Origin of the sequence: Blautia sp. JLR.GB0024 (assembly GCF_037000545.1) — a bacterium.
GTDB lineage: Bacteria > Bacillota > Clostridia > Lachnospirales > Lachnospiraceae > Blautia > Blautia celeris.
Genome location: NZ_JBANBF010000003.1, coordinates 473700 through 531370, shown reverse-complemented (window position 1 = coordinate 531370; position 57671 = coordinate 473700). Strand labels below are relative to the sequence as shown.

The following is a 57671-nucleotide window of genomic DNA, read 5'->3' as shown; positions in this document are numbered from 1 at the left end:
TATGATCTCCGCGGGGCTGTTTAACGCGGCATCGAATAATTTACTGCAGAACGGTGTGATCTGTTCTATGAATTCGTTCATTTCATCCGGATTATCATACTGCTCATAATAATAAGTATCAAATGCCATCAGTTCTTTGATCAGATAATGCCCCGGAGATGCCCACATGGCGGCCAGTGCCACGGCAACACCGCGGTCCTGGATGAACTCCTGCTGGAAGCGTGTATAATTTTCATAATCAGGGATGACTTCCATGTTGTCAAAGATATATTTCATTGCAGGGTAATCATCCATGGATTTAATGGCATGTTCCTTTATAACATACAGGGTAATACCATTTTTTTTCATATCCTGGCTGTGCACTACCGTGGTGGTGATATCCCCTTTGGGAGTCTCATATTTTACTTTGAGAATACCGTCGCCGCTGCGTTCATATGTGCGTTTTACATTGTGGAGCTTGATCCGGTAAGGGTGGTTTTTCAGATGATAGATGCCGAGTCCCACATCCAGGTCCCCTTCTTCTGGGTCTGTGAAATCTTTAAAATCAGGGATAATGGCGTGATAGCCAAGTCCAAGATCATCCACCATTTCCCGCAGGGTTGCATGCTGATACGGTGCAGGAAGTGTACCGTTTCTGGAATTTGCGTTATACCAGATATCCAGGCGTGGAATGAAAGGCAGAGTGTCTGTTGGCTGTCCTTTCAGGGCAGCCAGTATTCGTTCTTTCGGTGTCATAAAGTCCTCCTTTACTCTTATCCACTGCGGGGTAGATGGATATTTGTACTTGATTTTTGTTGAGTATAGCATAAATGAATCAGGTTTCCCATGGGACAGGAAAACAAAAAAAGTGCAGGAAATTGTGTCGTGAAAACACAAAAGCATGTTAAAATATTCCAGCACACTTTTAACTCTGGACAAGATATTTTCGGAATGTTATCATAAAATACAAATGAATTCTGTTAAATTTCGGGGCGTTTCCCCGGACCTTTTTGGCGGGGCGGGTATCGCTCTTTTTAAAATGGATGGAAACAGAGAGAATGGAGGAATCAGTTTGCTGGATAATTTTTTGGCGGAAAAATTTATTAAAAAAGCGGGGGAGTCCACAGAATACAATATTAATATTATGGACGAAAAAGGGGTGATTATAGCCAGCAAGGACGCAGAGCGGATCGGCAATTTTCATGAGGTGGCGTACTGGATCATTCATGGGGATGAAGAGATCATTGATGTCCCTGACGGAGGAAAATATCTGGGCGTAAAGCCGGGAGTCATGCTTCCCATTGTGCACAGGGGAAAGAGGACAGGAGCTATAGGAGTCACCGGCGAGCCGGATGAGGTGCGTGACATCGCCAAGGTCATGAAATTCGCAATTGAGACCATGTATGAATTTGAGTCGCAGCATGAGCTGAGCGCAAGGCGCAGGAGCATGAAGGAAAGATTTATATATGGCATTTTGTCAAATGAGGTTGCGGATATTGAGAAATTAAAGGAGGATGCAGAGACACTGGGGTGGGACGAATCCTGTGTACGGCTGCCGGTCCTTCTTTTTTTGGATGAGATGGCAGATATGCCCACTGTTTTGAGAAAATTAAAAGAAAGCGCACTGTACAGCCGCCAGGATATCATATCGGTGGTACAGGACAAAAATGTGATCATATTCAAAAGCTTTAAGCCGGATACGTCCAGTCTCTGCCGGTATAAGGAGATCATTGCAGAATCCATTGCCTCCTGTAAAAATTATCTGGATATGGCCGGTGCGGACTACCAGTTTCTTGTAGGGACTTTTCAGAACCGTTTTGAAAAATACAGGATCGGATATCAGCACTGTATCTGGATGAGAGACCGTGTGAAAGAACAGATCAGCTATTTCTACGAACATGTAAATGAGTATATGAAATCCCTGATCGCCATGGTGGAATACCGGGATATCTACGGGGTGTACGAACAGCTTTTAGATGAAAAGGGCAGGGAAAATATACTGGAGGTCGTGGAATCCCTGCAGAAGAATAATTATAATTTCAATGCCAGCAGCAAGGAGCTTTATATACATAAAAATACACTGGTATTCCGCTTTAATAAGATAAGGGAGCTGCTGGGTGTGAATCCCATGCAGCAGGTAGCTGACCGGGAGTTCCTGGAATATCTGCATTATTTTGTCAAGAACAACAGGACATAACGGTAATTATGCTGATAACACAAAAATCAAATATATTTTTATGTTGAGGTGTCATGGTAAAGGAATTAGCAATCATGTACAATGATTTTAAGCTAATTACCTGTAAACTGAGTGAATTCGGAAAAGGTTTCTGCTTTATGCGGGGTGTGGAAACAGATAATCAGACAAGGGTAAAGCCGTAAACCAAATACATGAGAAATTTCAAAATGGAGGGAAGCAAATGAAAAGAAAATTGGTTTGTATATGTCTGAGTATGGCTGTATTTGGCACATTGCTGTCAGGCTGCGGGGAAGGGAAAAGTGAGAAAGAGTCAGGAGGCAGCGGGCAGGCGGATGTGGATGTGGAATCCTATGATTTCAGCCAGGATAAATCCTTCGATATTACAGCCGGAGGAATCCAGGCAGCGGAGGATACAGTTACGCTGGCCATGCAGAAAATGGCAGATGAAGTGAAGGAAAAATCCGGTGGAACCATTACCATCACTGTATCTCCGGCGGCGCAGCTTGGAGATGCGACGAGTCAGATGGAGGCAGTATCCCTGGGAACCCAGGAGATGTTCGTGGATGCCGGTTCCTGGCTTTCCACATTTGTGGATGATGCCCAGGTGACCTCCATGTTTTTCCTTTTTAAGGACGAAGATCACTACAGAAAATTCCTGAAAAGTGATATCAATGCAGACATGGAGCAGCAGCTCATTGACCAGCAGGGAATCAGGGTAGTTGCCAACAACTGGCTCAGATCCCCAAGATCTATCTCCTGTGCAAAAGAGATCACATCGCTGGGAGATTTAAAGGGCCTTAAGATGCGGGTGCCGGATATCAAATCCTATATGGAATCCGCAACTGCGCTGGGCCTGGGAACTGCCCAGGTAGCGTGGGGCGAGACATATCTCGCACTTCAGCAGGGCGTTGTGGATGCGTGTGAGTCCCCATTGGATTCTATCTATACCATGAAGTTTTATGAGCCCACGAAACAGGTTACTCTGACAGAACATATCCGCGATAATGCGGCGGTTTATATGAATGATGATCTGTATGGAGAGCTCAGTGACGCCCAGAAAAAAGTGCTGACAGAGGCAGCCCAGAATGCAGGTGACTGGTACACAGATGAAGTGAAAAAAGTATCTGAGGAATATAAAGAGACTATGGAATCTGAGGGAACCAATTTCTCCACACCGTCAGACGAAGCAATTCAGGAAATGTCAGATGTGATCGCGGGTAAAGCCGCTGAACTGGAGGAGAGCGGTGCCTGGAAAAAGGGGCTTTTTGAGGATATCAAAGCGCTTGCGAAATAATAAAAGATGTATGCGTATTTTACTGCCGCGGCCTGCCTTGCTGCGGCAGTATATCAATTGGGAGGTGGGAAGCTTTGAAGTTTGTGAAAAAATTTATAAAGATTGCCGGTACAGTTCAGTGGTATATGGGTGTTGTCTGTATGCTGACGATCATGATTTCCGTGACAGCGGGAGTGATCTGCAGAAAATTCTTCAACAGTCCCCTTAACTGGGTGGAGGAATTATGTACCTTTCTCTTTATTTACCTGGCTTTTTGCGGGGCCAGTGTGGCGGCTATGAACAAGAAGCATGTGAGTGCGGATTTTCTGACGACCAAACTGTCTTCAAAGGCTAACAAGATTCTGTTGATAAGCCAGAGGGTATTGATGATCCTGCTTTTGGCGGTTATGTTCTTTGGAGCCATTATCTTGCAGCCGAAAATGATGGGGCACTCCAGTACCAACCTGGATCTGCCGAAAAATCTTTACTATATTCCCATACTGTTCAGCTCTTTCTATATGGTCTGCGTTTACATTGTGGAGCTGATCGAGATGGTAAAAGGCACTTACACAACTGAACCGGGTTGAGAAAGGAGAAGAAAAAATGGGATTTAACATAACTATACTGCTGCTCACATTTTTGATCTTACTGTTTATCGGAATGCCCATAGCCTTCGCTTTGGGGCTGCCCGGTCTGGTATATCTTCTGATGCAGGGAGGTTCCGTTTCCATTGTCAACCTGCCCCATTCGATGACAACGCCTCTGTTTTCCTATGTGCTGATCGCGCTTCCGGCATTTTTGCTGTCCGGCCGTATGATGAACTCTGCGGGAGTGACTACCAGGCTGTTTGACGCAGCTCTGGCAATCGTGGGACGGTTCAAAGGCGGGCTTGCCTATGCAAATGTGGTGGCAAGCATGATGTTTGCCTCTATGTCGGGAACAGCGGTGGGGGATACCGGAGGACTGGGTGCGATCGAGATGGAAATGATGGATAAAGCCGGCTATAAGAAATCTTTTTCAGCAGGTATTACCGCTTCCTCCAGTGTGATCGGGCCGCTGATCCCTCCATCGGTTGCCATGGTTGTTCTTGGCGCTTCGGCGGGAATTTCAACGGGAAAATTATTTTTAGGCGGCCTGATACCCGGGATTATTATGGGACTGGCTCTGATGGTGTCTATCTTTGTCCAGTCCAGGACAACAAAGGAAGGAAAAAACTGGCCGGTTACCAAGATCCCGGCAAAAGAAATCCCCGTCAAATTGCTGAAAGCAGTTCCGGCGCTTATGTCACCGGTTATTATTATCGGCGGTATTACCACAGGTGTTTTTACGCCTACAGAAGCCGCGATTGTGGCTATTGATTACTCGATCATTCTGGGTATTGTATATAAGGAACTTACATTCAGGAGCTTTATGCAGGCGCTGAAGGACGCGGTGGAGACGTCAGGGACCTTTATGCTGATCATTGCCATCGCAGGATTTTTTACCTGGATCATTACGAAGGAAGGGCTGGCTACCGTACTGCAGAATATGCTGTCCCCTCTGTATTCGGCAGGCCCGGTATTTGTGCTGCTTGTGCTGGCCGTCATATTGGTCATTGTGGGATGTTTTATGGATACCACGGCTGCTATTTTGCTGATAACACCCATCTTTATGCCAATCATCAATAATCTGGGACTGGACCAGGTACATTTTGGTGTGATGATGACGGTTGCCCTGATTTCAGGAATTGTTACACCGCCGTTTGGCATATGCCTGTTTGTCATGTCTGATGTGTCGGGACTTCCGGTGTCCACCGTGACAAAAGAGTGTGCCAAGTATCTTCCTGCAATGTTCCTTGTACTGCTGCTGATCATTTTCTGTCCGGCGCTGTCCACTTGGCTGCCGAATCTGTTTTATTCCTGATCGTTACACGATACGTGATATATATGCTGTCTGATATTTTACACAATATCAGACAGCATTTTTTCATGCTCTTGTCATTTTTACTGCAGAAATGATATACTCAAGACAGTATACGGAATGCAATCGAATGAATGCGGCAATAAATATCAGTATTGGAGGACAAAAACAATGATATTATCAGGAAAAGAAATCAAAAAGCACATGGGCCGGGAGATCATTATCGAGCCGTTTGACGAAAAGCGGATCAACCCAAACAGCTACAACCTCTCTCTTGCAAATGAGCTTTTAGTCTACAACACACCGGTTCTGGATATGAAGAAACCAAACCCGGTCAAAGAGCTCATCATCCCGGAGGAGGGGCTTATTTTGGAGCCAAACAAGCTGTACCTTGGCAGAACGAAAGAATATACCAGAACGGACTATTATGTGCCCATGCTGGAAGGACGTTCCTCCACGGGCAGGCTGGGCCTGTTTATCCATGTGAGTGCGGGATTTGGGGATATTGGCTTTGCCGGCCACTGGACGCTGGAGATATTCTGCATCCATCCGGTGAAGATATATCCCAATGTGGAGGTGTGTCAGATTTATTACCACGATATTGACGGGGAATATGACCTTTACAAGAGCGGTAAATATCAGAATAACACAGGGGTAGAGGCAAGTAAAATGTACCAGGATTTTGAAAAATAAAGAGATTTCGGCAGCAGTCCAGCTATAGGATTGTCATGGGCCGGCGGGCGGATCGTTTCATTTTCCGTGCGTCGGCCTGCATGGGGAAAAGGAGAAGGCTATGACACAGGAAGCGATTCGGAATCAGGCAGGGAAATATTTTGATAAGGTAAAGGCACTGGCGGATTATCTGACAGAACACCCGGAGATCAGTGGGGAGGAAAAGGAATCCTGCGCGTACATAACGAAGTTTCTCAAAGAAGTGGGGTATGAGATAACAACGCCGTATGCAGGGATGCCTCATTCGTTCCTGGCTGTGGACAAAGAGAAGAAGGAGTTTCAGGGGCCAAAGGCGGCATTTCTGTGCGAATATGATGCCCTGCCTGAGGTGGGGCACGCCTGCGGACACTCCTATAGCTGTGCCGTCAGTATACTGGGAGCGCTTGCCCTGCGGGAGGCATATCCTGACCTGCCGGTGAGGATTGATCTGATCGGCACGCCCGGTGAGGAATTTGTAGGCGGAAAATGTTATATGACAGAGAACGGGGGCTTTGACGGCTATCAGTATGCGGCCATGGTGCATCTCAACAATGAGAATGTCACCTATTTTCAGGTACTGGCCTCCAATGACAGATACTTTACCTTCCGCGGAAAAGCAGCCCATGCCTCCGCGTGTCCGGAGGAGGGGCTGAATGCCCTGAACGCGGCCCGTCTTTTTATGGAGGCCATGGATATGTGGCGGCAGCATATCACAAAGGACTGCCAGTTCCACGGCATTGTGGCAAAAGGAGGGGCAGCTCCTAATATTGTCCCGGATGAGGTGTGTCTGGATTATTATTACAGGGCAGCCACTATTGAAAATCTGTGGAAGCTCAACAGAATCTCAGAGACCTGCGCAAAAGGCGCAGCCATGGCTGCAGGAACGACTGTGGAGTGGAGCCAGCGGTATCCGGACTACGGGGAAATCTACTGGAATGATTATATGGACGAAATCATGCAGAAACTGTTTTCGGATACCAAAAGAGTGACCGTGAGATCAAAAGGTCCCGGAGGTTCCACGGATCTGGAAAATGTAAATCTTAAGATTCCCGTGTTCCATCCCATGATCGACATTACCGGCAGCCGGAAGGACATCGTGATCCACGACAGGGAATTTGAGAGACTTCTCCACACAGAAGCAGCCGCAGAAGTCCTGAGAGACGGCGCGTATATCATAGCCGGACTGGGATATAAGCTGGCATCGGAGCCGGAAGTGATGGAGAGGATAAAAGAGGACCACAGAAAATACAGAAATCTGTAAAAGGCTACCTATTAATTGCCAGAAACCTTCAGAAAATAAGAGAAACACTTACAACATGTAATGATTTCATAGAGGCCGGAATAAATAAATTATGTAAGCTTTATATTTATTCCGGCCCTAAAATCAAGGCTGTCTTGTGTTCGTTTTTAGTGCAAGGCGGAATGATAAGGATTTTTGTAAAATTTTGAAAAAAGGTATTGACAATTGACACAATTTAAGGTTATAATAGCAAAGCAGTCAAGCGATGGCAAACACTGCTAAATAAATGGGATCTTAGCTCAGCTGGGAGAGCATCTGCCTTACAAGCAGAGGGTCATAGGTTCGAGCCCTATAGGTCCCATTCTTTTGCCAAAAGCAGAAGGATAACAGATGGCGAGATAGCTCAGCTGGCTAGAGCATACGGTTCATACCCGTAGTGTCGAGGGTTCAAGTCCCCCTCTCGCTACTTGCTGTACAAGCAGCATACAATCAAATAAAAGTCTTGGGATCTTAGCTCAGCTGGGAGAGCATCTGCCTTACAAGCAGAGGGTCATAGGTTCGAGCCCTATAGGTCCCATTCTTTTGCCAAAAAGCAGAAGGATAACAGATGGCGAGATAGCTCAGCTGGCTAGAGCATACGGTTCATACCCGTAGTGTCGAGGGTTCAAGTCCCCCTCTCGCTACTATAAGAAAGCCCTTGCGGAAGAAATTCCGCAAGGGCTTTTCGTGTTTTTATGCCGGAGGTTCCTTTTTATCCTGATACATATGGGGTGTAAACATAAGTTTTATTGCACTTATCATGACAAACAGCAGGAAAACTGCTGCGGGAAGCCCCCCGATATTGGATATCATTTTCAGTCCGTCGACACCGCTGCCCACATTCATCATAATAAGTGTAATCAGTGCGATTTCCCCCGCCCAGAGTATTTTGATCCAGCTGGGAGATTCAGCACCTTCATGATCCAGGCCATGGGTGGACAGGTCGGAAATCGCAATGACAGTGGAGTCGGCTGCAGTTACAAAGGAAAGAAATACAGCGATGAGGAAAATAAAAACCAGCAGGCCGGTAAAGGGCATGTTTTCAAAAAGCTGATAGATCGTGTTTTCAATTCCGGATTCAAACGCTTCAACCATTCCGCCATTTGACCGGTTCAGGGTAAAATGGATGGTGGAACCGGACATAATGGAAAACCACAGGATACTGAATACAGACGTGGAGAACAGATTCATGGCTACTAAATCCTTAATCCTCCGCCCATATGCGATTTTACCAAGAAAGACTGCCGTGATAGGTGCCCAGGACATCCAGCTTGCAAAGTAGAAGATAGGCCACTGGGCTGTCCAGGAATCAGTCGCAAAGGTGCCCGTATAAAGGGATTTGGAAAAAAAGTTATTTAGGTAATCCCCCAGGCATTCCACACCAAAATTACAGATAAACTGTGTTCCGCCAAATATCAGTACAAAGCCAATAATAAAGAAGTAAATGTAGACATTGATATTTGACAGCCGTCGTACACCGCGCATGATACCGGAGAGCGCAGAGACCAGAAAGGTGATAATGACTACAAGCATGATTGCGGACCACAAAAATGGAGTGGATTCCATGCCAAAGAGTTTATGGAGACCTCCGCTGAGGTTGAGAACTCCTACCCCCAGAGAGCCTGTAAGTCCGGCGACCAGCGTGAACAGGCAGATACTGTCAATCACTGCATTCAGATACTTATGTTCCCGTCCGCCAAGCAGAACCGTGACCATGGCGGCCAGCGAAAAGGATTTCTTTTTATTATAATACCCAAAGGCGAACATCACTGCAGGAAGTGTATAGATTGCATAGGGAAGTACAGTCCAGTGAGTATAAATTGCCGACATGGCAAATTTGGCGGCATCCGGTGACATGGCCTCTATATGGAGACTGTCTGGAGGATGCAGCAGGTGCTTTACCGGCTCTGCAGCGGACCAGAATATAATACCGCAGGCAATGGTGGTACAGATATTGATGCTGAACCATGAAAGGAGACTCATTTTTGGCTGTGCATCAGGTCCTCCGATCCTTACTTTGCCGAATCCGGAAAAATAGATGGCAATACATACAAAAAATATGAGGACCGGAAGTAAGATGAGCAGCCAGCCGAATTCATGGACAACGAAGCCATTTACTGTGTTGACGATTTCAGTGAACAGATCACTGTCTGCAATATTTATGATAATACACACAAAAAACAGAAAAAACGGCGGTAAAAATACTTCTGGTTTTATTTTTTTCATGCCATACCCCTCCATTTCACACAGGCCCTGTCACTTTCCCTGCCCGGTTTCGGGATTGGCTTTTATATAGCGTTTATTTATGATGACAGCTATGATTATGGCAGCCAAACCACATGCAGCCATAAAGGCAAAGAGTTTGTTAAAACCTCCGGTGATATCCTTATCCAGCCAGACCCCCACCATGGATGTGATAAAAGCATCCGGTATATACGCGATAAACGCAATGATACCGCTGGCGGCACCTGTCAGTTCCCTGGGAATGACCGCCTCGTCCATGATAGAATAGTAGATGGACTTGATCATATAGTTGATTCCGGAAATGAGGACCGATACAACAATGGCTATCCATAAAAAATTACCCAGGAAAGGCATGAACGCACTGGCTGCTGTGGCTGCGGCAAGCACACAGATCAGGAAACGGGAACGATATTTAAACCTGTCGGCTATAATACCGCCGATCACCCCAAGCCCGATCGCCAGTATATACGTCCTCAGAATCTGCAGCCCGCTGGATACCGCTGTACTTGTGTGAAGAACCTGTGTGGTATAGGTGCCAAAATAATAGGCTCCGCCGCAGTTAAGCGCGTAACAGAAGAAAATGAACAGACCTACCAGCCAGACGCCGGGAAGCTTTAAGGCTGCCAGTATACTGCCCTTTTTTGCCGTTTCTTTCTTTTCCGTCTGGACAGAAGAGGGAAATACGATCAGTGCAAGGACAGCAAAAACGAAGTAAATGACAGCGGCTATGATCAATATCATCCGGTAACCGCCCATCTCATCAGAGAACAGACTGAAGATCCAGATAAACAGAAAGCCGACAGCCGCGGAGACAAGGCTTCTCAGGGATTCACTGATTCCGAACAGTCTGCCCTGTTCTGCATCAGAACCAAAACTCCTCATAAGAGTAATATAAGGAGACCAGAGTGTAGCCGTAGTGAATACGGCATAAAGTGCAAATATGATGATAAGACTGGTATAAGACGGAAAAGTTGCCTGCCACAGCGTTGTGGCGCCGGTACCGGCAAGAGATATTCCGATCAAGATTCTGGGACTGAATTTCTGCGCCAGAATACCGCCCACAGCATAACAGAAGATTGCCAGAGTTCCGTAAATGGACCCCAAAAATCCAAGCTGCGTATTCGTAAGGTTGAGTGCGGCAATGGTCTGATCATAAAATGAGATACGGATAAACGGAATGAAATAAATCATTCCAACCATAAAGCTTAAAAGAGTCACTAAAAGGTTACGTTTTGATTTCGTCAGATTCATCCTAATTCCCTCCCTGTTTTGTATATACTTACGAGTCGACTGCCATATCAATATAGGCTTCGTCAATGCCTTCTTTTAGAAGCAATGCCTTTAAATCTCTGCATATTTCTGTGGATATATCCGGTTTTTGGTACACTTTCAGAAGCTGTTCCATGCGTTTTTCGATGTTTTTTCCAAATTGTCCCACAGGGTCTGCAATGGCACCCCTCACACTTACATGAGGCGCCAGCAATTCACTGCGGCAGTAATCCAGGGTGTGCTCTTCTATAAGGTATTGTCCGGCGTGCCCTACTTCATGGATAAGGTCAAGGGGAACCGTGTCAGCATTTATATCAATATCTTTCAGATACCGCTCGGTAAAATCCAGAATTTCAAAATCGGTTATCAGTTTTTCATAAGATACAGCCAGATAGCTGTCTATGATCCCGGCACTTTGAGTCATGATGTTGATTCCGCTCTCCTTACAGGCCATGCAGGTCATCATGGATTCATATCCGGCCTGTACATTAAATGATTTTGCATCGCTTAGCGAGCCTCCTGCCCGGCTTGGGATACCATAAAATTTTGCCATTTCCGCGCAATATTTATAACTGAGGGCCCCTTCCGGTGAGCCGATGGCGATGGCTCCGGTTGCCATGTCGGCATTCGTGGACTGGGAGCCGTAGATGACAGGGGCACCGGGTTCACACATCTGTGCCAGCGCAATGGTTGCAAGTACCTCTGCGTTGACAACCGCGATCATGCCCGCCAGTGTGACAGGGGCGGTGGTACCGGCCATAGCGGCAGATGCGATGATCACAGGCTGGCGGTATTTTGCCATAGTAAGGACGGTTTCCGTCATGATTTTGTCGAGATACAGAGGAGTATTTGTATTGGCGATGGTACACAGGCGGGGTTTTTCCTTCAGCTCCTCAACCGTGACGCCAAAGCGGATACAGGCCATTTGGATCAGTGTTTCCATGGATTCGTAATCCCCTGCAGCAGCAAAGATACATTTTTGTGTGTGCAGCATACTGGCCAGGGCCAAGAGCGTTATGTAGGATTCCGTGGGGATGTCATTGGGCTGGCAGGCAAGTCCCCCGTTCAGGCAGTAGGAGGGATTTCCCTCAAACAGCTTGATCAATTTGATGAAATCCGAAAACAGGGCAGGCCTGGTCTGTCCATCCTTGTCCATAATAAAAGTGGCGCCGCCGCACGGTCCGTTATAGCGCCTGTTTCCGCCGATCTGCATATCAAATCTGGAATCAGAAGCGTAAAGGGGGGCAGTGGAAGGTGCTTTTCTGACCCACTCCATAATTTGATCCTCTGTGAAATACGCCACATTTCCATCTACCTTTATGCCGTGGTTTTTCAGTATCTCCAGGGCGTCCGGATGGTAGAATTTCATTCCTGTTTTATTCAGGATCTGCATGCTGGCTTCGTGAATCTTTTTTACATTGTCATTCATTTGGAAAATAACCTCCTTTTTTGTGGTGAACATGTTAACCAGTAGGGTAAAAAAAATATTTATGGAACAGGACAAGAATTTTCTTATCCTGTTCGGGGCGGATAGATATAGATGAAATCCGCCTTATGTCCTGTCAGGTACAGACACAGACCATTCAGATGAGATACATGCGGATGTTTTTTTCAATCAGAGCATCACAATGGGCAACTGCCTTCTGATAGGCATCAGGGTCTTTTGGACTGTTGATATACTCACTTAAGAGTCCCCTGGCAATCAGGCAGTTGATCTGACTTACATATTCCGCATCATCATAGCTGAGCCGTCCTTCTGCAGCAGCACGGCGAAACCAGATGTAATCTCTATCCTCAATACATCCGCTGAAAATGGAGCAGTAAAACATGGCAGTGTTTGAACCCTCCACAAAAACAGGATACATTTTAAGGTATTCCTGCAGTATGGATTCCAGATCATTGCGTATGTTGCCCCAGAACAAATTCAAAAATATATAGGGATGCATAAACGCATACTTGTCAAAAAGTCTCCAGGCGTTTATCTGTGCTTCGATAATATCATCCTCGTTTTTCAGATTTTCCTCTAATTCCTCTATGTAAGGCTTCAGAAACCTTACAGATGCCAGGGCCAGTAAATAGTCCAGGCTTTCAAAGTGCTTGTACAAGGCGGCTGCCGAACATCCGACTCTTTTTGCCAGATCACGTACGCGGATATTTTCAGCGCCTTTTTCCAGAATCATATTATAAGCTGCTTCAATCAGCATTTGTTTGGTATTATTTTCCGAGTTCATTTTTTTACCTGCTGTAATCTATATTTGTAAATGGCAGAATGGTCAAACCGATTATGCGGTGAACATGTTTACCATATAGCTGAATCATAATCTATATTTGTAATTTTGTCAACAGGTATTTTATTGTAACAGTGCCGTCAGGTCTGCGCATTTACTGCGCCGACCGTGCATAAGATTAGTGGCACCTTTATCGTGTAAAAATATCTCTTTTCGGGGGAGTTGGAGATACATAGCTGTCCAAAGTCAAATACTGTCTGGCATATTGTTTTGGTGACATGCCGACGGTTTTTGTGAAAGTATGTATAAAATGATTGTTGCTGTTAAAACCGGCACGCTCACCGGCCAGCATAACAGAGAGACCCTGCCTGAGATATGATTTCGCCAGGGTGAGACGTCTCCTGATGATATAATCCGTAATGGTCATCCCTGTCAGATCCTTAAAGCGGTGGCTCAGATAATATTTACTCACATAGAAATTCTGCGCAAGCAGATCCAGGCTTATTTTTTCGGTTATATGTTCATTTATATAGTCAATCACAGGATAATAAGCAGAGATCTGTTCTTCACTTGGAACCTGTGTAAGCAGCGGAGTATCGTAGAGAAAGTTAATATAGACCAGCACTTCTGCCAGCAGTGTCCTGGCAAAGATGTCTTTGCCGAAGGCAGAGCAGTCTGATGCAAGATAGTATTCAATCTTGTTGATCAGCTTCAGAAGATGGTCTATCTGGTCAATATTCAGCTTGTTCATATGGTTGAACTGGTTATGGTTCCTGAAACATTTCAGCAGCTCAAAATCTTCTGTGGAGATTCCTTCCACCTCTTCCTGATAAAAACGAATAGAATAATACTGATAGATCGAGCGTGGTTTCGGCACACTTCTGTGCAGGTCACTGCTGTTTAAAATGAAGATGCTGCCTCGGGAAATGGGGTATATTTTGTCACGGATATAGAAGCTTTCGCCTTCTGACATTATGAGCAGTATTTCCATCTGGTCATGAAAATGAAACGGGCTTTCCTGCCAGATCTCTTTTGTAAAAAAGCGTATTTCCATATCTGTTTTTCCCCCCTTTTTTCCTGTTGTGTACATTGTCTGCAGCTGTTCCGTCAGGTCTGTATATCTGCTGCACTGGCCGTGTACGAGTGCTGTCATCATTACTTTTTGAAAAGTATATCCCAGGCCGTTTCTTTTGTCAATAGATGTCGAATCAGGGAAAGATGGCAAATAATACCAATATAAAATCGCAAAATAACACATATTTTACCGAAAAAAAAGCAAGATTCAGGAATTACAGAAAATCGAAAGAAAGGGACTGTATGAATTTTGGCGCAGAAAAACAAGGTTTTTGGAATAGTACCGACAGAGGCAGAAAAACAGCAAATTTAATGTTCTAACAAAGCAAGTTATAAGAACATTTAAACAAGGCGATTCGGTATAATTGATGATAGTTAATAGAAATTTAAGATAACGAAGGAAGTATTTACTGATTTTTTGACATGACCAGGAGGTGTGAAGTTGGAAAAACTATTGGAAGTGAATGATCTGAGGACCTATTTTTTTACCCCGGATAAGACGATACCGGCAGTAGACGGGGTGAGTTTTCATATCAACAAAGGTGAGACACTCTGCATTGTGGGGGAATCAGGAAGCGGCAAAAGCGTGACCTCTCTGTCCGTCATGCAGCTTGTGCCCACACCCCCTGGAAAGTATGTAAGCGGCCAGATCCTGTTTGAAGGGGAAGATATTCTAAAAAAGACAGAGAGCGAAATGTGCGGTATAAGAGGCAATATCATCTCCATGATCTATCAGGAACCCATGACTTCTTTGAACCCTGTCTTCTCCATTGGGGATCAGTTGATGGAAACACTGAGGATCCATCAGAAGCTGACCAAGAAGGAGGCCCAAAAAAAGGCGGTCCATATGCTGAGCCTGGTGGGTATCTCAGACCCGGAATCGCGTATGAGAGAGTATCCCCATCAACTGTCAGGCGGTATGCGGCAGAGGGTCATGATCGCCATGGGGCTGAGCTGTGAGCCGAAGCTGCTCATTGCGGATGAGCCGACTACAGCGCTGGATGTGACAATACAGGCCCAGATACTGGACCTGATGAAAAAGCTGAAGCAGGAGCTGGATATGACGATCCTTTTTATCACCCATGATCTGGGCGTCGTGGCTGAGATGGCACAGCGCGTCATCGTCATGTATGGGGGAAGAGTGGTGGAGGAGGCAGAGGTGAGGGAAATCTTTAAAAACCCACGGCATCCCTATACGCTTGGCCTGTTAAAGTGTATTCCCAGAATGGACAGCAGGCAGAAGCTGGAGGTGATCAAAGGTATGGTTCCTTCACCGGACCAGTTTGCCAAGGGCTGCCGCTTCCATCCCAGATGTCCTTATGCAAAGGAATTATGTACCCGTGAAGAGCCTCCCCAGCAGATGATCGGGACAACAAGGGTAACATGTCATTTTCCGCTGCATACAGAGAAGGAGGGAGAACGCAATGGGAGACAGTGATAAGAAAATACCGCTGCTGGAAGTGAAAGATCTCGGGAAAGATTTTGTCAGTAAGGGAAGCAGGGGAAAGAAAACAGTACATGCCCTGAACGGCATCTCCTTTACTGTTTACCAGGGGGAAACCTTTGGACTGGTGGGAGAGAGCGGCTGCGGTAAGACCACAGCGGGAAGAGTGATCAACTGCCTGACAAAACCCACCCGGGGGCAGGTATTGTTTGAGGGAAAAGACTTATTCCAGATGTCCAAAACGGAGATGAAAAAGGCCAGAAGAGAGATTCAGATGATCTTTCAGGACCCCTTTGCATCCCTGGACCCCAGAATGACCATAGGAAAGATCATTGAGGAACCCCTGGTCATACACCGCATAGGTTCCGGGAATGAGCGCAGGGAAAAAGTGAAGAAAATGCTGGAACGTGTAGGATTACAGCCGGATTACTACAATCGTTATCCACACGAATTTTCCGGAGGCCAGAGGCAGAGGATCGGTATTGCCAGAGCCTTGATCTTAAATCCGAAACTGGTCATATGTGATGAACCGGTATCAGCGCTGGACGTGTCTGTGCAGTCTCAGATTCTCAACCTTCTGGATGATCTGCAGAAAGAACTGGGGCTGACATATATCTTTATTGCCCACGGATTAAGCGTTGTAAAACATATATCGGACCGGGTAGGCGTTATGTATCTGGGAAAGATGGCAGAGGTGGTGAATGCGGAGCAGTTATTTGAAAAACCGGCGCATCCCTATACACAGGCTCTTCTGTCAGCGAACCCCATACCGGATCCGGATTTTGTAAAGCAGAGAATCATACTTGAGGGGGACATCCCTTCAGCATCCAACCCTCCGGCAGGATGTTACTTCCATACCAGATGCAGATATTGTAAACAGATCTGCAGGGAAAAAGAACCGCCGTATCGGCAGATAGGAGACAGGATCGTGGCATGTCACTTTCCGCTGGAATAGATGAAAGAGAGAACGGGAATCGAAAGATTGGTAAACTACCTTTTTACACATCAGGAGGCACTGCGGTCTGCCAAAGCAGAACAGGCAGCCAGAATGTGCATTTTAGATGAGATTGGGTGTGGGATTTACGGCAGCCGGACACAGGAGGGGGCCGGTATTATCAAGACTGCGGCAGAACTTGGAAACGGCGGGGACATTCCCGTATGGGGAACAGGTGTCCTGCTCACAGAGGATATGGCGGCCATGGTAAACGGCGCGCTCTGCCATATCAGGGAAATGGATGATGTCCATTACGCCATCCTGCACACAGGTGCTGTATGCGTGCCCTCCGCTTTGGCAGTTGCACAGCGCTGTGGCTCCTCATGGGGACAATTGCTGTGGGCCGTCACTGCAGGTGTGGAGGTGTCTGTCAGGATCGCGGAAGGCATGGATTTTTTAGATCACAGGGAAAGAGGATGGCACGGAACCGCCACATGCGGTGCATTCGGAGCAGCGGCAGCCGCCGGAGTTCTGCTGGGTCTGGATGAGCAGCAGATGGTAAACGCTCTGGGGATCGCGGGAAGCAGGACAGGGGGAAGCTGGGCTTTTGCCGCGGACGGGGCCATGACAAAACGCATACATCCCGGTCTGGCTGCACGTGACGGTATCGTGAGCGCCTGTCTTGCAAAAAATGGGATCACAGGGCCCCATCAGGTACTGGAAGCTGCAGACGGTGGCATCTACCGCATGATGAGCAGGCAGTATTGTCTGGATGTGCTGGATGCCGTAAAAGAGAGGGCGGCTATAGAGGAGGTGGAGTACAAGTGGTTTGCATCCTGCAAATCCGTACATTCCCCATATACGGCGGCCCATGAGATTTTTAAACGGCACGGATTCACAGACGCGGAGAAAATCCGGGACGTGCGGGCAGAGGTGAACCAGTCCGCCATTGAGATGGCAGGCGGCACCTACCGCCGGGATTCGGTTGTATCCGCCCAGATCAGTATCCCCTACGGTGTGGCACTTGGCCTGATGGGCTTTGAGGGGAAGGCAGCAGACTACTCGGAAGAGCGCCTGAGGGATGAAAAGATCCTTGCTGTTGCGAAAAAAGTCAGGGTAGCGGAAAGCGAGGATATGAATCGTCTGAGAAGAGAGGAAAAACGCAGCGCCGCCAAAGTTACGGTTCAATGGAAGGATGGCAGCACAGATACAGAGACAGTAACAGCACCGAAGGGCTCCATGTTTAATCCTTTGTCAAAAGAAGATATCACGGGAAAGTTCATGGATCTGGCAGGCGGCATTATGGGAGAAGAGACAGCACGGGAAATCGCCTGCATAGCTTTAAAAAGCAATGCTTCGGATAGTGTTATGGAAATCACAGAAATCTTAAAAAGGAAAAAGTAGGAGGAGAAATGGAGAACAAGGAGAAAAAGGGAGGATTTTTTGAACAGATACAGGGGAATATCAATCCAGTAGTTCTGGAATATTACTACGGGCCGAAAATGAAGGAATCCGATACATCCTTTCCCTACCTGGTCCGTGTCATGAAAGCCCATGTCATCATGCTGAAAGAACAGGGCATTATCCCGGAAGAGGCAGCGCGCAGACTGCTTTCAGTCATGGAGGGATGGGGGGAACGGATTCCGACGCTTGACCCGTCCCTGGAGGATTTATATATCAATCTGGAACATCTGATCACGGTGGAGGCCGGGGAAGATATATGCAGTTATCTGCCGGTTGCCAGAAGCCGTAATGACGTGGAGGCTGCCATGTGGCGGATTGAGCTGCGGGAAAAACTGCTGTATTTGGCGGATGCTCTCCTGGAACATGTGGAGGTGCTGCACAGGCGTGCGGAGGAAACCGTGGACTATATTTTCCCGGGCTATACATATGGGCAGCAGGCACAGCCTGTCAACATGGGTTTCTATCTCTCAGGCATCGCGGCTCCTCTTCTGCGGGACGCAGAGAGAATCCTGCAGTGCATTGAACGGTTTAACAAAAACCCTCTGGGAGCGGCTGCCATGTCCGGAACAGAATACAACATAGACAGGGAACGGACAGAAGAGCTGCTGGGATTTGAGGGGGTTTGGGAACACACCGGGGATGCAGTGGCCAGCGCTGATTATATGATGGAGGCTGCCGGCATCGGAATATCTGTTCTGGTCACTCTGGCAAGACTGGCGGAGGATATTATCAACTGGTGTTCAAATGAAGCGGGGTTTGCGGACCTGTCAGATGACCTGATCGATTCAAGCAGTATTATGCCGCAGAAGCGCAATCCTGTCATTTGTGCAACAGTGCGTTCCCAGGCAAGGCTGCTGTCAGGAAGATACGCAGGAATATGCTCTGCATGCTCCGTGGAATTTCAGGCCAGCCGTGACATGACGGCAGCATGGTCTGATGTACTGGAATGTGTGGAAACTGCAAAAGGTATGTGCCGGATCAGCGCAGAATATGTAAAATCCCTGAAATTCAATAAAGAAGTTATGGAAGAAATCCTGTATAAGGGATTCTCCAATGCTACAGAGCTGGCGGACAGCCTGGTGCTGGAAGGAAAACTGTCCTTCAGACAGGCACACAGAGTGGTGGGAGGAGCAGTCAGCGAGCTTTTCCGCGCGGGAAAGGGTCAGGATGACCTGACCTGGGAGCTGCTGGATGGCTGGTGCCGTGAAATATGCAAAAAGGGCCTACCGTTATCAGAAGAACAGGTGGACAAGGCAAAGAATTTCAGGATCGCTGTGGAGAGAAGGGACTGTCAGGGCGCGGCAGCTCCATCTCAGGTATACAGAATGCTCAGGCTGCAAAAGGAACAGAGCGGTTCTGTAAAGAGGGCTGCAGAGAGAAAAAGAAGTGTATGGAACCATGCAGAAGAAATGATGCACAAGTGTGTGCAGGCAGTTATCTCAGATGAAAGGCCGTAAAGGCCGGGGAGGGTTTAGCAGATGAAGAGAAGAATGTGCTCCATGATTTTAACCGGTATTTTAGTATTTGCATTATCAGCCTGCGGAGGCGATTCCGGAAATAAGAAAGAGACGGATCAGGAACAGAAGCAGGAGGAAAAAACAGAACAGTCTGATGACAGCCAGACCGCGCAAGTGGCGGATGAGCTTATTGTACTGACAGGAAGTGACGCGTCTACCTTTGATCCTCACTTCTGCACAGACTCTGCAACAGAAATATTCAATAAGAATATCTTCAATAACCTGGTACGCTTCAATGAAGATATGGAGATAGAGCCGGATCTGGCGAAGGAATGGTCCATATCGGAGGACCAGCTGACCTGGACCTTTAAGCTGGAGGAAGGGGTCAAATTCCACGATGGTACGGATTTCAATGCAGAGGCTGTTAAGACTTCCTTTGAGAGAGTGCTGGATGAGAACCTGGGTTCCCCGAGAAGGTCTGTGCTGGCAGCGATCACCAAGATTGAAGCTGTGGATGAGCATACAGTCAGTATTTCAACAGACGTGCCCTGCGGCGCTTTGCTGCAGCAGTTATGCCACCCGGTCGCAGCGATCATCAGTCCGAAATCCCTGGAGGATTACGGGGAGGAGATTTCCACACATCCGGTTGGAACCGGTGCTTTTAAATTCGTGGAATGGAAGACAGGAGAAGAACTTGTTCTGGAGAGAAATCCGGAGTATTTTAAAGGGGCTCCCGCTGTGGAAAAGGTATATTTCAGAGTAGTTCCCGAGGATGCCACAAGAGCGCTGCTGCTCCAGTCAGGACAGGCAGATGTGGCGCTGAGGCTTCCCGTGACAGAGACCGACAGACTGGAAAGCGACCCGAATGTAACGATCCAGAAGGGCGACACAGTCATGACTATGTACGTTGCCCTGAATAACAGCAAAGGCGTACTCCAGGATGAAAAAGTACGCCAGGCAATGAATTACGCGGTGGACAAGGATGTGATCGTAAATGATATCCTGGGAGGCATGGCCACGGTTTCAGACTCCCCCATCTCTCCATATACCTGGGGATACAATTCCAGTATGAAATACGAGTGTGACGTGGAAAAAGCAAAAGAGCTTCTGGCAGAAGCAGGATATCCGGATGGTATAGAGCTTGAGCTGTGGACACCGGTGGGCCGCTATCTGATGGATACACAGGTGAGTGAGAACCTGCAGGCACAGTGGGAGAAAGCCGGAATTCACGTGAATATCCGTCAGTGGGAATTCCAGGCATTGATGTCAGAGGTAAAGAACGGAGGATTTGACATGGTTCTTCTGGGATGGAGTCCATCTACAGGAGATGCTGACCAGGGGTTATATCCGGTATTCCACTCCTCCCAGTTCCCGCCGAACTCCAACAGGGCGTTCTATAATAATCCGGATGTGGATGCGCTTCTGGATTCCGCTAAGACGGAGGTAGACGAAAAAGCCCGCAAGGATATGTATGCAGAGGCAGAGAAGACCATCATGGAAGATGCAGCATGGACCTTCCTGTATTATCCGAAACAGGCACTGTCCTACCGCAGCAATGTCTCCGGCATTGAGATGCTGCCGACAGAACATATCATGCTTGAAAAGGTTACAAAGCAGTAATTATACAGAGTAATAGATGAGACCACCGGCCTGCTGTTTTGGCAGGCCATAAGGCCAAGGAGGCGGTTGTTTGCTGAAATATATAATAAAGAAAATCATTTTTACATGCATTGTATTGGTGGGGGCTGCCACGTGCGCCTTTCTGCTCCTCCATGCGATTCCGGGAGATACGGCGGAGGCGCTGGCAGGACCGCAGGCAACCGTGGAGGATGTGGATAATCTGCGCCGTGCCATGGAGCTGGACCAGCCGCTGGGAAAGCAATATATCAGTTATATGGGAAACCTGCTCCACGGTGATCTGGGATACTCATACAGGACCAATAAGCCGGTTATGGATATTTTAAAGTCCGCATGGCCGGCAACCCTGCAGCTTGCGGTATGCAGCATGATCGTGGCAGTGCTTTTGGGGGTTCCCATTGGTATCTTCGCGGCCATTCACAGGGGAAAGGCAGGAGATACCATTGCCATGATAGCTGCCTTTTTAGGAGTGTCCATGCCCTCTTTCTGGCTGGCACTGTTGCTGATCATAGAGTTTTCAGTCAATCATAACTGGTTTCCTTTCTATGGAAGGGAAGGAATCTCCAGCTTTGTTCTGCCTTCCCTGACTCTCGGTCTGGGAGTGGCTGCCAATATAGCCAGGCTTACCAGGACAAGCATGCTGGAGGTTCTGGGACAGGACTACATAAGGACAGCCAAAGGAAAAGGTGTAAAAAGCGGGAAAATCATATGGGTGCACGCGCTGAGGAACGCGGCGGTTCCGGTGGTCACCATCATCGGCCTTCAGTTCGGAGTGCTGCTGGGAGGTCAGGTGGTGACAGAGACTGTATTTTCCTGGCCGGGCATCGGCAGAATGATCGTGGATGCGCTGAATACCAGAGACCTGCAGATCGTGCAGGGTGGTATTTTGATTCTTGCGGCTACGTTTACTATTATTAATCTGATCACGGATTTGGTATATGCACTGCTGGATCCCCGGATCAGGTATTCATAGAAGGGAGGGAAGGATGTGAGTACATTTCGTAAGATCATGAGAAACCCCAGCGCGGTTGTGGGGCTGTGTATTCTTCTGCTCCTGGTGGTTGTGAGTATAGCAGGACCTTTTCTGGTGGAATCGCCTTATGAACAGAATACCGCGGTGAAGCTTATGCCGCCTTCCGCGGAGCACTGGTTTGGTACGGATGATTTTGGCCGTGATGTGTTCAGCAGGATTGTCACAGGGGCGCACTATTCCCTTCTGGCAGGTTTTATTTCCGTGATCCTGGGACTTACAGGGGGGCTTCTTCTGGGGGCTTTTGCCGGATTTTACGGCGGGCTGTTGGATCAGATTCTAATGACTGTCTGTGATATTCTGCTGGCGTTTCCCAGTGTTCTGCTGGCAATGGCCATTGTAATGGTGATGGAACCGGGAATCTATACTCCAATGGTGGCAGTGGGTATCAGCTCCATACCGGTGTTCGCACGCCTTGTGAGGGCACAGTTCATGTCACTTCGGGAGAGCTGTTTTGTGGAAGCCGTTCGCTCTGCGGGGGCAGGGGATCTGCGTATTATTTTCCGGCATCTGCTGCCGAATTCCATTGGTCCCATTATCATTCAGGCCACGCTGAGGATCGGTTCTTCTATTCTGCTGGCAGCTACCCTGAGCTTTCTGGGACTGGGAGCACAGCCGCCCACACCTGAGTGGGGAGCCATGTTAAGCGCTGCCAGAAATTATGTGTGGACCGCATCTTATCTGGCATTGATCCCCGGTATAGCGATTACCATAACCGTAGTCGCGGTGAATTTGATCGGGGACGCGCTCCGTGATTACCTGGACCCCAGAACCAGAAATATGTAGATGTTGTCGGGAGGATAAATATGGCGAAAAAAGTACAGGTCACACTGACAGCAAATGAGGGAAAGCGTCTGATCGCAAAAGCGGCAGGCAGAATGCCTGAGATACAAAATCGTCTGAAAAATCATAAGATTCTTCTGTGCGGCGGAACTACCGTGTCGGCTCTCTCAGAGGAGCTGGGTTTTGGGCCTCTGCGCATTTCCGGCAGAATTGATGCCAGCGGTACCAGGACAGCCCTGAAGAAGGCCAAAGCGCCGCATAATCTGCTGCTGGACCATGGAAAAGGACAGAATGTGGACAGCAGTATCCAGAAGGTGGCAGAGTCCCTGAATGATAAAGACCTGGTAGTTGTGGGGGCCAATGCCATTGACCCTATGGGAAGGGCAGCGCTGGCTTTTGCGGCACTGGGGGGAGGCAGCAGGGGATATGCCCTTCACAGTGCATATATGCAGGGCGTTCCCATGCTGATCCTGGCGGGCATCAACAAACTGATCCCGGATCTGGGGGCAGCCCAGGCTCACAGCGGCAGAGCAGGTATTGATCTGTCCATGGGGGCTGCCATCGGATTATACAATCTGTTCGGCCCTGTCATCACGGAGCTGAAAGCATTTGAGATTCTCTTCGGCGTGGAAGCTGTGGTGATAGCGGGAAGCGGCTTCGGGACCGGCGACGGAACCAGGACATTTGTCCTGCGCGGGGAGGAGGCATCTATCCAGCAGGCATGGGAGCTGTGCCTCGGCCTGAAAGGGGCAGGGGTGTCAGCCTGCGAGGACAGCCTGTTTACCTGTGTGGGAGGATGCAGACACTGCCAGCGTCACGTTGGCTGCTATTATAAAGAACTGGCCCAGGGCGAAGACTGAACCCGGGGATGGGGTTCGCAGATTCAGAATGAGAGTCTGCAGCCGGCAGAAAACCTGCCGTCTGCGGGCTTTTTTTGGTTGAAAAAACCTTGCTCTCAAAACCCCGGGGGCGGCTTGCGGGCCATTTTTCCCTCTGTTATACTCCATTCAAGACAGACCGGAAGCGGGATATCTTCCGGGATGAGAAAAAGTAAATGTGCAGACTACTGAATAGCTGCAGTGCGAAACAGAAAAAGGAGCAGAACACATGAAGAGAAAGATTGCGGCAGTCCTCTGCTGTCTGGCCATGACTATGACCTTGCTGGCAGGATGCGGGAGCGGAGGGGATTCCGGTACGAATTCCGCCAAGGAGACGGAACAGAAGAGCGATGAGACAGAACAGAAAAGTGAGGAGACGTCAGCGAAGGCAGATGCGTTTGCAAAAGATGAGGTGACCATCGGATTTTCCAATGACGCGGACAGCTGGGACCCCTGCACCGGATTCGGCTACACCGGTTCCCCCCTGTATTCCTCACTTGTGAGAGTAAACGGGGATGACAAGCTGGAAAATGACCTGGCCACAGAGTACAGTGTCAGTGAAGACGCTTTGACCTGGACCTTTAAGATCAGAAACGACGTGGTATTTTCAGACAAAGAGCCGTTAAAGGCATCGGATGTGGCGTTTACCTTCAACACCACAAAGGAAAAGGCAACCTACATGGATCTTACCATGCTGGAGAGCTGTACAGCAGCGGATGACACCACAGTGGAGTTCAAACTGAACAAGCCCTGCGTGACCTTCATCTATACAGTTGCCCAGATTGGAATTGTCCCCGAGAAATCCTACAGCGACAAGTTCGGCCTGTCCGCAGAGGAGACCATTGGCTCCGGTCCGTACAAGCTGACACAGTGGGACAAAGGACAGCAGTTCATCCTGGAGGCCAATGAAAATTACTACGGAGAACAGCCTGCCATCAAAAAGGCAGTGTTCCTGGTACAGGAGGAGGACGCCAGATTTGTCTCCGCAAAAGCAGGGGATGTAGATATTGCCCTGACATCCGCCACGATTGCGACCAATGAGATAGATGGTATGCATGTGGAGGAAGTGGAGTCTGTAGACAACCGCGGAATCACCCTTCCCACCGTGCCGGATGAGGGAAAGACAACCGAGGACGGCTACAAGATCGGAAACAACATCACTTCAGATGTGAATGTGAGAAAAGCCCTGTGTTACGGCATTGACCGGGAGAGGATCATGGAAGAGGCTCTGAACGGATTTGCGAAGCCGGCCTATACAGAGTGTGACGGCATGCCCTGGTGGAATGAGGAAACGGTCATTGAGACAGATGTGGACCACGCAAAACAGCTTCTGGATGAAGCGGGCTGGAAAGACGAGGACGGCGATGGGATCAGGGAGAAAGACGGCACAAAGCTGGCCTTTAACCTGATGTATTTTGCGGGGGATTCCATGCGGCAGGCAGTTGCCATGTCAGTGGCAAACCAGGCAAAGGAAAACATGGGATTTGACATTACGGTGGAGGGCGTCAGCGCAGACGACACCGTAAAGAGGATGTTCTCAGAACCCATGATAATGGGCTGGGGTTCAGACAGTCCCATGACTTCCTATATGCTGTACCACAGCAGCAATGCAGGTAAGACGGACTTCTATAATCCGGAATTCTATACCAGCGAAAAAACAGACGAATATCTTGACAAGGCCATGAATTCCCTCAGCATAGAGGAGTCTTACCAGTGGTGGCAGAAAGCACAGTGGGATGGTGAGACCGGTACTTCCATGAGAGGGGAAGCGCCCTGGGCATTCTATGTGAACATGTCCCATCTCTACTATGTGAAAGACGGATTGGACATCGGAAAACAGAGAATCCATGCGCACGGTGCTGCGTGGCCTCTGGTTGCCAACCTTGCAGAGTGGACCTGGAAATAAATAAAAGCAGGAGAAGCTGCTCCGGACGTAAATCGGCAGGAATGATTTTACGTTCGGGGCTGTTCGTGTCCTGGAGCGTGTTTGAAAATTCATTCCGACAATCTGCACGCTCCGGTATGTTTTTTACAAGAGAAAATGAAATGGAGAGACAGAATGAAAAACAAGTATTATCTGAAATTGACGGGGAAATATCTGCTCCGCATGGTAACACTTCTCATAGCGGTCAGCATCATAAGCTTTCTTCTGGTCAGCATGTCTCCGGTGGACCCGGTGCAGCAGTATGTGGGGGCTGTGCCGAATGTGAGTATGGAACAGAGAGCTAAGATAGCGGAATACTGGGGGCTGAGTGATCCGCCGGTAGAACGTTTTTTCGCCTGGGGCAGGTCTGTTCTGCAGGGGGATTTCGGTGTGTCTCTGATCTACAGAAGACCTGTGCTGGATATCATCAAAGAAAAATTCGTCACCTCCCTGGCGCTCATGGCGGCGGCCTGGCTGTTCTCGGGAATCATCGGGTTCACGGTGGGATGTGTGATGGGGGCCTTTCACGGGAAAGGGCCGGATAAGGTTTTAAAGAAGGCCTGTCTCATCATGTGCTCTATTCCCACCTTCTGGATCGGAATCGTATTCCTCATGGTATTTTCCGTGAAGCTGGGCTGGTTTCCCATGGGCATGAGTGTGCCGAAAGGCGTTCCCACGGACCAGGTGACCATACTTCAGAGAATCCACCACCTGATCCTGCCCGCCCTTACACTGAGTTTTTTGTCTTTTGCCAATGTGGCGCTCCACACCAGAGAGAAACTGGTGGACGTGCTGGAAAGTGAGTATGTTATGTTTGCAAAGGCCAGGGGCGAATCCAAGTGGAGTATTCTGAAAAGGCATGGACTGCGCAACATTATGCTGCCGGCCGTGACCATGCAGTTCGGCTCTTTCAGTGAGCTCTTCGGCGGCTCCGTGCTGGCGGAGAATGTGTTTTCCTATCCCGGCCTGGGCGCTGCGGCTTCCGCGGCAGGTATGGGTTCTGACGTGCCGCTGCTCTTGGGGATCACCCTGTTCTCAGCGCTCTTTGTCTTCGTGGGAAATATGCTGGCAAATATCATATATGGGGTCGTGGACTCGCAGATAAGGGAGGGATACAGAAATGAGTGATATGACTGCAGCAGTATCCGGTGCACAGGGAAGAAGGATTTTCGTGAACCGGAGAACAAAGACTATTATATTTGCGGCCCTGATCTTTTTCGTGATCCTGGGCGTATATCTGTCGGGGGCCCTATTGAGTGATGACCTGATTCAGGCGGATTTTTCAAAAAAAGCGCTGAAACCTTCCCTGGAGCATCCTTTCGGCACAGACCTTTTGGGAAGGGATATGCTGGTGCGCACGGTAAAAGGGCTTTCGGTCAGCATTTCCGTGGGTATGATCGCCTCAAGCGTGAGTGCCGTGATCGCTCTGTTCGTGGGCGTGGCGGCAGCGACGGGGCGTTCCTGGCTGGACCATTTTATCAACTGGGTCATAGACCTGGTTATGGGAATCCCCCACACTGTGCTTCTGATTCTCATCTCCTTTGCCTGCGGAAAAGGGTTAAAAGGGGTACTGATCGGCGTGGCGGTCACCCACTGGACAGGGCTTGCCCGAATCATAAGAAGTGAGGTGCTCCAGATTCGTTCCCAGCAGTATATAGGCGTTTCAAAGAAGCTGGGACATTCCAGCTGGTGGATCACCGTACACCACATTCTGCCCCATATGGTGCCGCAGTTTATCATTGGTCTGATTCTTCTCTTTCCCCATGCCATTATGCATGAGTCCGGTCTTACCTTCCTGGGATTCGGCCTCTCGCCGGAGCAGCCCGCCATTGGTATCATTCTGTCGGAATCCATGAAATATCTGTCATCCGGCATGTGGTGGCTGGCATTTTTTCCGGGCCTTATGCTTGTGGTCATTGTACTGCTTTTTGACCGTCTGGGTGAAAATATGAAGAAGATCTTAGACCCGTACAGCGCACATGAATAGGAGTAGAACATGAAAAAAGAACGAATGGAAAATGCGCCCCTGCTGAAAGTGGAAGACCTGTCCGTATCCTTCCACATGTATGACAAGGGGCTGGAACAATATGATCTGAAAGTAATATCCAACCTGAGCCTGGATGTAAAACCGGGGGAGATCGTGGCGATCGCAGGCTCCAGCGGCTCCGGGAAAAGCCTTCTGGCTCATGCTGTCATGGGAATCCTGCCGGAGAATGCCAGGCTCACAGGCAGTATCACATACAAGGGCGAGATCCTTGACCAGAAGAAAAAGGAGGCTTTCAGAGGTACCCGGATCGCCCTGGTGCCCCAGTCCATCGCCTATCTGGACCCCCTTATGAAAGTGGGAAAACAGGTGACGGGAGGCGACCGGGGAAAAGAGGCGGAAATTTCCAAAAAGGAGATTTTTAAGAGATTCCATCTGGATGAAAAAATAGAAAAATATTATCCCTTCCAGCTTTCAGGCGGCATGGCCCGCAGGGTTCTGGTGTCAACGGCTGTCATAAGCGACGCCTCCCTGATCATCGCAGACGAACCCACACCGGGCCTGGATCTGGAAATGGCTCTGGAAGCGCTTAAAGTATTCCGCGAGCTTGCGGACGAGGGAAAGGCAGTGGTGCTCATCACCCATGACATTGACCTGGCCTTTCATATTGCTGACCGGATCGCCGTATTTTATGCCGGAACCACAGTGGAGATGGCAAGGGCGGAAGATTTTCTGGAGGGTGCGGGAAAGCTGCGCCATCCATACTCCAAAGCACTGTGGCAGGCACTTCCCCAGAACGGCTTCAGACCCATTCCGGGATTTCAGCCATATGCCAGGTATCTGCCAAAGGGATGTCTCTTTTCTCCAAGATGTCCCTATAAGACAAAAGAGTGTGAAAATGATATTCCCATGAGCGAGATCAGGGGAGGATATGTGAGGTGTATACATGCGACTTGAAGCGAGAAATTTAGGGTTTTGCTACGCAGGCGGGCCGTGGATTTTGAAAGACGTGAACTTTTCCATGGAGGAAGGGGAACGGGTGGGCCTGGTGGGGCCAAGCGGCTACGGAAAAAGCACACTGGTAAAACTTTTGGCGGGATATCTGGAACCCTGTGAGGGGGAAATCCTGCTGGATGGAAAACCCATGGAAAAGAAAGGCGTCTGCCCGGTGCAGCTTATCTACCAGCACCCGGAGAAGGCGATCAATCCCCGCTGGAAGATGAAGAAGGTCCTGGAGGAGTCAGGCATGTACCGGGAGGAAGTGCTGGAGGCCCTGGGGATTGAGGAGGAATGGCTGGAGCGGTATCCGAGGGAGCTTTCCGGGGGAGAACTGCAGCGCTTCTGCGTGGCGCGCTCCCTGTTCGAGGGGACACATTTTCTGCTGGCTGACGAGATGAGCACCATGCTGGATGTGATTACGCAGGCGCAGATCTGGAATCTCATGCTGCGTGAGGTGGAAAAGAGAAAAATAGGTCTGCTGGCAGTCACACACAACATGGCCCTGGCAGACTGTGTGTGTACCAGGACCATCAATCTGGCTCAGGTGAATCACATAAAATGTGCGGAGGAAAGCGGGTGTAAAAATGGATGTGAATATGGTACTGTTTGATGATTTTGAGTGTATGGATATCTTCGGGCCGGCAGAGATACTGGGGAAACTGCAGAAATATTTCCACATCCGTTATCTCTCCGTGTCAGGGGATGTGATAAACAGCGTGCAGGGGGCCAAGATATGGACGGATTTTCTGATCCCGGAGGAGGTGGAAGGCATTCTTCTGATTCCGGGAGGAAAAGGAGCGCGGCGCCTTCTGTGGCAGGATGAGCGCACTCTGAATCTGGTGAAGCAGGCGGCAGAGAATGCAGATACCTGTATGATGGTGGGCAGCGGCTCCGCAATCCTGGCACAGACAGGGCTTCTGTACAGGCGGAAGCTGGCGGACTGTCCCCTTGACAAGAACTGGAACAGGATGTTTACAGCGGGTATTGAGAGAATCGAGGGGGCCAGGGTGGTGGCAGACGGAAAATACTACTCCTGCAGCAGCACAGCTGCAGGGCTGGATATGACACTCTGGATGGTGGCAGACCAGATCGACATTGACGTGGCAGCAGAGGCAGCCCGGCAGATGGGATATCCCTGGGACTCTGCCGGCGGGGAGGAAATCTATTGCTGACAGGGCGCAAAGGGAGTGAGAAAGGAACTGTGCGATGAGAGAAGAGAAAAAAGACACAGGTACGAAGTATGATAAAAGCATGGTAAACCGTCTTGCCAGGGCTACCGGTCATCTGAAGTCCATACGCGGTATGGTGGAGGAGGGGCGCGACTGCAGTGAAGTCCTGATCCAGCTTGCGGCTGTGCGCTCCGCAGTCAACGGTGCGGGGAAGGAAGTGCTGAAACATTACATGGATGAGTGTATTGAGGAGGCTCTGGAAAAGGGAGACACGGAGAGTCTGAAACGCCTGAACAAGGCTCTGGATTCTTTCCTGAAATAAGATTTTGCAAGGAACCCCGGAATGGGGAAAAAGCTGCATCCTACGCCGGGATGCGGCTTTTTGCGTATCATTTGTAAACATGTGCTTGTAATGTGTGGGCAGAGATGGTAATATTTTAGTAAGGTAGAATATTGAACAGAGTTCTTATATATGGAACAAATGACACCTGCATAAAAATCAGGAGGGCGAACCGCTATGAGTGAAGAGAGAGAAATCAAGGTAAAAAGCCTGCAGAAGGCTTTGGAAATTCTGGGATGTTTCGTGGAAAAACAACCTCTGGGTGTGACGGAGATCAGTGAGAAGCTGGGATTATACAAGAGCAACGTGCATAATATTTTAATGACTTTTAAGGCTATGGATTATCTGGAACAGGACCCGGAGACCGGGAAATTCAGTCTGGGGACCGCAGTGTTTACCCTCAGCCGTGCGCTGAAGGAGAGCCTTACCATTTCCAAGGTAGTGCTGCCCTATATGCATCAGATCGCAAAAGAGGCGGGAGAGCTGGTATATCTTGCCATTCCCCATGAAGATGAGGTGGTCTATCTGGAGGCAGTCTATCCGGAAGGCCAGATGCTGCCCGGCAGGTCGGTCACAGGGGAGCGCTCAAAAATGTACTGCACCAGTGTGGGTAAGGTCATCCTTTCCCAGATGACGGATGAGGAAGTGGAGGAGATTCTGAGCCGCGAGAAGAAGGCATTCACAGACTATACCATTACAGACAAGGAGAAGTTGTGGGAGGAAGTCAGGAATGCCAGGAGAGACGGCTATGCTATGGACAACATGGAGAATACCTTCGGTGTCAAATGTGTGGGAGTTCCTCTGCTGAATCACCTGGGCAAAGTAGAGGGCGCCATGAGCATCAGCACCCCTTCCCTTCGCATGGATGATGAGAAGCGGGATATTTTCGTACAGATCCTCAAACGATATGCAAATGATATTCAAAAACGTCTATAGAAAATAAAAGGTCAAATTTGGATAATTTGCACAAAAAGGAAAAAGATTCCCATAAGATATTGAAAAATTAAACAAGGTGTGATATGCTCATAACATCAAAAAAGAACGAAGTTCTTACATACAGAACAGAAAGAAAAAGAATTCAGAATGGTTACTCGGCAAAATGCCGAGTAAAAAAATAAAACCAATGAAGAACAGGGTTCTGTAATAGAGAACAATTTAAAAATGGGAGGATTTTTACAATGGCAAACAAACCGTATTTAGTAGTGGAATGGAACGACACAGAGACAGATGCAAAGGGATGGATGTGTGCATACAACTTCGTAAATCATTACTGCGGAGGCGGAACAAGAATGCACCCCACCGTTACCAAGGAGGAAGTGGTCCGCCTTGCAACAACCATGGGATACAAATACAAAGCATGTGAGTCCCTCACAACAGGCGGATGTAAAGCAGGTATCGCCTATGACTACAAAGCTCCGGATGCCCTGGATGTTCTGAGGCGTTTCCTGACAGCTACCGCTCCGGTTATCAACGCAGGTGTTTCCATCGGCGGAGATTTAGGGGTGGACTACTCCGACGTTTTAAGGATTTTAGATGACCTGGGAATCGGTATTCCGCAGACAAAGGCCATGAAGGAAGATCCGGATATCCATCAGGGTATTATAAACCATGACAGAGCGGAAAAAGAACTGACATATGACGGCTTCAAAATGTATGACATGATCACAGGCTACGGTGTTGCGGCCGCAGCGGATGAAGCGTGGAAGATGAAGGGTGGAAAAGAAGGCGCTACCGTTGTGATCCAGGGCTTCGGATGTGTAGGAGCAAGCTGTGTGAACTCCCTGAACGACATGGGCTACAAGGTGGTCGGAATCGCTGACGTAAACGGACTTGTTTACTGCAAGGACGGCCTGGACATTCCTAAACTGGTGGCAACCAGACTTCCGAAGGGCGAATTAAATAAAGAAGCTTTCCAGGACAACTATGAAATTTATCCAAACAGCCAGTGGCTGGAAAAAGAATGTGATATCCTGATTCCCGCAGCCCTGGAAGATGTTATCAATAAAGACAATGCTGACAAGATCAAAGCATCCCTGTTAGTGGAGGCAGCCAATATTCCCACCACACCGGAAGCAGACGAGATCCTCCGCAAAAAGGGTGTAGACGTAGCTGTTGACTTTATTACAAATATGGGCGGCATCCGTATCTACGAAGCAATTATCTTCCGCATTGTAAAGATTGAAGACATGAACGATGAGGATGCGGCAGCAGCAATCGTAAAAGATACCGTAGACTTGATCCGCAAACAGACACGCCGGGTATTTGAGGAGTCCAAAAAGACAGGTGAATTCACCCGTGACGTAGCCAGAAGGCTGTTCACACCGGACAAATCCGACACTCCGGATATGTAATCCGTTATTCTGCTAGATAGGGTGGGGATGCGAAAAAAGCATCCCCATTCTATGCATATGGAGGTTTTTTATGAATTCTAAAGTGAGAAAATACCTTACGGTCATAACCCTTGGCCTGGCAGGAGGTTCCATCTATTTTCTGCCCTACGTGAAATACATTTTTTATGACGCACAGCTTGCAGCCATGCATATGAGCAACACCCAGTCCGGCCTGCTGCTCACCATGTACACCGTGGGAAATATGATCCTCTACATACCGGGCGGCATCATTGCAGATAAAGTGTCACCGAAAAAAGCACTGATCATATCTTTGCTCAGCACATCAGCTCTGGCTTTCCTGTACGCATTTACCATGGACTTTAAGATCGCCATGTTCATCTGGATGGGGCTCTCCTTCAGTACGGCATTTGTATTCTGGTCCGCGCTCATGAAAGCAGTCCGCATCATCGGAACAGAGGAAGAACAGGGATTCATGTACGGTCTTTATTATGCCTGCAACGGAATTACAGCAGCCCTGACCAATACGCTGGCGCTGAACATTTACAAGACAGCAGGCGGAAATATGGAACAGGGATTCTTCCGAGCCGTTCTGGCAGGCGGCTCCGTTGCTATTATCGCAGCCATTCTGCTGTTCTTCCTTATGCAGGGCAGTGACAAAAAGGATGAAAAAGTTGATGACGGGGAACCAAAATTCAACATGGGTGATGTGGGAAAACTGCTGAAAAACCCCGTTGTCTGGATCGTCTCCTTTACTATTTTCTGCGGATATGGTTTTTACACCAGTATATCCTATTTCAATCCGTATCTGACCGAGGTGATAGGTGTATCTCCGGAGAGTTCAGGATTTATCTCCATTGTCCGCAACTACCTGCTTCTGCTGCTGGCTCCTGTGGGCGGCATCATTGCAGATAAAGTATTTAAATCCACCTGTAAATGGCTCTCCACGGCATTTGTCATACTGGCAGTTCTTTTCGGGGCAGTTCTCATTCTGCCTTCCGGTATCAGTCCCATGGCAGCCAGCCTTTACACATTGATTCCGGGGGCGTTCGCCATGATGATGTACGGCGTTGTATTTTCCACGGTCAGTGAGGCGGGAATCCCCAGAGCTATGACGGGAACCGTGATCGGTATTGCATCCATCATCGGCTATCTGCCGGATTCCATCTACTCTGTGCTCTTTGGAAAGTGGCTGGATGCCTTCGGCGGCTCAGGGTACAATTTTATCTTTGGTTTTCTTGCAGTTTCAGGTCTGGTGGGAGCCACACTGGCAATGTTGATTTACAGGCACGGTAAGAAAGCAAAACAGGGAGCAATCTCCTGAAGTATTTATAGAAAGGAAAATGAAATTATGGGAAAAGAAAAAGTTTACACCAATCCCGTCCGCTGCAAAGGCTGCGGGTATTGTATCAACGCATGTCCTCAGGAGGCCATAAAGGAATCCGGCCATGTAAACGCCAAGGGATACAATACGGTTGAAGTGGATGCAGAGAAATGTGTGGTATGCGGTATGTGTTACCGCGTATGCCCGGATTATGTGTTTGAAATACGATGAGGGAGGTTCATTATGGGAAAAGTATTATTTAAAGGAAATGAGGCTCTGGCGGAGGCCGCTCTGGCAGCCGGATGCCGCTTCTACAGCGGATATCCGATTACTCCGCAGACAGAGATTCTGGAATATCTCTCCTGGAGAATGGAAGATGTGGGTGGGGTGTTCATCCAGGCAGAGTCTGAACTGGCAGGCGTCAACATGGTACTGGGAGCATCCGCAGCAGGTGCAAGGGCACTGACCACATCCGCAGGCCCCGGATTTTCACTGAAACAGGAAGGGATCTCCTACCTGGTGGCAGCAGACCTTCCGGCAGTTATCGTGGATGTTATGCGTATCGGCACAGGTCTTGGCGACATTGCTCAGGGTCAGGGGGACTACTGGCAGCTCACAAGAGGCGGCGGCCACGGGGATTACCACACACTGGTACTGGCACCGGCTTCTGTTCAGGAGAACGCGGACCTTATGGTGGAAGCCTTTGATCTGGCTGAAAAATACCGCCATCCGGTTCTCATCGCCTCCGACGCGGCCATCGGCCAGATGATTGAGGCTGTGGAGATTCCGGAATTCAGGGAACACGATATTGATAAATATGACTGGAGCATCAAGGGATGTAAAAAAGGCTGTGAACAGCGCAAGATCCAGAACGTTTATTATACCCATCCGGATTATGAGAATTACCTGAGAGAGAAATACGATGACATGGAGCGCGACGAACAGCGCTATGAGAATATTCAGGTGGAAGATGCAGAACTGGTGCTTGTGGCTTATGGAATCAGTTCCAGAGTATGCCGTGAGACCGTTGAACTTGCAAGAGAAGAGGGCCTGAAGCTGGGACTCATCCGCCCCATCACACTGTGGCCGTTCCCGGTGAAGGCATTTGAGGAGGCAAAGAACGCCAAAGCATTCCTCACCGTGGAGATGAATATCTTAGGCCAGATGACAGACGATGTGCGCCTGGCTACCGGCGGAAAATATCCGGTTGACCATTTTGGTTCTATTTTCGAGATTCCGGAATCTGACGGGATCATCGCGAAAGCAAAAGAAATGCTGAAAAAGGAGGGCGTATGATATGAGACTGGTAGCTCCTGAAACCGTAACATTTACGCAGAGTGGCTTCTGTCCCGGATGCGGACACGGCCTGGCAGTCCGTTTGATTGCCGAAGTAATGGAAGAGATGGGTTTAAGTGAAAAGCTTCTGGCTGTGGTTGACGTGGCCTGCGGTTCTTTAAATATTGATTCCTGGAGATTTGACACAGTTATGGCAGCCCACGGACGCCCCGTGGCTACCGCAGTGGGCATCAAGAAGGTGCGCCCGGAAAATCCGGTGCTGGCTTATATCGGCGACGGCGCCGCATATTCCATCGGTATGGCGGAGACCATGCACACCGCATTGTGCAATGACAACGTGGTGACTGTAGTCATCAACAACAGCTTATACGGCATGACCGGCGGTCAGTGTGCGCCTACATCCCTTCCGGGGCAGATTACCACCTCCACACCGAGAGGAAAAGACCCGGAAAAGATGGGTATGCCGTTTCGTGTAGAGCAGGCATTTACCGGCTTCGATATTGCCTATCTGGCAAGAGGCACCATGGCAGATGCCAAGGGTATGATCCAGAGTAAGAAATACATCAAAAAAGCATTTGAAAAACATATGAAGGGCGAGGGATTCTGCCTGGTTGAGCTGCTCTCCCCATGTCCCACAAACCTGAACATGACTCCTGTAAAGAGCATGGAACACCTGAAAAATGAGATGGAGAAATACTTCCCTCTGGGTGAATTTAAAGACAAAAAGGAGGAGGAATAGACATGGCAAAAGAAATCATTTGTGCCGGATTCGGCGGACAGGGAGTGCTGACAGCCGGAATGCTCCTCATCAATGCCGGCATGGAACAGGATAAAAATGTTTTATTTTACCCCTCCTATGGTTCAGAGATGCGCGGCGGAACCGCTAACTGTACCGTGAAGATCAGTGACAAGCTGATCGCCAGCCCGGTTTCCAAGCACCCGGATATTCTGTTCACCATGAACACACCGGCTATCGACAAGTTCGAGGATCGTCTGAAACCCGGCGGGCTTCTGCTGGTAAATTCCTCCATTGTGCCCGAGGACAGGAAATACAGAGAGGATATCAAGGTAGTAAAGATTCCCGCAACGGATATTGCCGCAGAGGTAAAAAATCCAAAGGGTGCCAACCTGGTCATGCTGGGAGCACTGGCGGCCCACAGTGATCTGTTTACTATTGAATATATGGAAACAGCCATTGTCTCCTTTTTTGAGAAAAAGGGAAAGGGCAAATTTAATGAGAAGAATGTAGCCTGCTATCGCCGTGGGGTGGAGGGCAGATAATATAGGGGTTTTGAGTAAGAGGGCGGTTCTGCCGCCCTCTCACAGGAGGTAGAAAACTATGGATTTGACAAAACTGCTGAAACCGAAGTCCGTAGCAGTCATCGGTGCCAGTGAGAAGGAAGGATTCGGCGGCGATGTATGCCGCAATATCCTTACTTATATGGAAGACAGAAGCCATGTATATTTTATACATCCCAAGCGTGACCAGGTCTTTGGGGTTCCCTGTTATAAGAGTGTGACAGAAGTACCGGAATCTGTGGATCTGATGGTCATCTGTACTTCCCAGAAGACAGTGATCCCTCTGTTAAAAGAAGGGGCTGCAAAAGGATGCGGCGGTGCCGTGATATTTGCCAGCGGATACGGTGAAGTGGGAACCGATGAGGGCAGGGCCAATGAAAAGGAACTGATGGAGACCGCCAGGGAGCTGGGCATTGCCGTTATGGGACCGAACTGCGCGGGATTCGTCAATTATGTGGACAATGTGCAGGCCTTTGCGTTTATCTCTGACAAGAGAGACAGAAAAGGCAGTGTGGGTGTAGTCTCCCAGAGCGGACAGCTCTGCCTGTCCCTGATGGACTGCCCGGGCATGCGTTTCTCCTACAGTATATCAGCCGGAAACGGAAAGATCGTCCAGATGGAGGATTACATGGATTTTCTGGTTGAGGATGCGAATACAAAAGTAGTCAGTGTCTATATTGAGGGCGTTAAAAATGCGGATAAATTTGCGGCAGTTCTGAAAAAAGCTGCGGACAAGAGAAAACCCGTCGTTATCCTGAAGGCGGGAAGAAGTGCCAAGGGCGGCGCCATTGCAGCCTCCCATACGGGAAGCCTTTCCGGTTCCGATGCGTCCTTTGACGCTGTGCTGAAAAAGTTCGGCGCTATCCGTGTGGATGATCTGGAAGAGCTGATGGCCATGTCCCTTATGCTCTCCACCTTAAAACAGATGCCAAAGCAGGCCACATTTGCCTCCATGAACCTCTCCGGAGGGGAGACAGGAATCTGTGCCGATGTGGGAAGTTTAAACGGTATCGAATACCCGGATTTCACGAAGGAGACTCTGGCTTCTCTGAAAGAGCAGCTTCCCTCTTACGCCTCACCCAACAATCCGCTGGATATGACGGCGAGCCTCTCCTATGACGCGGATCTGTACGCGGGAGCGCTTCGCACTGTGATGGATGACCCCAATATCGGTATGGTCCTCATTGGCTATACACTGCTTCTGGAGATCGCGGACCCGGCTATCCACTATATGTACCAGGGAATTGAGAAAGTGGTAAAAGAAAAAGGGGAAAACTGCAAACCGATCGCCATGATCCCCTTTGCGGAAAACACCAGGAATGCGGAATACCAGGAAAAGCTGTTCAATATCGGTGTACCGGTGCTTCCGCCTACGGTCTATGCGTTTAAGATCCTGCGCCACCTGGCTGATTTTATTTCCTATACACCGGAGAATAAGAGCCTGAGTCTTGCAGTGGGCCAGAAGAAGAGCGATGAGACCTATGCCCTGTCCGAGCATGACAGCAAGAAAGAGCTGGGAGCCTACGGGGTTCCGGTTCCCAAGGAAGTCATTGTCACATCTGCGGAGGAAGCGGCAGAGTTTGCCAAGAACACAAAGGAAGCTCTGGTCATGAAAGTGGAATCCGCTGATATTCTGCACAAGAGTGATGTGGGCGGTGTGAAACTGAATATCCATGGTCCTGAGGAAGCGGTTCAGGCATATAATGAAATTATGGAGAGTGTATCATCGAAACGTCCTGATGCGAAGATCAACGGGATTTTAACGGTTCCCATGTTAAAATCAGGAGTAGAGATGATCATCGGTGTGAACAATGACCCGCAGTTCGGCCCCATGGTCATGGTGGGAATGGGCGGTGTGTTCGTAGAGCTGTTCAAGGATGTGGCACTGTACCCGGCGCCCATCAGTAAGGCGGAGGCCTTAGACATGCTCAGATCACTGAAATCCTTTAAACTGCTGAACGGTTACCGCGGCGGGGCAAAATGTGATATTGACGCCCTGTGTGATACCATTGTAAGCATTGCTGATTTCGCCAGTGCAAACAGGGATACCCTGAAGGAATTGGATATCAACCCTCTGTTTGTATACCCGGAAGGGGAAGGGGTAGGCGTAGCTGACGCCCTTGTTGTCAAATACAAAGAGTAAAACCGATGACGGAACGGTTGGCATCATAAAGGAGGGACACGATGTGAAGCTGTTTGAGAAGATTGAGAAGAAAGTTTTTATCCCGGCTGTAGTGATCCTGGCAGTCATAATTATTCCACTGTATCTGGCACCGGAGATTTCCAACCAGATAATTTCAAGTGTATTTGAGTTCTGTACAGGAAGGCTGGGGTTTCTGTACCTGCTGGCCTGTCTTGTATCCTTTGGTTTTCTGATCTGGCTGACAGTCAGTAAGCACGGGAACGTGAAGCTGGGCAGCGCTGAGGATAAGCCGCAGTACTCCAATCTCTCCTGGATCGCCATGCTTTTTACTGCAGGTGTGGGAACCAGCATCGTGATTCTGGGCTTTCTGGAACCGATTTACTATGTAAGCGGCCCTCCTTTTGATCTGGAGCCGTTTGGCAAACAGGCATATGAGTATGCCCATATGTACGGACAGTTTCACTGGGGCCTGAGTGCCTGGGCGTTCTATAACCCGGCTATCATCGCCACAGCCTATATGATGTTTGTACGCAAAAAACCGGGAATGCGTCTGAGTATTGCCTGCGAGCCTGTTTTAAAAAAGCATGCAAAAGGTTTTTTGGGAAATGTGATCGACATGCTTGTTATTTTCGGTATTGTGGGTTCCATTTCCACATCTCTCGGTATCGGGGCGCCTGTACTTTCCGTGATCATCCGGGAAGTATTCGGTATCCCGCAGAACTATGATTTTGTTGTGCGTATCATAGTATTGATCATCTGGGTCTGCATATTCGGAACCTCCGTATATCTGGGCCTGGATAAAGGAATCCAAAAACTCAGCAACATAAATGTTGTGATGGCATTTATCTTTATGGCAATTGTGCTTTTTGTGGGGCCGACAACAGATATTTTTAAGATGGAAGTGAATTCGCTGGGGCTGTACGCTTCGGATTTTGTGAAGATGAGTACATACACAGACCCCTTCGGAAGCGGAAAGTTTACGCAGGAATGGACAGTTTTCTACTGGGGTTGGTGGCTGGCCTTTATGCCTATGATGGGAATGTTTGTGGGACGTATTTCCAGAGGGCGAACCATTCGGAATGTCGTGTGGGGACAACTGATATGGGGATCTCTGGGCTGCTGTGTAAGCTTTATGATATTCGGAGGATACTCTTTATTTCTGCAGGAAACAGGCAGAGTGGATCTTGCGTCCATTCTGCAGAGTGAAGGACAGAGCGCTGCCATTGTAGCGATTCTGCAGACTCTGCCAATGCCTAAGCTTATGATGATATTCCTGTGTCTTGTCTGTTTTGTGTATCTTGCCACAACCATTGATTCCTGTGCCTATGTATTGGCCGGGACAACCATGAAGAGACTGAAAGGAGATGAGGAGCCTGCCAGATGGAACAGAATATTCTGGGCGATTTTGTTCTGTCTTCTGTCAATCGGCCTTATGCTGATCGGCGGACTGGAGGCAGTGAAGACCATTTCCGTACTCACAGGGCTGCCGCTGATCGCGGTGTTGATCTTATTGATCATTTCAGTAAAGAAGATGCTTACCGGGGAAGATAAAAGAAAAAAGGCTGAAAATGCCGAAAATGAGCCCCAGGAGAAAGCAGATTCCCCTGAAATAGAAAAAATATCCCCTGGGGTGGCTTGTAAAACGGAAGAAGATTCGCTATGATATAACCATAGCCGCATCCTCCGCAAACTGCGGCTCCAAATGAATTTGGATTCACGCATGACATACAAAGGAGGCTGTACCCGCTTTGGCGGGGTGCAGCCTCCTTTGTGTATCTGCAAAATGTTTTTCAGGGCAGTATGTCACCAAAGGTATAGCTGTGGTGTGTTATGGATAAAGGAGTTATAAAATAGATATGGAAGAAAGTCGTTTACAGCATCTGTTTCTCAAATACAGCCAGATGTTATATAAAATTTCAGTATTAATGCTCTGTAATGAACAGGATGCCAATGACGCTGTACAGGATACCTTTATCAGATATTTATCTGCAGATAGATGTTTTGGGGATGAAGAGCATGAAAAAGCCTGGCTGATTCGGGTCAATATCAATATCTGCAAAAACATGCTGCGGTTTCGCAGAATGCACCCCACAACCACTTATGAGGATTTGACCTCCTGTCCTCACAGTGCAGAGGATATTGGGTTAATGAATGCACTCCTTGAACTGAAGGAAAAGGACAAGGAACCGCTTATCTTATATTACATAGAGGGATATTCCTGCAGAGAAATTTCCGGATTTTTGGGGATTTCAGAAGGAGCTGTGAAGAAAAGGCTGGAAAGAGCGCGGAAAAGGTTGAGGGATAGGTATGAACAGAACAGGGAATAAAGGTTACGGGAACGTGGATTTTGAAAGGCTGGCACCTCTGGCTGAGGATATTGTATTTTCAGAGGCAGAAAGAGTAAAAGTTATGTCTGCATGTTATTCCGGGCTGGAGGAAAAGAGGAGAAAACAAAGAAAATGGTATTACAGGGCAGCAGCCATTGTCTTAGTGTTTTTAATCACAGCAATCACAGCGGTTATGGTAAGTCCCCCGAATGTTCTTGTGTATGCTTCGGGTATTTCCGGTAAAGTGAGATTAAAAACAGGCGAGAGTGTAATTCTGAAAAAACAGTTTACGCCTCTGGGAATGGGATATATGCTGACTTTGGATACTGGGGAAGCGGAAGCTTTTTATACAATAGAAACCGGAGAGCATATATATCCGGAAAATGTCTTTCAAAACAGTAATACAATTTACTGGCTGCCGGATGGGGTACTGAACGGTAAATTGTCAGATGAAAATGGTGAAATCATACATCTGCCGAAAACAAATAAATCTGTGCTGAAAATAAGAGTGAGCAGCAAGGGTGGACAGAAGGAGGATATTACACTTTCATTAGAGCAAAGAGAAAATGTGTGCAGCGTGGAATTGCTGGAAGAAAAGTAAGAGCGGCAGCCGTGCAGTATTGGAAGACAATCGCTGCCGCACGGCTGTTTTATACTATAAAATATTCAGGTCTGATTTTTCATAACGGTTGTGGCCCGGAAGGCTTTTTTTATATTTCCAGCATTTAATAGCATCCTCCAATGATTTGCCGGTATTTTCCGCATAAAAGTCTCGGATATAGGTGTTGTATTCAAACTGGCGGTTAATGGCTGTTCTGCCTTTTTTCTTATCCTGCTGTATCTGAAAGTAAGCTTCAATGGCCTGCTGATACGTTTTTCCCGTATTGGTTTTCAGCCATTTCTGAAAGGGGACCAGAAAGGTGAAGCCGCTGCCGATTCTGGATTGGAAAAATGCCCGGTGTACTTCAGAGCAGACAAAATTTGGTTCAATGAGGGTATCTTCCGTTATTTCTGTGTACACGGGTTTTGTTTTTGGCTTTTTGGAAGCAGCAGAAATTTCTCCTGTGTCCAGAAAGTGCGCGATCCGGTCAGTCAGCTCCAGTTTTCCGCCTGACGCTGGTATGCCGTTCTGACGGCAGAACGCGGTTAACTCCTCTTTCAGATAGTAATAACTGCGGAAAGTATCTCCGTCCAGATGCTTGTTTAAAACAGGTCTGTCACTCATTTTTCTTCTCCTGACATATCAATTCTATAGACGCCACCATATCGTTTCATCTCTTTTAAACTCTGTGAAACCGCATGTTTTCAATATGTTCTGAGAGGCAGAACCCTCCGGGTCTGTTTCTGCGGTCACATGCTGTACTCCGTCCTGACCAAGTGCCCACCGGCACAGAGCTTTCACAGCTTCCGTCATATATCCGTTATGTTCAAAGGCCTTTCCAAGGCCGTAACCGATCTCCACTTCACCCTTTTCATCGGGAATATCTTTGAAGCTTGCAGAGCCTACAACAGTCCGGTCAGATTTTCGGATCAGAAACCAGAAGGTGTACCACATATAATGTGCGGGATTTTTTTTACACGCGAGAAGCTGTGAGGATACAATTTCCTTAAATATGCCCTCCATGGGTTCGGCCTGATAGGAGCAGTCAAGTTCTTTCTCCAACTGCGGGATACGGTCTGTCCATAATGCAAGCTGGGCGGGGGTAAGGGGGAGGATGGTTAATCGTTTCGTTTCCAGTTTCATAAGCACTCCTGTGATTTGTATTTTGGCGGAACTATTCTGCCGGTTCCTTTGAAATGTTTCCCGAATCTCCATTACGGAGAAATCCGGGGAGCGCAGATAGTATTCTGCCTGATATGGATAAGTCTATCATAGATTGAGGACAGGTGTAAATGGAAACTCTGAGGAGTTGCATTGTCAATAAGCAGGGAATCCTGTATAATCAAAACAAGTGACAGATTCCTGCTGTCCGCAGTGACGCTTCCGTCGGCTTTAAAAATTGCAGAATGGACAGAGTGAAAGGGGAGAGGGGATAATATGAGAGAAAGACTGGAAATAGACCGCCAGGGGAAAGGGATACACGCAGTGAAGGAGAACCGCACAGCAGTGGATTATTTCATCTATCCGGAATACGAAATCCATCTGAACAGTCTTCCGGCAGGGGCGGTTCAGGAGTGGCATTACCATTCGGAAATAGAGGAAATCCTGGTAGTGACAAAAGGAATTCTGACCTGTAAGTGGAAGGAAGAGGGGAAAGTCCGAACATCCCGGGCAAAGGAAAAAGAGATTGTGCGGGTGCAAAATTCGATTCATACATTTCAGAATGACACGGAGGAGAACGCGGAGTTTGTTGTCTTTCGTTTTGTTCCGGATGGAGTGGATAAAAGGGAACAGATAAAAAAAGATAAGAAGCTTGCTGAGGAGGCAGAAGAAATATGAAGGATGAAGAAAGAAGCCGGACCGGCAATCATGCGAAAGCTGATTCCGGCAGCAGGCCGGAAGAGGAGAAAAATAACGAGCCAAAAGGGACGCCCGACAATGAACCGGAAGAGGAACCCGGCAATGAACCGGAAGAGGAACCCGGCAATGAACCGGAAGAGGAACCCGGCAATGAACCGGAAGAGGAACCCGGCAATGAACCGGAAGAGGAACCCGGCAATGATTCGGAAAAGTTCCCCGACAATGATACGAAAAAGACTAACGGCAATGAATCGGAGGAAAGCGAAAAGGGCCGGCGTTTGGCTATGGGTATCAGCATGGGGATTATTTTCGGTGTGGTTTTTGGACAAACCATATTCGGAAACCTGGGTACAGGCATTGCCATAGGACTCGCCCTTGGCGTGGCGCTCGGAAGTATAAAATAAAAGGATTGTTGAAATAAACAGTGGTTTGTGGTAAGCTAAGTTCGGATAATGGAATAACAGATTGAGTGACTGCCGGAATTTATAGAAGTATTCCGGTGGGTAAAAGGGAATCAGGTGAGAATCCTGAGCGATCCGGTCACTGTAAGAGGGAAGTCTGATTTCGCAGTACCATTGCGGCATATGCTGTGAGAAGGTGAAATTAAGGCGTTGATCCTCAAGTCAGGAAACCTGCTCAATATGGGATGAGATGGAGCTTCCGAGGAAAGTAACATCTGGAGTGCATTTCCTGCAGGGAAATGTGCTTTCTGGTGCTTGCTTTTTAGCAGGCATTTTTTATTTGCAGTGATGAAAAAACCAGAATCATGTTCCGCGTTAAAATGTTCTCCCATTATCTACAACAGAGAAAAGGAGAAAAAACATGAAGAAAAAACAAATTGCAAAGAAAATGCTGGCAGTTTTGCTGGCAGCAGGAATGATGCTGGGAACAGCGGCTTGCGGCTCAGATGGAAATAACAGCGGAGATTCCGAGCGAAAGGATGCTTCAAGCATCAAGGAAGAGAACCGGGCAGCCGCAGATGAGACAGATAAGGGTCAGGCTGCTGCAGATGGCACAGACAAGGACAAGACAGGAGAAACAGATGCAGATGATACAAATACAGAGGAGACATCTGCAAAGAAGACCGAGTATCCGCTGACGATCACTACCTACGGCACAGACGGTTCTGAGCTGCAGACCACCTATGAAAAAGCACCGGAGAAAGCTCTTGCCGTATACCAGGGAAGTGTGGAGACCATGCTGGCACTGGGGCTGGAGGACCGGCTTGTTGGCACTGCCGGCCTGGATAATGAGGTGCCGGATGAGCAGAAGGCTGCATTTTCAAAGACAAACTATCTGGATGAGTTTGCGCCGTCCCTGGAGACAGTGACTATGCTGGAACCGGATATGATTTTTTCATGGGGTTCCTATTTTGGTGAGACTACACTGGGAGACGCAAAAGGTTGGGTTGATAAAGGTGTCAATATCTATATAAATACCAACACACGTTCCAAGAAAGACGGAGAATCGTATAAAAGAACACTGGAGAATGAATATACCGATATCTTAAATATGGGTAAAATCTTCGACGTACAGGACAAGGCAGAAGCGATTGTCAGTGACATGAAAGATACAATTTCCAAGGTGGAGAGTAAGACAGCCGATATAACGGAGCGTCCGACAGCCATGATCGTAGAATTTATGGATCCTATCACCAATTACGGGGCAGGAAGCCTGGGCGGTGATATGGTGACAAAGCTGGGCGGTGAACTGGTTAACCCGGATGCCTCCAGTGTCGGCAGGGAAGATATTGTTTCCGCTGATCCGGATGTGATTTTTGTAGTATATATGCCGTATTCCGGTGATGACCCGGAACAGGTAAAACAGGAGAATCTTGATAAGATCCTGAAGGATGAGGCCTATGCAAGCCTGGACGCAGTGAAAAACGGCAGGGTGATCCCTATTATGCTGAGTGAAATGTATGCGAGCGCGACACGTACCAAGGATGGTATTGTCACATTTGCGGAAGGACTTTATCCGGACATTGAGCTGGGTCTGGAAGAATAAGAGGGATAGCAGGCGATGACAGGAACAAAGCAGGGGAAGCAGAAAAAGCTTCCCTTTCAAGTATACATTTTCATTTTGGCAGGACTGCTTTTTCTTTTAGTATTTTCAGTTCTGGCTTCTATTACATTTGGAAATGCGGATATTTCCGTCAGGGAAGTGTACAGTGTGGTGTTATATGAGCTTTTTCACATTGACAGGTTTTCTGCATTTTCAAGCGGTGCCGTGCATGATGTGGTCTGGGTCATCCGTTTTCCAAGGGTAGTCGTTGCTCTGACAGTGGGAATCGGGCTTTCGGTCTGCGGTGTTGTCATGCAGGCAGTTGTGAAAAATCCGCATGCGGACCCCTATGTCCTGGGCATTTCATCGGGTGCATCTCTGGGAGCGACACTTGCGGTCCTGTTTGGTGTCGGATATGTGTTCGGGGCAAATTCCGTGGGAGTCATGGCATTTTTAGGAGCAATGGTCACATCATTTGCTGTTTTATTTATTGCAGGTACAGGAGGGCCCTCCAATGCGGGAAAGCTGATTCTGGCAGGTATGGCTGTGAGTGCGGTATGCGCCGCTTTTTCAAATTTTGCGATTTATTTGGAAAACAACACAAACGCAAATACAGAGATTTTATTCTGGACCATGGGAAGTCTGTCAAATGCAAACTGGAGCAAGGTGACAGTTACGCTTCCTGTTATGATATTAGGTACCTTGATTTTCTGGTCCCAGTTCAGGAATTTGAATCTGATGCTTTTGGGAGATGAAGTCTCAATCACCCTGGGGACGGATTTACGGAGAGTCAGAAACAGATATATGGTTATGGCTTCCCTTATGGTGGGGTTTGCGGTGTATGCTTCGGGAACCATTGGTTTTGTGGGACTGATCATCCCCCATGCGGTCCGCATGATTTTCGGTACAGACCATAAACGTCTGATTCCCCTGTGCGCTTTGGTGGGCGGCATTTTCCTGATTTGGGCGGATGTGCTGTGCAGAGTGCTGCTGAAAAATGCGGAGCTGCCCATAGGGATCCTGGTATCCATGATTGGCGCACCGTGCTTTATCTATCTGATGATGAAGCGTTCCTATGGATTTGGAGGTGGTAAATCATGAAGGTATCCGCTGATAATATCCGTCTGTCCTATGGCGCAGAAGAAATCTTAAAAAGCGTGTCCATTGGAGCAGAGGATAAAGAGTTTGTAGGATTGATCGGCCCGAACGGAAGCGGTAAGTCCACGCTTTTGAAATGTATTTACCGAATCTTAAAACCAAATGACGGCTGTGTTATGCTGGACGGCAGTCCGCTTCAGGATATGAGCTACAGAAGCTCGGCAAAGAAAATGGCAGTAGTCGCCCAGCATAATTATTATAACTTTGACTTTTCTGTCCGGGAGGTAGTTCTCATGGGACGTTCTCCCCATAAAAAAGCAATAGAACGGAATAATGCCCGGGATTATGCCATTGTGGACAATGCGCTGTGCACGGTGGGAATGGAACGTTTTGCAGACAGAAGCTTTTCCACACTCTCAGGCGGGGAGCAGCAGAGAGTGATCCTTGCCAGAGCGCTGGCCCAGCAGACACCCTGCCTGGTGCTGGATGAGCCCACCAACCATCTGGATATTACCCATCAGCTACAGCTTCTAAAAATTGTGAAAAATCTGAATGTGACGGTGATCTCCGCAATCCATGATCTGAACATCGCAGCCATGTTCTGTGACAGGATCTATGTCCTGAAAGATGGAATAATCGCGGCAGAGGGAGCGCCCAGAGAAGTACTGACCAGGAAACTGATCAAAGAGATTTACCAGGTGGAGAGTGAGGTTGTGGAGGACAGCAGGGGACAGATGCACATTTTATTTACATAGGCGGTAAGAGAAAGATATGGAGAAGATAGGAATTTTGACCTGTATCCATGCCAATAATGTCTGTACAGGTGCCGGATGCCTGAAGGCATTTAATCATCGTAAAGATTTTTTCAAAGGATATGCAGCGGATACAGAACTGGCGGCATTTATGACGTGCAATGGATGCAGGGAAGATAATCCGGAAGAGCCGGAGGAAGATGCAGGGATCCGGGAAAAAATAGACAGGCTCTCAGAGGAAAATATTCTGAGAATGCATGTGGGCGTATGCAGACTGGATGACAATGGACAGGAGTGCAGCAGAATTGCTGAGATCTGCAGTATGCTGGAAAGCAGAGGAATCACAGTGATACGCGGGACTCACAGAGAATAAAACAGATGACAACAGGCACCGGCGAAAACCGGTGCCGTTTTTCTGCTCTGCGGCTGTTTTTATCTCTTCCTTTCTGCTATAATAGGAAAAAGCAGACAGAATTACGAAAGGAGCAGCAGACGGGCATAAGCGGCCCACCTGCGATCAAGACATATGAAAGACGAAAAACGAGACTGGCTGGACTGGGCAGTAGAGCTGCAGAGTCTTGCCCAGAGTGCCTTATATTACTGTAAGGATAAATACGATATAGAGCGTTTTGAACGAATCCGGGAAATTTCAGCGGAGATGATCAGCCGGCAGGCAGATATGCTATTTGAGAAAGCAAAAGATTTGTTCTGCTGTGAGGTGGGTTACCAGACGCCGAAGATGGACTGCAGGGCAGCCATAATTGAGGGGGACAAGATCCTTCTGGTACAGGAAAATGACGGCAGGTGGTCCATGCCCGGCGGATGGGTGGATGTGGATCTGTCTGTGAAGGAGAATACCATCAAAGAGGTGAAGGAGGAGGCCGGCCTGGACGTGACGGCTGACCTGGTCATTGCCATTCAGGACAGGGAAAAACACAACCAGCCCCGGTACGCATACAAAATCTGCAAAGTTATCATACTCTGCACCGTGATCGGCGGACACTTTGAAAAAAATCTGGAAACAGTGGACAGCGGCTATTTTTCCATGGATGAGCTGCCGCCTCTTGCGGAGGATAAAAATACAAAGGAACAGATCGCCATGTGCTTTGAGGCAGCCGGAGCAGAGCACTGGAAGACACAGTTTGACTGATTCCGGAAGAATGCCCATGAAAAAGGAGGACAGATAAATGCTTACATATAAAGAAATTGAGAAAGAGGATCTGGCATCCCTTGCAGCCATGTATGTGGAGACCTTTAATGCGCCGCCCTGGAACGATGCCTGGACCCCGGAGACTGCGGGAACCAGGTTGCGGCAGATGGCAGAGGCAGAAACTTTTTACGGCATCTGTGCGTATGAGGAGGACGTGCTCTGTGGTATGATACTTGGGTTTGCCGAGCAGTTTTATGACGGGGTTTTGTTTGAGATAAAAGAATTCTGTGTAAGAAATGCCAGCCGCGGAAATGGTATCGGTTCTGAAATTTACCGGGAATTTGAGCGGCGGCTCCGCAAAAGAAACATTGAGAAGGTTCAGCTCATGACCCTGCGTGGAAATGCGACCGAACATTTTTACGAAAAAAACGGTTTTGAGACAGATAAAGATTTGATCTTTATGAAAAAACAGATTTGATTTAAGTGTCTTTGAAGCGTCATTTTGGCAGTCCGCACGCCGCTGTCTGCCGAAAACGTTTTTAAATGCACTTTGACACAGAAATGAGAGGCTGATATGAAAAGAACACTTCCGGAGCGTATAAGAGAATATACGGAACACCGGGAATACAGGAAAGATACCATAGGCAGGTCCGGTTCGGAAATATTCTGCTTTTCTGATATGGTATTAAAAGCAGAGCGGGAGAAAAACGAGTCCCGCAGTGAACACGAAATGCTCAGATGGCTGCAGGGCAGGCTCCCTGTTCCGGAAATCATCTGCGCGGAAAAAAACGGTGATATGAGATACCTTTTGATGACAAAAGTCAGAGGAAAAATGCTCTGCGATGAGCAGTATCTCAGCAATCCAAGACTTTTGGTACATCTTCTGGCAGAAGGACTGAAAATGCTGTGGACAGTGGACATAAACGGCTGCCCGTTTAAGCGGCATCTGGATTACAAGCTGGAACAGGCATCCCTGCGGGTGGCAGGAGGCCTGGAGTTTGACGAAGATCCGGACACCTATGGAAGAGAAGAATTTGAAAGCCCTGAGGAACTTCTTCTGTGGCTGAAGGAGCACAGGCCGGAAGAAGAGACCGTATTCTCACACGGGGACTACTGTCTGCCCAATCTTTTTGCAGAGGATAACACCATCAGTGGTTTTATAGATCTGGGAAGAGCGGGGACAGCGGATATCTGGCAGGATATTGCCTTGTGCGTGAGAAGCTTAGAGTACAATACGGAAAAAAATAAGGGATGTGTAAATCTTCTTTTTGAGGAACTGGGAATGGACCCGGACTGGGAGAAGATTCGATACTATGTATTGCTGGACGAATTGTTTTGACAAGAAAGGAGAACAGGATATGCAGCACAGAGGAACAGTGGAACTGGAGACAGACAGGCTGGTGCTGCGCCGTTTTACCATGCACGACGCAGAGGCGATGTTTCATAACTGGGCAAGGGATGAGCAGGTGACAGCCTATCTCATGTGGCCTGCCCACAAAAGCCCGGAGGTATCCGGGGAAGTCCTGGAGGAATGGATCTTCCACTATGGGGAGAAGGATTTCTACCAGTGGGCGATCACGCTGAAGGAAAACGAAGAGGAACCCATAGGCTCAATCTCTGTCGTATCAAAAAATGATTCCATCGAAATGGTTCACATCGGTTACTGCATCGGCCGGAAATGGTGGCACCGGGGCGTGACCTCAGAGGCCCTGAAAGAAGTGATCCGCTTTTTCATGGAGGATGTGCAGGTAAACCGCGTGGAAACCCGCCACGACCCCCGCAATGTCAACTCCGGTAAAGTGATGAAAAAATGCGGGATGAAATATGAGGGCACCAGGAGACAGGCAGACTGGAATAACCAGGGACGCTGTGATGCGGCAGGGTACGCCATACTGGCGGAGGATTATTTTTCAGAATCTGCACAGCGAAACTCCTGAGGCGTTTTCTTGTAGTGCCGGCGGAAGGCTTTGATGAAGGACGCGCAGCTCGTATATCCCACAGCCTGTCCGACCTTGCGGACACTCATGGAGGTGGAAGTGAGAAGGGCAGCGGCTTTGGCCATGCGGCATTCCTTCAGATACCGGCCGATCGTCATGTGAAAACACATGGAAAAACCGGCCTTTAGTTTCTGTTCATTGAGAAAGACTTGTCTGCTCAACTGTGAAATGGAAGGGGCATTGGCAGGGTCTTCTGTGAGAATTTCTTTCGCCCGCTGGACGGCCAGCAGGTCGAATTCATCAAAGGTGATTTTTCTTTTACCCAAATATACGGTGGGCATCACATCCGGTGCAGAAAACGTTCCCTGTTTTACTGCATTTGTCAGAATGTCCATACACTGCAGCAGGCAGCCTTCCAGCATAAGCAGGGTGAGGCTGCCGTTTTGCGCCACTTTAAATAAACGGTGCAGCATGGTGACGATTTCCGGGGGCAGTGCATGGTATGTGCGGTTTTTGGAGAGACTGTCCAGTACAGAAGCATGAGGGTCAATGGTTTTTAAGTGTCTTACAAAATCAGGAAATACAGCGAACTCGATTCCCCTGCAGTGCTGTCCGGCATTCCAGAACTGCTGTCCTCTCACCTTCTCCTCCCGCACCAGAAAGGATGCCGGGGTGGAGGTGTGGGCAGAGATCCCTTCCATATCAAACCGTGTCCTGCCGTCATAGAAACTGCCGAACCGGAGCTGCGTATCACGGCACGCAAAGGCGAGAGAAAAAGGGGCAGATACCGTATAGTCCGCCACAGTAAAAGCATACAGGCCGGGCCGCTCATATAAAAGGCAGGTTCCGTCTTCCGGCCGATTTTCATTGGCATATCGGGTGCAGTGTTTCTCTTTATGAGAGTCAAATCCCAGGTTCTGCCAAATCCTGTCTTGAAATTCACGATGACTTTGTATACTCATTTTCCATACTCCTTTTCTGAAAATGCGGCAGTCTGCTGTACAGGTCCCGTGTGCGGAAGTCCGTTTTATACAGGGCCGCAGTCTTATTATCCCTCAGCTTCAGAGGTTTACCACAAAAAATATCGTTTTTTCATACGGTGACAGATATATTCCGATCAGGTGCAATTGCAAAAAAATGTTGCCTTAAATAGTATAGTATGCTAGAATGACTGCTGTCAATTAGCTATAACTAACTAAAGAATAAAATATGCCGTTACGAGAAAGGGAAGACATTATGATGAATAGGACGAGAAGACTGGCGCCGGCCATTGCCGTACTTGCCGCTGTGGGCATGCTGACAGGCTGTTCCGGAAAAGGCGGAGAATCGGGAAATAACAAGGTGGACACAGAAAATGAAAGTACCGCTCAGAAAGCCCAAGGCCCTGAGAAAAACGCCGCCTCCCGGGAAGCAGAAGAGGGCATGCGGACAGTGGAGACAGATAAGGGACAGGTGGAGATTCCCATAAACCCGGAGAACATTGTCACGGACTATTATCTGGGTGAGTTTCTGGCTGTGGACGTAAAGCCTGCCATCGCGTCCCCGTATTCCCTGTCGAATCCGTTTCTGGCGGATAAGACAGAGGGAATCCGGGAGATGGACATTACAAGCGCGGAGACTTCCCTGGAAATGATCGCTGCGCAGGAGCCGGACTTGATCGTGACCATCACAGAGGCAGATTATGAGAAATATTCCGAAATTGCCCCTACGGTTTATATTCAGGACGGAAAGCGCAGTGATGAGGAAGTATTCCGGTATATTGCGGACCTGGTGGGAAAAAGCGGGGAAGCGGAGGAATATATTGCTGATTTTAAGGCGCGGGCGCTTGACGTCAAAGAGGAAATCCGGGGAATCGTGGGTGACAGGACAGTATCCATTGTGGAGGTATGGCCTCAGCAGATCTACACCATGGGCAGCCATTTCGCAAGAGGCGGTTCCATTCTATACGATATGTGGGAGCTGAAAGCGCCTGAGGCAGTGCAGGCAGATATGGTGGATGGGGATACCCAGTATCAGGTGGTTTCCCTGGAAGCGCTGCCTGAATACACAGGAGATTTTATCCTGTATGGCGTGCTGGCAGATACGGACAGTGCCTTTGTGGAGGATTCCAAGCTTTGGAACAGCCTGGAGGCCGTGCAGGAGGGAAGAGTGCTCCCTTATGAGCAGGTGTCCTTCATGCACAGGGATCCGATCACCTACAATACGCAGCTTGATATCTTTATTGATTTCTTCAGAGGATTTGAGGGAAAATAATGGGCAGAGATGCGAAAAGAAAGACAGTATGTTTTTTGACAGCAGGAGCTGCGGCAGTTTTACTTGCCGCAGTCCTTTCCATATTATACGGAAGTACGGGCATTCCTCCCGGGAAGATTCTAGATGCGGTGCTCCGGCCGGATCTTACAGACCGGCAGCATTTGGTCATACGGGAACTCAGGATACCGCGGACAGCGGGCTGTATTTTGGTGGGAGCAGCGTTTTCAGCGGCTGGCGCCATGATGCAGGGGGTGACCAGGAACCCGCTGGCAGACTCCGGACTGTTGGGAATCAACGCGGGAGCCTCCTTTGCGCTGGCACTCTGTCTGGCCTTCCTGCCGGGGCTGGGGTTCTCAGGTGTTGTATTTTTTTCCTTTCTGGGGGCAGCAGGGGCTATGTTTACTGTATATGGGCTTATGAGCCTGAACAGGCGCGGGTTGGACCCGGTGCGGCTTGTGCTTGCGGGAAGCGCTGTGAGTATCTTCCTCTCATCCCTGAGTCAGGCAGTGGCGATTCTGTGTAAGATCGGTTACAATCTCACCTTCTGGACTGCGGGAGGCGTGGCGGGAATACGCGGAAAACAGCTCATCTTCGCCGGTCCGGTGATCCTTCTGGGACTGGCCGCAGCCGCGGCTCTTTCAGGAAGAGTTGCACTGCTGAGTCTGGGGGAGGAGGCGGCAAGAGGGCTGGGACTTTCCGTGGAACGCTCCCGGACGGTCTGCCTTTTTGTGGTCCTGCTGCTTGCGGGCGGTTCCGTGGCGCTTGCCGGTCCGGTGGCTTTTGTGGGCCTGATGGTACCTCATGTTGTGCGGTATTTTACAGGTGCGGATTACAGGTCTGTGATTCCCTGTTCCATGGTGGCAGGAGCTTTCTTCATGCTGGCGGCAGATATTCTTTCCAGAATGATAAATGCCCCCGGTGAAGTGCCCATCGGCCTTGTTTTTGCTGTGGTGGGGGTGCCGTTCTTTATCTGGACAGCCAGGAAGGAGGAGAGGACTTTTGAGTGAGAGAAGACGCAGGATCCGTATGGTTACGGTATTTATGATTCTGATCATCCTGCTGTTTGCAGGCATATGGCTGGAGATAAATGCGGGATACCGGAAAATCAGCCCGGAGGAAATGTGGGAGATCTTAAAGGGCGGAGGCACAAAAAGTGTCCGCTATACACTTCTGAACCTGAGGCTTCCCAGAATCTTCACCAGTCTTTTGGTGGGCGTGGGGCTGGCGGTCTCCGGCTGTGTGATCCAGGGTGTATCGAGAAATGATATGGCTGAGCCGGGAATCCTGGGAATCAATGCGGGTGCCGGGCTTTTTGTGGCAGCGTTTCTGGTGTTGGTGCCGCAAAGCTCTGTCAGCCTTACTGTGCTGCTTCCTGTACTGGCTTTTGCCGGTTCCATGGCGGTGGCTGTGTTGGATTACCGGCTGGCCCGCACAGGACAGGGGATTTCACCCCGCAGGCTGCTTTTGATGGGGGTGGCGGTTTCCACTGCCGTGTCCAGTGTGACCACCATTTTAATGCTGCGCCTGCCGGACAGCGATTATGCCTTTGTGCAGAACTGGCTGTCCGGCAGCATATGGGGAGCGAACTGGCAGAATGTGCGGCTGCTTTTTGTCAGCCTTCTGCTCCTTGGACTGTTTGTTTTTTATAAAAGCCGCACGCTGAATGTGCTGTCCTTAAGCTATCAGACGGCTGTGGGACTTGGAGCAGCCGTGTCCAGGCAGACCGTGGTCCTTCTCGGTGCAGCCATCGCCATGTCGGGCCTCTGCTGTGCGGTGGGCGGAGGACTGAGCTTTGTAGGCCTGGTCTGCCCTCATATGGCGCGCCGTCTGGTGGGACCGAACTACAGAATCCTGGTTCCGGCCACTGTGCTTACCGGGTCTGTGCTGATGACATATGCGGATCTGATATCCCGCACGCTGCTGTCGCCGAGGGAGATTCCCGTCGGAATCGTGGCTGCCGTGATCGGAGCCCCCTATTTTCTGTATCTGCTGATTAAAACGTAAAGGAGATTTTTATATGGATGCTGTACTTACAGGAGAAGGCATTTCCGTTGCATACCATCAAAATATTGTCATCCCGGCCATGGATGTGCAGATCCCCGGGGGGAACATGACGTCGATCATCGGGCCAAACGGCTGCGGGAAATCCACTCTTTTAAAAGCCCTGTCCCGCATGACACCTGTCCGGGAGGGCCATGTGTTTCTGGACGGCAGCCAGATCGCCAAAATGTCCACAGTGGAGGTGGCAAAAAAAATGGCGATCCTGCCCCAGGGGCCTCAGGCGCCGGGGGGCCTGACGGTCAAAGAGCTGGTGTCTTACGGCAGATATCCCCATCAAAGAGGTTTCGGGCGGCTGAAAAAAGAGGATTATGAGGCCGTTGACTGGGCGCTCTCCATTACGGATATGGAGGGGCTTGCAGGCAGGGATATGGACGCGCTCTCGGGAGGACAGCGGCAGAGGGCCTGGATCGCCATGGCCCTTGCCCAGGATACGCCTCTCATCCTTTTGGATGAGCCAACCACCTATCTGGACATGACGCATCAGCTTGAGGTGCTGGAGCTTCTGGAGGATTTGAATAAAAAACAGAAAAAAACCATTGCTATGGTCCTCCATGACCTGAATCTGGCGGCCAGATTTTCAGACTGGATGATCGCCATGCGCTCAGGCAGAGTGCTTTATAAGGGTACCCCGGAGGAAATCATGACGAAAAAGACCCTGGCGGATGTATTTTCCCTGGATGCCAGTATCAGCAGGGACCCGTGGACGGGAAAACCCATATGCCTTTCCTATAAGAGAATGAACCGGTCAGTGTATTGAATAAAAAACTTGCATTTCTCCTGATATTTCATAGAATGAAAGATAGTAACTGACCACAGTTACGCAAGATATGTAAACGATAGATTCTAACCATTTAATGTGCGGATAGATGGTATTAGAGCATGATTGAGAACAGGAGATTTTAAATGAGAAGTGTAGAAACCCCGGTAAAGAAGATCAGGCGTGAAGTATTTACAGAAATCTGCAAGGTTGCTTTTGCATCCACAAAGGATAATTTCAATGATGAGATAGAAGCCATCCCGTATCATATTGTAAAGGAGAGGGCAACTTACAGGGAGAGTATCTACAGGGAGAGAGCGGTGGCCAGCGAGCGTGTCCGCCTTGCCATGGGTATGTCCCTGCGCCCGGAAAATGAAGCAGTCCATATCACTGCAGGAATGGAAAACAGTAACATAGATGAAAAATATTATGAGCCGCCTCTTATGCAGGTCATCCCTTCTGCCTGCGATGCCTGCGAGCCCAACAAATATGAAGTCAGCAACATGTGCAGAGGCTGTGTGGCCCACCCCTGCAAACAGGTATGTCCGAAAAATGCCATATCTATAGTGAATGGAAAATCTGTGATCGATCAGGAAAAATGTATCAAATGCGGCAAATGCAAGGCCATCTGTCCCTATGACGCCATCTCCAAAATGGAACGCCCCTGTGCCAGGGCCTGCGGCGTCAAGGCCATCGGAAGCGACAATCTGGGCAGAGCTGCCATTGACCCGAAAAAATGTGTGTCCTGCGGCATGTGTATGGTGAGTTGTCCCTTCGGGGCAATTTCGGATAAGTCCCAGATCTTCCAGCTTTCCAGGGCACTGCGTGAGGGAAAAGAGATCATTGCCGAAGTGGCGCCTGCATTTGTAGGCCAGTTCGGAAAAGACGTGACTGCGGCAAAGTTCAAGGCCGCGCTTTTAAAACTCGGCTTTAAGGAAGTGTATGAGGTAGCGCTTGGCGCGGACATCGGGGCAATCGCGGAAGCTCATCACTATGCGGAAAAGGTGAGCACCGGAGAACTGCCATTTCTTCTCACGTCCTGCTGTCCATCCTGGTCCATGCTTGCAAAAAAACAGTTCCCGGATCTGATCGACAGTGTATCCCAGGAGCTGACCCCCATGGTCGCCTCTGCCAGAAGTATCAAACAGAAATACCCCAATGCCGGAGTGGTCTTCATCGGTCCCTGTGCGGCGAAAAAACTGGAGGCATCCAGAACGGACGTCCGCAGTGATGTGGAATTTGTCATTACTTTTGAAGAACTGCAGGGAATGTTTGACGCAAAGGGGATAGATCCGGCAATGATGGAAGAACAGGGCAGCCTGCACAATGCAACCGCAGCGGGAAGAGGTTATGCCATAGCCGGGGGTGTGGCCCAGGCGATTGAGGAATGCCTGCAGGAATACCACCCGGAAGTCCCGGTACATATTGAACATGCAGAGGGTCTGGCAGAGTGTAAGAAAGTGCTGACCCTTGCCAAAGCCGGAAAAATGAATGGCTGCCTCATAGAAGGCATGGGCTGCCCGGGCGGCTGTATGGCGGGAGCCGGAACCAATATTCCGTTAAAGGAAGCCGCGGCAGAGCTTAAGAAATATAAGGCATCCTCCACGAAAAAACTTCCGGCAGCGGAACTCATTGAAATTGAGCTTGATTAAATAGGGAGAGACCGGAAGTCCTTTTCCGGCCAAAAGGTGAGAAGATGAATATAAAGGAGCTGGAGTATTTTAAAACCGTGTGCCAGCACAAAAGTATCACAAAGGCGGCACACGCTCTGTATATGACACCTCAGGGCCTCAGCAAGATCATAAAAAATATTGAGAGTGAGATGGGCGCCTCTCTTTTAAACAGAACAGGTACGGGAATCAGTCTCACGGAAGCAGGCGCTTATCTGTATGCCAAGCTCCCTGAATTTCTGAATTCTTACCACTCCATATGCAGCGAGATCCGCTGCATTGAACAGCGGCAGAACCATGAGATCGACCTGCTGTCCGCCTACGGCATATTGAGGCTTGTGACTCCGGAATGCCTGGTGGATTTTAAGAAAAAGTATCCTCATATTAAATTCAATTACCGGGAATATCCTGACCGCCAGGTGGAAAGGCTGTTCCAGGAGGGAGAGGGAAATGTGGCCTTTACAGTGGGAAACGGCCTGCTGAAAAACACAAGGGCTACATTTATGGAAAAGTACGAGATCAAACTGCTGGTCAACCGGCAGCATCCTCTCAGTGGGAGAGAAACCGTCTCCATAAAGGATATGGAGGGGGAAA

Annotated in this window: 57 protein-coding genes, 4 tRNA genes and 1 riboswitch (2 of these 62 cut by a window edge); of the genes, 52 read left to right on the top strand and 9 right to left on the bottom strand. The window is 48.9% G+C overall.

The window, feature by feature from the left end:
• Positions 1–735 carry the 5' portion of a uroporphyrinogen decarboxylase family protein gene (locus V8Q34_RS10620; RefSeq protein WP_148392105.1) on the bottom strand. The gene continues 465 nt to the left of window position 1, outside the view, so the window shows 735 of its 1200 coding nt (coding positions 1–735); its start codon is at positions 733–735; its stop codon lies off the left edge, out of view.
• Positions 736–1051: 316 nt separating this feature from the next.
• Here V8Q34_RS10620 and V8Q34_RS10615 point away from each other — a divergent pair, with 316 nt between their 5' ends.
• The 10 genes from V8Q34_RS10615 to V8Q34_RS10570 all read left to right on the top strand — a co-directional run bounded on the left by V8Q34_RS10615 (position 1052) and on the right by V8Q34_RS10570 (position 7982).
• Positions 1052–2176 (top strand): CdaR family transcriptional regulator, encoded by a 1125-nt coding sequence (locus tag V8Q34_RS10615; protein WP_227211026.1) that lies wholly within the window; start codon positions 1052–1054, stop codon positions 2174–2176.
• 220 nt (positions 2177–2396) lie between these two features.
• The gene (locus V8Q34_RS10610) at positions 2397–3470 is read left to right on the top strand and encodes a TRAP transporter substrate-binding protein (RefSeq protein ID WP_148392107.1); all 1074 of its coding nucleotides are present in this window, start codon (positions 2397–2399) and stop codon (positions 3468–3470) included.
• 83 nt (positions 3471–3553) lie between these two features.
• On the top strand, positions 3554–4036 hold the full coding sequence (locus V8Q34_RS10605) for a TRAP transporter small permease (RefSeq protein WP_227211029.1): 483 nt from the start codon (positions 3554–3556) through the stop codon (positions 4034–4036).
• Positions 4037–4052: 16 nt separating this feature from the next.
• Complete coding sequence (locus V8Q34_RS10600) at positions 4053–5351, top strand: TRAP transporter large permease (protein WP_227211027.1); 1299 nt, start codon at positions 4053–4055, stop codon at positions 5349–5351.
• Positions 5352–5519: 168 nt separating this feature from the next.
• Complete coding sequence (dcd, locus tag V8Q34_RS10595) at positions 5520–6041, top strand: dCTP deaminase (RefSeq protein ID WP_335835394.1); 522 nt, start codon at positions 5520–5522, stop codon at positions 6039–6041.
• A gap of 100 nt (positions 6042–6141) precedes the next feature.
• Positions 6142–7320 carry a M20/M25/M40 family metallo-hydrolase gene (locus V8Q34_RS10590; RefSeq protein WP_335835393.1) on the top strand — a complete coding sequence of 393 codons (1179 nt, stop codon included), beginning with the start codon at positions 6142–6144 and terminating at the stop codon, positions 7318–7320.
• Between the two features lie 267 nt (positions 7321–7587).
• A tRNA-Val gene (locus tag V8Q34_RS10585) sits at positions 7588–7660 on the top strand.
• A gap of 31 nt (positions 7661–7691) precedes the next feature.
• A tRNA-Met gene (locus V8Q34_RS10580) sits at positions 7692–7765 on the top strand.
• A 38-nt stretch (positions 7766–7803) separates the two neighbouring features.
• Positions 7804–7876 (top strand) — tRNA-Val (locus tag V8Q34_RS10575).
• 32 nt (positions 7877–7908) lie between these two features.
• Positions 7909–7982 (top strand) — tRNA-Met (locus tag V8Q34_RS10570).
• Positions 7983–8031: 49 nt separating this feature from the next.
• Here the strand turns inward: V8Q34_RS10570 and V8Q34_RS10565 are convergent.
• The 5 genes from V8Q34_RS10565 to V8Q34_RS10545 form a co-directional block, all read right to left on the bottom strand.
• The gene (locus V8Q34_RS10565; RefSeq protein WP_335835392.1) at positions 8032–9564 is read right to left on the bottom strand and encodes a BCCT family transporter; all 1533 of its coding nucleotides are present in this window, start codon (positions 9562–9564) and stop codon (positions 8032–8034) included.
• A gap of 30 nt (positions 9565–9594) precedes the next feature.
• On the bottom strand, positions 9595–10884 hold the full coding sequence (locus V8Q34_RS10560; protein WP_330608191.1) for an MFS transporter: 1290 nt from the start codon (positions 10882–10884) through the stop codon (positions 9595–9597).
• Positions 10862–12280 carry a trimethylamine methyltransferase family protein gene (locus tag V8Q34_RS10555; RefSeq protein WP_033142489.1) on the bottom strand — a complete coding sequence of 473 codons (1419 nt, stop codon included), beginning with the start codon at positions 12278–12280 and terminating at the stop codon, positions 10862–10864. The genes V8Q34_RS10560 and V8Q34_RS10555 overlap by 23 nt, the downstream gene beginning before the upstream one ends.
• Before the next feature lie 154 nt (positions 12281–12434).
• Positions 12435–13082 (bottom strand): TetR/AcrR family transcriptional regulator, encoded by a 648-nt coding sequence (locus V8Q34_RS10550; RefSeq protein WP_033142488.1) that lies wholly within the window; start codon positions 13080–13082, stop codon positions 12435–12437.
• A 187-nt stretch (positions 13083–13269) separates the two neighbouring features.
• Positions 13270–14133 carry a helix-turn-helix transcriptional regulator gene (locus tag V8Q34_RS10545; protein ID WP_335835391.1) on the bottom strand — a complete coding sequence of 288 codons (864 nt, stop codon included), beginning with the start codon at positions 14131–14133 and terminating at the stop codon, positions 13270–13272.
• A gap of 462 nt (positions 14134–14595) precedes the next feature.
• On the opposite strand from V8Q34_RS10545, the gene V8Q34_RS10540 reads away from it, so the two are divergent.
• From V8Q34_RS10540 to V8Q34_RS10415, 26 genes are all read left to right on the top strand, one after another.
• Complete coding sequence (locus V8Q34_RS10540) at positions 14596–15591, top strand: ABC transporter ATP-binding protein (RefSeq protein WP_081960461.1); 996 nt, start codon at positions 14596–14598, stop codon at positions 15589–15591.
• Positions 15578–16552: an ABC transporter ATP-binding protein gene (locus V8Q34_RS10535; RefSeq protein ID WP_033142485.1), complete on the top strand. Its 975-nt coding sequence runs from the start codon at positions 15578–15580 to the stop codon at positions 16550–16552. The genes V8Q34_RS10540 and V8Q34_RS10535 overlap by 14 nt, the downstream gene beginning before the upstream one ends.
• On the top strand, positions 16553–17935 hold the full coding sequence (locus V8Q34_RS10530) for an MmgE/PrpD family protein (protein ID WP_103730899.1): 1383 nt from the start codon (positions 16553–16555) through the stop codon (positions 17933–17935).
• A gap of 8 nt (positions 17936–17943) precedes the next feature.
• On the top strand, positions 17944–19452 hold the full coding sequence (gene argH, locus V8Q34_RS10525; RefSeq protein WP_033142484.1) for an argininosuccinate lyase: 1509 nt from the start codon (positions 17944–17946) through the stop codon (positions 19450–19452).
• A gap of 21 nt (positions 19453–19473) precedes the next feature.
• Positions 19474–21072, top strand: a complete 1599-nt coding sequence (locus V8Q34_RS10520; RefSeq protein WP_335835390.1) for a glutathione ABC transporter substrate-binding protein — start codon at positions 19474–19476, stop codon at positions 21070–21072.
• A 70-nt stretch (positions 21073–21142) separates the two neighbouring features.
• Complete coding sequence (locus tag V8Q34_RS10515) at positions 21143–22063, top strand: ABC transporter permease (protein ID WP_033142483.1); 921 nt, start codon at positions 21143–21145, stop codon at positions 22061–22063.
• Positions 22064–22078: 15 nt separating this feature from the next.
• The gene (locus V8Q34_RS10510; protein WP_033142482.1) at positions 22079–22906 is read left to right on the top strand and encodes an ABC transporter permease; all 828 of its coding nucleotides are present in this window, start codon (positions 22079–22081) and stop codon (positions 22904–22906) included.
• A gap of 20 nt (positions 22907–22926) precedes the next feature.
• Positions 22927–23763: a hypothetical protein gene (locus V8Q34_RS10505; RefSeq protein ID WP_033142481.1), complete on the top strand. Its 837-nt coding sequence runs from the start codon at positions 22927–22929 to the stop codon at positions 23761–23763.
• A gap of 247 nt (positions 23764–24010) precedes the next feature.
• The gene (locus tag V8Q34_RS10500) at positions 24011–25687 is read left to right on the top strand and encodes an ABC transporter substrate-binding protein (protein ID WP_335835389.1); all 1677 of its coding nucleotides are present in this window, start codon (positions 24011–24013) and stop codon (positions 25685–25687) included.
• 153 nt (positions 25688–25840) lie between these two features.
• Positions 25841–26833 carry an ABC transporter permease gene (locus V8Q34_RS10495; RefSeq protein WP_335835388.1) on the top strand — a complete coding sequence of 331 codons (993 nt, stop codon included), beginning with the start codon at positions 25841–25843 and terminating at the stop codon, positions 26831–26833.
• Entirely contained in the window at positions 26826–27692 is an 867-nt protein-coding gene (locus V8Q34_RS10490) for an ABC transporter permease (RefSeq protein ID WP_052099596.1), read from the top strand. Before V8Q34_RS10495 ends, V8Q34_RS10490 begins: the two co-directional genes overlap by 8 nt.
• A 9-nt stretch (positions 27693–27701) precedes the next feature.
• On the top strand, positions 27702–28646 hold the full coding sequence (locus V8Q34_RS10485; RefSeq protein ID WP_335835387.1) for an ABC transporter ATP-binding protein: 945 nt from the start codon (positions 27702–27704) through the stop codon (positions 28644–28646).
• Entirely contained in the window at positions 28636–29298 is a 663-nt protein-coding gene (locus V8Q34_RS10480) for an ABC transporter ATP-binding protein (RefSeq protein ID WP_033142478.1), read from the top strand. The genes V8Q34_RS10485 and V8Q34_RS10480 overlap by 11 nt, the downstream gene beginning before the upstream one ends.
• Complete coding sequence (locus V8Q34_RS10475) at positions 29273–29860, top strand: DJ-1/PfpI family protein (protein WP_033142477.1); 588 nt, start codon at positions 29273–29275, stop codon at positions 29858–29860. The genes V8Q34_RS10480 and V8Q34_RS10475 overlap by 26 nt, the downstream gene beginning before the upstream one ends.
• A gap of 34 nt (positions 29861–29894) precedes the next feature.
• The gene (locus V8Q34_RS10470) at positions 29895–30179 is read left to right on the top strand and encodes a metal-sensing transcriptional repressor (protein WP_033142476.1); all 285 of its coding nucleotides are present in this window, start codon (positions 29895–29897) and stop codon (positions 30177–30179) included.
• Positions 30180–30374: 195 nt separating this feature from the next.
• Entirely contained in the window at positions 30375–31133 is a 759-nt protein-coding gene (locus V8Q34_RS10465; RefSeq protein WP_054353336.1) for an IclR family transcriptional regulator, read from the top strand.
• Positions 31134–31375: 242 nt separating this feature from the next.
• Positions 31376–32548: a Glu/Leu/Phe/Val family dehydrogenase gene (locus tag V8Q34_RS10460; RefSeq protein ID WP_335835386.1), complete on the top strand. Its 1173-nt coding sequence runs from the start codon at positions 31376–31378 to the stop codon at positions 32546–32548.
• A 70-nt stretch (positions 32549–32618) separates the two neighbouring features.
• On the top strand, positions 32619–33869 hold the full coding sequence (locus V8Q34_RS10455) for an MFS transporter (RefSeq protein ID WP_033142473.1): 1251 nt from the start codon (positions 32619–32621) through the stop codon (positions 33867–33869).
• 27 nt (positions 33870–33896) lie between these two features.
• Positions 33897–34100, top strand: coding sequence for a 4Fe-4S binding protein (locus V8Q34_RS10450; RefSeq protein WP_033142472.1), 204 nt, complete (start codon positions 33897–33899; stop codon positions 34098–34100).
• 12 nt (positions 34101–34112) lie between these two features.
• Positions 34113–35165: a 3-methyl-2-oxobutanoate dehydrogenase subunit VorB gene (vorB, locus tag V8Q34_RS10445; protein ID WP_033142471.1), complete on the top strand. Its 1053-nt coding sequence runs from the start codon at positions 34113–34115 to the stop codon at positions 35163–35165.
• Position 35166: 1 nt separating this feature from the next.
• Positions 35167–35904 carry a thiamine pyrophosphate-dependent enzyme gene (locus V8Q34_RS10440; RefSeq protein ID WP_335835385.1) on the top strand — a complete coding sequence of 246 codons (738 nt, stop codon included), beginning with the start codon at positions 35167–35169 and terminating at the stop codon, positions 35902–35904.
• A gap of 2 nt (positions 35905–35906) precedes the next feature.
• Positions 35907–36446, top strand: a complete 540-nt coding sequence (locus V8Q34_RS10435; RefSeq protein WP_103730903.1) for a 2-oxoacid:acceptor oxidoreductase family protein — start codon at positions 35907–35909, stop codon at positions 36444–36446.
• Between the two features lie 58 nt (positions 36447–36504).
• Positions 36505–38607 (top strand): acetate--CoA ligase family protein, encoded by a 2103-nt coding sequence (locus V8Q34_RS10430; RefSeq protein ID WP_103730904.1) that lies wholly within the window; start codon positions 36505–36507, stop codon positions 38605–38607.
• A 43-nt stretch (positions 38608–38650) separates the two neighbouring features.
• Positions 38651–40270, top strand: coding sequence for a BCCT family transporter (locus V8Q34_RS10425; RefSeq protein ID WP_052099595.1), 1620 nt, complete (start codon positions 38651–38653; stop codon positions 40268–40270).
• Positions 40271–40463: 193 nt separating this feature from the next.
• Positions 40464–40934: an RNA polymerase sigma factor gene (locus V8Q34_RS10420; protein ID WP_335835384.1), complete on the top strand. Its 471-nt coding sequence runs from the start codon at positions 40464–40466 to the stop codon at positions 40932–40934.
• On the top strand, positions 40915–41535 hold the full coding sequence (locus V8Q34_RS10415) for a hypothetical protein (RefSeq protein WP_033142466.1): 621 nt from the start codon (positions 40915–40917) through the stop codon (positions 41533–41535). Before V8Q34_RS10420 ends, V8Q34_RS10415 begins: the two co-directional genes overlap by 20 nt.
• Before the next feature lie 54 nt (positions 41536–41589).
• On the opposite strand, the gene V8Q34_RS10410 is transcribed toward V8Q34_RS10415, so the two are convergent.
• Together V8Q34_RS10410 and V8Q34_RS10405 are read right to left on the bottom strand one after the other, a co-directional pair.
• Positions 41590–42159 (bottom strand): DUF6434 domain-containing protein, encoded by a 570-nt coding sequence (locus tag V8Q34_RS10410; RefSeq protein WP_335835383.1) that lies wholly within the window; start codon positions 42157–42159, stop codon positions 41590–41592.
• Positions 42160–42183: 24 nt separating this feature from the next.
• Complete coding sequence (locus tag V8Q34_RS10405) at positions 42184–42678, bottom strand: GNAT family N-acetyltransferase (protein ID WP_227243020.1); 495 nt, start codon at positions 42676–42678, stop codon at positions 42184–42186.
• A gap of 294 nt (positions 42679–42972) precedes the next feature.
• Between V8Q34_RS10405 and V8Q34_RS10400 the strand changes: the two genes are divergently transcribed.
• The 10 genes from V8Q34_RS10400 to V8Q34_RS10355 all read left to right on the top strand — a co-directional run bounded on the left by V8Q34_RS10400 (position 42973) and on the right by V8Q34_RS10355 (position 50336).
• Entirely contained in the window at positions 42973–43374 is a 402-nt protein-coding gene (locus V8Q34_RS10400; protein WP_335835382.1) for a cupin domain-containing protein, read from the top strand.
• The gene (locus V8Q34_RS10395; RefSeq protein WP_264475934.1) at positions 43371–43799 is read left to right on the top strand and encodes a hypothetical protein; all 429 of its coding nucleotides are present in this window, start codon (positions 43371–43373) and stop codon (positions 43797–43799) included. Before V8Q34_RS10400 ends, V8Q34_RS10395 begins: the two co-directional genes overlap by 4 nt.
• 46 nt (positions 43800–43845) lie before the next feature.
• Positions 43846–44049, top strand: a riboswitch (cobalamin riboswitch).
• Positions 44050–44217: 168 nt separating this feature from the next.
• Positions 44218–45402: an ABC transporter substrate-binding protein gene (locus tag V8Q34_RS10390; RefSeq protein WP_033142461.1), complete on the top strand. Its 1185-nt coding sequence runs from the start codon at positions 44218–44220 to the stop codon at positions 45400–45402.
• A gap of 15 nt (positions 45403–45417) precedes the next feature.
• Positions 45418–46500: a FecCD family ABC transporter permease gene (locus V8Q34_RS10385; protein ID WP_335835381.1), complete on the top strand. Its 1083-nt coding sequence runs from the start codon at positions 45418–45420 to the stop codon at positions 46498–46500.
• Positions 46497–47252 carry an ABC transporter ATP-binding protein gene (locus tag V8Q34_RS10380; protein ID WP_335835380.1) on the top strand — a complete coding sequence of 252 codons (756 nt, stop codon included), beginning with the start codon at positions 46497–46499 and terminating at the stop codon, positions 47250–47252. Before V8Q34_RS10385 ends, V8Q34_RS10380 begins: the two co-directional genes overlap by 4 nt.
• Before the next feature lie 16 nt (positions 47253–47268).
• Complete coding sequence (locus V8Q34_RS10375; RefSeq protein ID WP_033142459.1) at positions 47269–47622, top strand: CGGC domain-containing protein; 354 nt, start codon at positions 47269–47271, stop codon at positions 47620–47622.
• 153 nt (positions 47623–47775) lie between these two features.
• On the top strand, positions 47776–48399 hold the full coding sequence (locus V8Q34_RS10370) for an NUDIX hydrolase (RefSeq protein WP_335835379.1): 624 nt from the start codon (positions 47776–47778) through the stop codon (positions 48397–48399).
• Positions 48400–48436: 37 nt separating this feature from the next.
• Complete coding sequence (locus V8Q34_RS10365; protein WP_033142457.1) at positions 48437–48877, top strand: GNAT family N-acetyltransferase; 441 nt, start codon at positions 48437–48439, stop codon at positions 48875–48877.
• Between the two features lie 96 nt (positions 48878–48973).
• Positions 48974–49738, top strand: a complete 765-nt coding sequence (locus V8Q34_RS10360; RefSeq protein WP_335835378.1) for an APH(3') family aminoglycoside O-phosphotransferase — start codon at positions 48974–48976, stop codon at positions 49736–49738.
• 19 nt (positions 49739–49757) lie between these two features.
• Complete coding sequence (locus V8Q34_RS10355) at positions 49758–50336, top strand: GNAT family N-acetyltransferase (RefSeq protein ID WP_335835377.1); 579 nt, start codon at positions 49758–49760, stop codon at positions 50334–50336.
• Here the strand turns inward: V8Q34_RS10355 and V8Q34_RS10350 are convergent.
• The gene (locus tag V8Q34_RS10350; protein ID WP_335835376.1) at positions 50303–51298 is read right to left on the bottom strand and encodes a helix-turn-helix domain-containing protein; all 996 of its coding nucleotides are present in this window, start codon (positions 51296–51298) and stop codon (positions 50303–50305) included. The two genes, V8Q34_RS10355 and V8Q34_RS10350, sit on opposite strands and share 34 nt — an antisense overlap.
• A gap of 274 nt (positions 51299–51572) precedes the next feature.
• On the opposite strand from V8Q34_RS10350, the gene V8Q34_RS10345 reads away from it, so the two are divergent.
• The 6 genes from V8Q34_RS10345 to V8Q34_RS10320 form a co-directional block, all read left to right on the top strand.
• Positions 51573–52589: an ABC transporter substrate-binding protein gene (locus V8Q34_RS10345; RefSeq protein WP_335835375.1), complete on the top strand. Its 1017-nt coding sequence runs from the start codon at positions 51573–51575 to the stop codon at positions 52587–52589.
• Positions 52589–53596, top strand: coding sequence for a FecCD family ABC transporter permease (locus V8Q34_RS10340; RefSeq protein ID WP_033142453.1), 1008 nt, complete (start codon positions 52589–52591; stop codon positions 53594–53596). The genes V8Q34_RS10345 and V8Q34_RS10340 overlap by 1 nt, the downstream gene beginning before the upstream one ends.
• The gene (locus V8Q34_RS10335) at positions 53589–54593 is read left to right on the top strand and encodes a FecCD family ABC transporter permease (protein ID WP_244806930.1); all 1005 of its coding nucleotides are present in this window, start codon (positions 53589–53591) and stop codon (positions 54591–54593) included. Before V8Q34_RS10340 ends, V8Q34_RS10335 begins: the two co-directional genes overlap by 8 nt.
• A gap of 13 nt (positions 54594–54606) precedes the next feature.
• Positions 54607–55407, top strand: coding sequence for an ABC transporter ATP-binding protein (locus V8Q34_RS10330; protein ID WP_335835374.1), 801 nt, complete (start codon positions 54607–54609; stop codon positions 55405–55407).
• Between the two features lie 146 nt (positions 55408–55553).
• Entirely contained in the window at positions 55554–57059 is a 1506-nt protein-coding gene (locus V8Q34_RS10325) for a 4Fe-4S dicluster domain-containing protein (protein WP_033142450.1), read from the top strand.
• A 44-nt stretch (positions 57060–57103) separates the two neighbouring features.
• Positions 57104–57671 carry the 5' portion of a LysR family transcriptional regulator gene (locus tag V8Q34_RS10320; protein ID WP_033142449.1) on the top strand. 341 nt of this gene lie beyond the right edge of the window, so 568 of the gene's 909 nt are visible here — the first part of the coding sequence; it begins with the start codon at positions 57104–57106; its stop codon lies beyond the right edge, outside the window.

Excerpts from the sequence above, each read along its gene's own strand:
- V8Q34_RS10465 (WP_054353336.1), top strand. The coding sequence starts at position 30,375 with ATGAGTGAAGAGAGAGAAATCAAGGTAAAAAGCCTGCAGAAGGCTTTG.
- V8Q34_RS10390 (WP_033142461.1), top strand. The coding sequence starts at position 44,218 with ATGAAGAAAAAACAAATTGCAAAGAAAATGCTGGCAGTTTTGCTGGCA.
- V8Q34_RS10545 (WP_335835391.1), bottom strand. The coding sequence starts at position 14,133 with ATGGAAATACGCTTTTTTACAAAAGAGATCTGGCAGGAAAGCCCGTTT.
- V8Q34_RS10370 (WP_335835379.1), top strand. The coding sequence starts at position 47,776 with ATGAAAGACGAAAAACGAGACTGGCTGGACTGGGCAGTAGAGCTGCAG.
- V8Q34_RS10565 (WP_335835392.1), bottom strand. The coding sequence starts at position 9,564 with ATGAAAAAAATAAAACCAGAAGTATTTTTACCGCCGTTTTTTCTGTTT.
- V8Q34_RS10400 (WP_335835382.1), top strand. The coding sequence starts at position 42,973 with ATGAGAGAAAGACTGGAAATAGACCGCCAGGGGAAAGGGATACACGCA.
- V8Q34_RS10495 (WP_335835388.1), top strand. The coding sequence starts at position 25,841 with ATGAAAAACAAGTATTATCTGAAATTGACGGGGAAATATCTGCTCCGC.
- V8Q34_RS10530 (WP_103730899.1), top strand. The coding sequence starts at position 16,553 with ATGAAAGAGAGAACGGGAATCGAAAGATTGGTAAACTACCTTTTTACA.
- V8Q34_RS10375 (WP_033142459.1), top strand. The coding sequence starts at position 47,269 with ATGGAGAAGATAGGAATTTTGACCTGTATCCATGCCAATAATGTCTGT.
- V8Q34_RS10455 (WP_033142473.1), top strand. The coding sequence starts at position 32,619 with ATGAATTCTAAAGTGAGAAAATACCTTACGGTCATAACCCTTGGCCTG.
- V8Q34_RS10520 (WP_335835390.1), top strand. The coding sequence starts at position 19,474 with ATGAAGAGAAGAATGTGCTCCATGATTTTAACCGGTATTTTAGTATTT.
- V8Q34_RS10405 (WP_227243020.1), bottom strand. The coding sequence starts at position 42,678 with ATGAAACTGGAAACGAAACGATTAACCATCCTCCCCCTTACCCCCGCC.
- V8Q34_RS10460 (WP_335835386.1), top strand. The coding sequence starts at position 31,376 with ATGGCAAACAAACCGTATTTAGTAGTGGAATGGAACGACACAGAGACA.
- vorB (WP_033142471.1), top strand. The coding sequence starts at position 34,113 with ATGGGAAAAGTATTATTTAAAGGAAATGAGGCTCTGGCGGAGGCCGCT.
- V8Q34_RS10535 (WP_033142485.1), top strand. The coding sequence starts at position 15,578 with ATGGGAGACAGTGATAAGAAAATACCGCTGCTGGAAGTGAAAGATCTC.
- argH (WP_033142484.1), top strand. The coding sequence starts at position 17,944 with ATGGAGAACAAGGAGAAAAAGGGAGGATTTTTTGAACAGATACAGGGG.
- V8Q34_RS10345 (WP_335835375.1), top strand. The coding sequence starts at position 51,573 with ATGATGAATAGGACGAGAAGACTGGCGCCGGCCATTGCCGTACTTGCC.
- V8Q34_RS10410 (WP_335835383.1), bottom strand. The coding sequence starts at position 42,159 with ATGAGTGACAGACCTGTTTTAAACAAGCATCTGGACGGAGATACTTTC.
- V8Q34_RS10435 (WP_103730903.1), top strand. The coding sequence starts at position 35,907 with ATGGCAAAAGAAATCATTTGTGCCGGATTCGGCGGACAGGGAGTGCTG.
- V8Q34_RS10355 (WP_335835377.1), top strand. The coding sequence starts at position 49,758 with ATGCAGCACAGAGGAACAGTGGAACTGGAGACAGACAGGCTGGTGCTG.
- V8Q34_RS10340 (WP_033142453.1), top strand. The coding sequence starts at position 52,589 with ATGGGCAGAGATGCGAAAAGAAAGACAGTATGTTTTTTGACAGCAGGA.
- V8Q34_RS10365 (WP_033142457.1), top strand. The coding sequence starts at position 48,437 with ATGCTTACATATAAAGAAATTGAGAAAGAGGATCTGGCATCCCTTGCA.
- V8Q34_RS10505 (WP_033142481.1), top strand. The coding sequence starts at position 22,927 with ATGGCGAAAAAAGTACAGGTCACACTGACAGCAAATGAGGGAAAGCGT.
- V8Q34_RS10385 (WP_335835381.1), top strand. The coding sequence starts at position 45,418 with ATGACAGGAACAAAGCAGGGGAAGCAGAAAAAGCTTCCCTTTCAAGTA.
- V8Q34_RS10470 (WP_033142476.1), top strand. The coding sequence starts at position 29,895 with ATGAGAGAAGAGAAAAAAGACACAGGTACGAAGTATGATAAAAGCATG.
- V8Q34_RS10420 (WP_335835384.1), top strand. The coding sequence starts at position 40,464 with ATGGAAGAAAGTCGTTTACAGCATCTGTTTCTCAAATACAGCCAGATG.
- V8Q34_RS10550 (WP_033142488.1), bottom strand. The coding sequence starts at position 13,082 with ATGAACTCGGAAAATAATACCAAACAAATGCTGATTGAAGCAGCTTAT.
- V8Q34_RS10490 (WP_052099596.1), top strand. The coding sequence starts at position 26,826 with ATGAGTGATATGACTGCAGCAGTATCCGGTGCACAGGGAAGAAGGATT.
- V8Q34_RS10360 (WP_335835378.1), top strand. The coding sequence starts at position 48,974 with ATGAAAAGAACACTTCCGGAGCGTATAAGAGAATATACGGAACACCGG.
- V8Q34_RS10475 (WP_033142477.1), top strand. The coding sequence starts at position 29,273 with ATGGATGTGAATATGGTACTGTTTGATGATTTTGAGTGTATGGATATC.
- V8Q34_RS10430 (WP_103730904.1), top strand. The coding sequence starts at position 36,505 with ATGGATTTGACAAAACTGCTGAAACCGAAGTCCGTAGCAGTCATCGGT.
- V8Q34_RS10610 (WP_148392107.1), top strand. The coding sequence starts at position 2,397 with ATGAAAAGAAAATTGGTTTGTATATGTCTGAGTATGGCTGTATTTGGC.
- V8Q34_RS10600 (WP_227211027.1), top strand. The coding sequence starts at position 4,053 with ATGGGATTTAACATAACTATACTGCTGCTCACATTTTTGATCTTACTG.
- V8Q34_RS10500 (WP_335835389.1), top strand. The coding sequence starts at position 24,011 with ATGAAGAGAAAGATTGCGGCAGTCCTCTGCTGTCTGGCCATGACTATG.
- V8Q34_RS10330 (WP_335835374.1), top strand. The coding sequence starts at position 54,607 with ATGGATGCTGTACTTACAGGAGAAGGCATTTCCGTTGCATACCATCAA.
- V8Q34_RS10590 (WP_335835393.1), top strand. The coding sequence starts at position 6,142 with ATGACACAGGAAGCGATTCGGAATCAGGCAGGGAAATATTTTGATAAG.
- V8Q34_RS10450 (WP_033142472.1), top strand. The coding sequence starts at position 33,897 with ATGGGAAAAGAAAAAGTTTACACCAATCCCGTCCGCTGCAAAGGCTGC.
- dcd (WP_335835394.1), top strand. The coding sequence starts at position 5,520 with ATGATATTATCAGGAAAAGAAATCAAAAAGCACATGGGCCGGGAGATC.
- V8Q34_RS10350 (WP_335835376.1), bottom strand. The coding sequence starts at position 51,298 with ATGAGTATACAAAGTCATCGTGAATTTCAAGACAGGATTTGGCAGAAC.
- V8Q34_RS10440 (WP_335835385.1), top strand. The coding sequence starts at position 35,167 with ATGAGACTGGTAGCTCCTGAAACCGTAACATTTACGCAGAGTGGCTTC.
- V8Q34_RS10480 (WP_033142478.1), top strand. The coding sequence starts at position 28,636 with ATGCGACTTGAAGCGAGAAATTTAGGGTTTTGCTACGCAGGCGGGCCG.
- V8Q34_RS10325 (WP_033142450.1), top strand. The coding sequence starts at position 55,554 with ATGAGAAGTGTAGAAACCCCGGTAAAGAAGATCAGGCGTGAAGTATTT.
- V8Q34_RS10485 (WP_335835387.1), top strand. The coding sequence starts at position 27,702 with ATGAAAAAAGAACGAATGGAAAATGCGCCCCTGCTGAAAGTGGAAGAC.
- V8Q34_RS10380 (WP_335835380.1), top strand. The coding sequence starts at position 46,497 with ATGAAGGTATCCGCTGATAATATCCGTCTGTCCTATGGCGCAGAAGAA.
- V8Q34_RS10395 (WP_264475934.1), top strand. The coding sequence starts at position 43,371 with ATGAAGGATGAAGAAAGAAGCCGGACCGGCAATCATGCGAAAGCTGAT.
- V8Q34_RS10555 (WP_033142489.1), bottom strand. The coding sequence starts at position 12,280 with ATGAATGACAATGTAAAAAAGATTCACGAAGCCAGCATGCAGATCCTG.
- V8Q34_RS10415 (WP_033142466.1), top strand. The coding sequence starts at position 40,915 with ATGAACAGAACAGGGAATAAAGGTTACGGGAACGTGGATTTTGAAAGG.